Raw genomic sequence first — 57,671 nt, forward strand, 5'->3', positions numbered from 1 at the left:
TTTAGTAAATTTGGAATATTCTATTATACTGGAAAGTATTCTTGCCAATTATCAGCAAACCGGTGTACATTGGTAAATTTACGGCTTTTATCGTACAAGCGAAATAGAATCCATGATTGAAGTAACAAATCTAAAGGTATTGGATCGATGTGCAAAGGAAATAATAAATCATTTGAAGTAACATTGTTTTTGTTATTTGGCGCTTGTATCTCCATTCCTGAATCACCAAAAAATAATAAGGATGAATATGAGACAAGATATTGTAATATTTAGAAATAGTGTAAGGAGGATAAAATGAAAATCTTGAAACAAGTGATTGTATTAGGTATCGTGTTAGTTTCGTTCCAATGCGCCAACACATCTTATTATCAAACATGGGGCACACATAAAGTACGCCTCAATGGTTATTCTGCAAACGAAGGTTATGCTATCATTGATTCGTTTGAGATCACTTTTACAAGGGTGTATATGTTTTGGGGTCTTTCTAATATTCGGGATAAATCCTTGGATGAATTGTTGGCAGAAATTTATCTCAAACATCCGAACACAAGTATTGGGGATTTAAAAATTTCCGAAGAATATGAATTCTCTGACAGTATTTATGATTTAGTTACCTTTGGAATTTTACGTCCTTATACACTTCATTTAAAAGGAAATATATATTCCAAGAATACAGGGAGTGGTTCAAAATGAAAAAAATATATTGTAATGTTTTGTTAGTGTCTTTATTTTTTGGTGTTTCGTGTGCTTCTTATCAATATGAAATTGTAGATTCAAAAATACCAATTAGTTTTTCTGCTGAAATGGAAAAGGATGAAAAATACAGACATTTTTCCATTGAAACTAAACTTTCTTGGTATTTATTTGATACACAACCAATAGACAGTTTGAATTTAGATGAAGTTCTAAAACAAAATCTTCCTAATGCGAAGAAAATTTTTAATCTTCGAATCTACTCCAAAGAAAACGTAACGGATTCTTTGATTAGAACATTAACAACTGGTGCGCAAATACTTTTGGCCTCCAATCGTGCCTTATACTCGCAAAGGACGATCATTATTGAAGGATTGGTGGTAGAGTAAACGAAAATATTTTAGTAAGTTATGAAAACCATTACAACGTTGGTAATCACTTAAATTATGATTTTAACTAATCTTTCGCCCTTTGAGGGAGTTCATTGTGAAACAACAACTACCGGTACTCTTTTAAAACATATCGGAATTGATCTTTCTGAACCTATGTTATTTGGCATTGGAGAAGGGCTTAGTTTTATTTTTTGGAACATGAAGTCGATGGACTTCCCCTTTATTGGTGGGAGGACAAAACCAGACCAAATCACAACAAACATCACTAAAAATTTAAGTTTGAACCTTAACATACAAGAAACGGCATCGAAGTCAAAGGCATGGATGTCCGTTCGTGATTTAATTGATTCTGGAATACCAGTTGGCTTAAAATTGGATTGTTTTCATTTGGAATATTTTTCGAAACCGATTCATTTTGCAGGACATTATGCTGCTCTATATGGATATGATAAGACTAATGCTTATTTGGTGGATACCAAACAACAGGGAACTAAGGTAAAGACTTCCTTAAAGAGTTTAGAATTGGCAAGAAATGAAAAAGGACCAATGGCTTCCAAAAATCTTTTTTATACCATTGCGGCAGGGAAAAAACAGACAAACTTGGGGAAGGTGGTGGTTCTTGCGGCAAAAAATAACGCTCGTGAGTACCTCAATCCTCCCATTACTAATGTTTCTTATAAAGGAATTGGAAAACTGGCATCCCATTTGGAGAAGTGGTTTCATTCTTCAAAAGACATCCAAAGAGATTTTGGAACCACTGCTATGATGATGGAAAAAGCCGGGACGGGTGGTGCGATTTTTAGAAATTTATATAGGGATTTTTTGTTAGAATCTTATGAGCTAACCAATGATCCCATCTTTAAAAGAACCCATTTACAATTCCAAAAGATTGCCGCTCACTGGACAGAAATCGCAACTTTGTTTGATACCTTAGGCAAAAAAGGTGAAGTAAGATTGCTAGGGGAAATAAAAGACCTTCTCCATTTAGTTTCTGAATTAGAATTTAGTTCTATGAACGAATTATCGAAACTAAAAGGGAAATGATCTTTTCGTAATTGATTCCTTTTTTATCAATCATGACGATCTTCCAGAAATTTTAGGAAACCAGAATTCTGGAAGATACTCTTTTTACAAAGATCCCTGCGCTGAGTTCGAAACTTCCTCCCAAGTTTCCGCAGCCGCGAAAGTGCAAGCACCAACCCTTTATCGTTTGTTCGGTGACGCGTGGTCTTTTAGATGCTGTAGCTGAATATGGTTTTATTGCAGCTTTTAATAAAAAGAAGGAACAAAAGCCAAGTCCTGATCCTGTGGAAGATCTTCGAAAAGCCTGGGATTCTCATATTACTTTTGGACTTGAAAACCCAGTACTTTACATCTTGATGTTTGGTGAACCCCGACCGGAATTATCACTACCCATCATCGAAAATTCAAAACTACTTCTTAAAGAACTTATCCACCGCATAGCAGTCGCAGGACAACTGAAAGTAACTGAAACACGAGCTGCCGAGTTGATCTATTCATTTAGCTCTGGAATTGTACTAAGCTTACTTGCAATGCCAGAAGAAATACGCGATATCACTCTTTCTTTTGATGCGCGTGAGGTATTAGTGGCTGCCATCACAAATCATACGCCTCCCCAGAAAGGGGCCGACATTGGGTCGGTTGCAATTACTATGCAGGCATTACTTCCGAGTTTTCCATCACTTTCGGAGGGAGAACGTCATTTGTTGAAAGAGTAATTGGATAGAATTGCAATCCAAAAGTAAATTGATCTAAGGCTATTAAAAAACGGATTTCTGTATGATTCTCGTTATCTTAATTTTCTTCTTATCCCTTATTCCCAACTTACAACCACTTTTCCAAAATGTTTTCCTGTTTGTAAATACGCCAATGCTTCGGGGACTTCCTCCCAACCGAACACTTTGTCCACAACGGGTTTCATTTTATTTTTTTCGATGGCTCGGTTCATTTTTTCAAAATCAGCACGGCTACCCACAATCACACCTTGGACTTTGACACCTTGCATGAGGATTGGGTACAGAGAAAGACTCGATTCCCCACCAGCAAGAACACCAATTAGAGCAATGGTTCCATAAGGTTTGACACTCATCATGGATTTTTGCATGGTACCTGCACCTCCCACTTCGATGATGAGATCGGCTCCTGCCATTTTTGTATGTTTGCGAACATCTCTTTCCCAATTGGATTTGGTTGCATAGTTAATGGTTTCATCAGCACCGAGAGATTTGGCACGAGCAAGTTTTTCGTCACTTGAGGAAGTGATGATGACTCTTGCTCCCATCATTTTTGCAAATTGAAGAGAAAATAAAGAAACTCCACCTGTTCCCAGGCAAAGCACATCAGACCCTGGTTCAATCCCTCCAAAATTCACAACAGCATTGTATGCAGTGAGGCCAGCACATCCTAAGGTAGCAGCTTCTTTGTCTGTTAAGTGACTTGGAGTTGCAACAAGTCCTTCTTCTTGGAATTTCCCATAATTCGCTAAACAGCCGTCATGTGGTCCACCGAGAGTGGAGCGAAGGTTGTCCATATTGGGAGCTCCATCCATCCACCTCTGCGCAAAGATCGGTAGTACTCGGTCTCCTTTTTTCCAAAGACTGACCTCAGATCCTACAGCCTCCACAACACCTGCTCCATCCGAACAGGGAATGAGTGGGAGTTTTTGTCTTGGATTGTAAGTTCCAATGACCATTAAATAATCACGATAGTTGAGTGAAGTCGCTGTTAGGCGAACAAGAACTTCTTTGGGAGCAAGTGATTCTGAAAGATCTCTTGTGGATTTTTTTAGATTTTCTAACCCGAACGATCCTTGGATTTCCCAAACTTGATTTAACATATTCCCTCTTGCCATTTAGAATCAAAATTCACTCGTCAGATCCTCCTGTCTCCCGATCCTTTGTCGAGTGGGAATCAGAAGAAAGGGGCGTTATGAAAAAAGATTTTTGGAACGATAGGGTGGTAGTGATCACTGGGGCAACGAGTGGAATTGGGAAAGCATTGTATGAAGAATTGGCTAAATTCCCCTGTGAACTGGTTCTTGTGGCAAGACGTGCTGCAGAAATCGCCGAACCCAAAAACAAACACAAGGACGTTCTCATTCACCGAGTGGCCTGTGACCTCTCTGATCCCACTTCTGTGTTGGATGCAATTGAGTGGATCCAAAAAAAAGTTTCTAAAGTAGATGTATTATTCAATAATGCGGGGATTACGGCTCATGGTCGTTTTGATTCCCTTTCGATGGACGTGTATCGGAAAACCTTTGCCACCAATTTTTTTGGTCCCATCCAATTCATCCGTGGTCTCCTTTCCCTGCTTCTATCTGCCAAAGGTAATATTGTGACTACTTCCACAGTCTCCGCTCTTTATGGGGTACCGGGACGGGCTGCATATTCGGCATCCAAGTCTGCACTACATGCGGCGCTTGAATCCCTTCGTATTGAAAACCTAGAGTCGGGACTTGGTGTTTCTCTGGTCTGTGTTCCCTATACGGATACGGCCCTTCGTACGTCAGGTCTTGATGCAAGTGGAGGGGTTTTATCGGAAGCTCCTGCTAAAGGAAAAAGAAAGAGTGCAAAAGAAGTGGCTCATGTTCTTATGTCTGTGGCCAAAGACAAAGAAGCAAGGCTTGTCACATTCAATCTATCTGGAAAATTCTTAGAATGGATGCGTTTTTTCTCTCCCAAATTTTTAGAAAAAATTCTTTATAAAAAACTTTATGAGGACTTCAAACCACACTGAACTCTGTCTAAACCAAGGTTAGGGAGAGGATCTATCCTTTGGAAAATTTGTTGAACTCATATTTAGCGGCCGTTATATTCACTTTTTTCTTTATGAGTCTCATGTGGCTTTGGGGGAAGTCGAGAGACAACTATGCCGTGATTGATGTAGGTTGGGGACTTGTCATCGCAGGGATTGCCAGTGTAATCGGTTTTTTCGGATCTGGAAATTTATATGCAAAGTTTGCTGTGCTTGTCCCCGTTTGGATTTGGGCTCTTAGGTTATCTGGTTTTCTTTACTGGACTCGTATTCGCACAAACCATCCAGAAGACAAAAGGTACGCTGGATTTCGAAAAGATTATGCTAACAAAGTGCACCAGAAAATGTTCACCAACGTTTTTATGTTACAAGGATTTCTTGCACTTCTTCTTTCGTTCCCTTTTTACTTTGCCGCACAGTGGAACTTATTCCCCAATTCTGGAATTATGGGACCTAACGGATATATAATGGTAATTCTTGGTTGGATTTTCTTTGTGATCGGAGTGATTGGGGAAGGAATTGCCGATAGAGATCTCCACGAGTTTGTAGCCGATCCAAAAAATAAGGGCAAAGTTTGTAATCTTGGTCTTTGGAAGTATACAAGACATCCCAATTATTTTTTTGAATGGGTGATTTGGGTGGGGATTGGGATCATTCCCATTTTTTCTGCTCCTTGGGCGCTACTTTCCCTCCTAACGCCAGTATTTATGTTTATATTGTTACGATTTGTATCCGGCGTCCCTTTTGCAGAAAAATATTCTCTTCTTTCCAAAGGTGAAGTTTTTCGCGAATACATGAGCACCACAAACGCATTTTTCCCTTGGTTTCCAAAACAAAAATAAAAAAGGATAAAACATGAATTTTACGGATTCTAGAGAGAAAGAAGAGGATGCTTCTTTCAGTATCAACTCACTGTTGGAAAAGGATATTTTTCCTGATTGGCTCATAAGGTTTCGCATCCGACAACTTTTGGCTTTGCGAATCAAACAAGAGAGAAAAGAAAATGTTACAGCACAGCTCCAACATAAAATAAATTATGTAAACGAGTTAAAAAAATCTCCTATTGCTGTACATACAGACGCAGCTAACGAACAACACTATGAAGTTCCTAGTGATTTTTTTACCTATGTGATGGGTCCAAGGATGAAGTACTCTTCCGGGTATTGGCCGACACTGGATACAAGTTTTGCAGAATCAGAAGAAGAAATGTTGCGAATCACTGTGGAGAGGGCCGAGATTAAAAACGGAATGCGTGTTCTCGATTTAGGTTGTGGTTGGGGGAGTATCTCTCTCTACATAGCTGAGAAATTTCCAAAATGTAAAGTTACTGGTGTTTCCAATTCAAGAACCCAAAAGGAATTTATCGACAAACGTGCTAAAGAGCGTGGATTAAAAAACCTAACCATCATCACAAAAGATATGAACGATTTTACGACCAAAGACAAGTTTGATCGAATTGTTTCTGTTGAGATGCTAGAACACATGAAAAACTACGAAAAACTTTTTGAGAAGTTATCTAAGTTTCTTGTGGCCGATGGAAAGTTTTTTGTCCATATTTTCACCCATAAAGAATTTGCTTATCCTTTTGAAGTCATAGATGAAACCGATTGGATGGCGAAATACTTTTTTACGGGTGGGCAGATGCCTTCGGATGATTTGTTTTTATACTTCCAAAAAGATTTTCTCATCGAAAATCATTGGGTAGTCAATGGAACTCATTATGCGCGAACGAGTGAAGCTTGGTATGATAATATGATCCAAAACAAGGATAAACTTTTGCCTATCCTTGCCAGTACTTACGGCGAAAAAGAAAAAACCAAATGGTTTGTATATTGGAAAGTTTTCTTTCTCGCCTGTGCTGAGTTATGGGGTTACCGAAACGGTGAAGAGTGGTTTGTGAGCCACTACTTGTTTCGAAAACGCTGAGTTTTTTTTCCAGCCGCTTTCACATACACTCCACCTTCTTTTTTAGAAGAGGGTGTGCTAACACGGCGGCTACTTTCTCCACTACGCTCTTTTCTTTCTCCGCGGTCACTGCGTTCGCCTCTTTCGCTGCGTTCACTATTCGACCTGCCACCACGGTATCCACCGCGCCCGCCTGAACCACCACCGTCATCGCGACGTCGTCTTCCACCAGATCCACCACCAGGAGGGGTTTCATTCCATTCTCCAGGTGTTTTTCCGATTTTTTCAGGGCCACTGATTTTGGTTTTATCAAGCATAGTCGAAAGTAGTTTCAATGAAAGTGATCTTTTATCGTCTAACTTCAAAAGTTTTTCTAATACTTCTTCTGCATCCGCATGAATTTCTGTTTCTACTACTTTGTTTAAAAAGTCTTCTTCTCTACGTGCCAGAACTTCCTTTTTAGTGGGAAGGGCAGCTATTGTAAGATTCATTCCAGAAGTTCCTTTCAAGCGGAGTAGAGCACGAGATTCCCTTGTGGTTACAAGAGTCACTGCCTTTCCCGATTTACCAGCGCGGCCAGTACGACCAATTCTATGCGTATAACTTTCGCTATCAAAAGGAAGGTGGTAGTTGATCACAAGAGATAAGTCTTTTACATCAAGACCACGTGCCGCAACGTCTGTTGCCACAAGAATTTTAACTCGGCCATCATGTAGGCTTTTTAGTACTTGTTCTCTTTGTTTTTGGTTTAAGTCTCCGTGGAGGGCTTCTACCGGATATCCTTTAAATCCAAGGGTTGCTTTTAAATCATCTGCTTCTTTTTTAGTTTTGGTGAAGATGATTGCCTTATATGGATTTTCATAATCCAAAATTCGGACAACAGCAATTTCACGTTCAGCTTCATCGATCACATAATACACTTGTTCGATGTTCTTGGAAGATTTTTCAGTAGGTGCAATCTTCACATGAGCTGGGTGTGTTTGGTATTTACTCGCCAATTTTTTAATTGGTTCGGGCATTGTCGCAGAAAATAATAATGTTTGGCGTTTGGTGGGAAGTAAGTTAAAGATGGATTCAATATCATCCATAAATCCCATATCAAGCATTTCATCTGCTTCGTCTAAAATCACCATTGATGGTTTGAAATTTTTAAGTTCCTTACCTTTTAATAGGTCAAGGAGTCTGCCAGGAGTTGCAACAGCAACTTGGGCACCTTTTGCCACTTGAGTGATTTGTTTAGAATAGGAACTTCCACCGTAAATTGTGGTGGTTTTAATTCCTAAATGTTTTCCCAGTTTGTACAATTCATCTGATACTTGCAAAGCAAGTTCCCGAGTGGGTGTGAGGACAAGCACTTGCATGCCTTCTTCCACATTGATTCGGTTCAAACAGGGGAGTCCGTAAGCTGCAGTTTTTCCGGTACCGGTCTGCGCTTGTGCGATTAAATCTTTTCCTTCCAATACGAGCGGAATCGCTTGTTTTTGGATAGGGCTTGGTGATTCGAAGCCTGCTTCAGTGATTCCTTGTAGTATTTCAGGACGTAATCCGAAGGATTGGAAGTCATTTCCAACTTCGGTGTCATTCTTAGTCATGGAAATAGGATACAATAAAAAAACGGCCTAAAAAAGAAAGGGAAAAATACTAGAATGTCCTAGGTTCTTTTTTCGGCAATTTCTCTGAGATGTTCGTAGAGTTCCTCTTTGAGATAGGGTTTGGGCATAAAATACTCAAATCCTGAGTTTAGGATTTGTTCTTTTTCCTCTGGCATACAGAGTCCAGTGCAAGCAAAAAGAATGGGACGATCCGGTTTTCCCGTAAAAAGCTTCGCAATTTCAGTACCGTGTTTTCCAGGCATTTCTATATCCAAAAAAGCAATGTCGTAAGCAGTATCGAGTAGTTCTCTCTCCGCCTCGATTCCATTACTTGTTTCTTTGATTTCAAAACCAAACGGCTTTAAATAACTTTTTAGTACTTTTCTGTTAAGATCGTTATCATCTGCAATGAGAACTTTTTGTTGTTTAGAAAAACTAGGCAGTTGGTTGGAATTGGAAATAATCTCTGGCATTAAGGATGGTGGCTTTTCTTCGAATTTCCAAAGAATAGGAATGCTCACTCTGAAAGTTGATCCTTCACCTAACTTGGATTCTACTTCCACACTTCCTTTCAACTCTTCCAGCGAAAGTTTGACAATGGAAAGTCCAAGACCAGAACCTGAAATTCCACAACCTTCAGGAACAAATTGATTGTATTTTTGAAACAGTTTGTCCTTTACCTCAGGAGAAATGCCCGGTCCTGTGTCTTTCACTTCAATCAACAAAATTCCCTGTTCCTTCGTTTTTGTTTCCAGAGATACGAAAAAAGAGATTTCTCCTTCGTTCGTAAATTTAACTGCGTTGGCAGTTAAGTTCCATAAGATCTTTTCTATCTTTCTTTTGTCTGAGTGAATATATACATTTTTATTCACTGAACTATGAAGTTTAAATTCCAAGTGTTTTCGTTTGGTTTCTGCTTTGAAAAAAGAATCTAAAATATGTAAACATTGATAGAGCTCAAACCATTCATGATTTGAGACACTTGCGTTCTCTTCTAATCGTGAGATTTCGATTGTGTCATTGACTAAATGTAAAATCACTTCGCCTGCATTTTTGATATGATCTACATATCCTAGAATTGTTGGATTCTATTCAGTTTCGCGGATCATTTCTGACATACCTAGGAGAGAGTTTAATGGATTCCGAATGTCGTGGCTAATGGCGGCTATAAAATCTCGTTTTGCAGCAGTGGCTCTTTCGGCAGTGATTTTTTCTATTTCTAAGCGTTCTGTGGCTTTTCGCATTTGTAATAAACGAATGGTTTGTTTTCCAAGAAGGCGAAGCATCTGAATTTGGTCTTCATTCAGTTCTCTTGGTTTGTTATCAATGACACATAATGTTCCCAAGTTAATTTGGTCACCTAAAGCCAAGGGAATCCCTGCATAAAATATTACATTGGGAGCTTCATTCACTAAGGGGTTATTTTTAAACCGAGGATCTACTTTTGCATTTGGCACTACAAAAAGTTCATCTCCCAAAATCGCATGGGAACAAAAGGCAAGAGATCTAGGTGTTTCTCGAGTATGCAAACCATGATGCGATTTGAACCATTGTCTTGTTTCATCGATTAGACTCACAAGCGAGATTGGAACATTACAAATCAGGGAAGCAAGTTTTGTGATTTCGTCAAACATCTCCTCTTCGGGACTGTCGAGAATTTCGAGCCCTTTTAAAGCCGAAAGTCGTGCTGTCTCATTTTCCGGTAAAGGGGCGATCATCATACTTAATTTAGACGAAATCATATTCGTATAAAGAAAAGCAAAAATTTTGAAATCCAACCGGTCTAAGTACCATGAAGCGAATTTTCCCTTTCACTTTGTTTTGTTTCTTTGTTCTACTCGGATTGATAGGAACCAACTTTTGTTCTGAATCCTCCTCCCATTCACCGAAAAAAATAGACAACCCTGAACTTCGAAAAAAACTCACTGATCTTCAATACCGTGTCACACAAGAAGGGGAGACAGAACCTGCTTTTCACAATGAATATTGGGACAATCATGAAGAAGGGATCTATGTTGATATTGTATCCAAAGAACCCCTCTTTAGTTCTAAAGATAAATTTGAGTCAGGTACGGGGTGGCCTAGTTTTACAAAACCACTTGTGAATGGCAATGTTCTTGAAGTAGATGATCATTCTTATGGGATGACAAGAACTGAAGTCCGATCCAAAAAAGCGAATTCTCACTTAGGTCATGTGTTTAATGATGGACCTGCACCAACAAACAAACGCTATTGTATGAATTCGGCAGCAATGGAATTTATCCCAAAATCCGAATTAAAAAAAAGAGGTTTTGAGTCATATCTTTCTCTGTTTGCAGAATCGGAAAAAAGAAAATAATCTGCTAACCTGAACAGTTAATGGTTCCGTTTGAAAAAATGAGATCTATTGTTATTTGCAACCTTTGAGAAAAATTTAAGCCCAAAGGTTCATCATAAACTCTTCATCGTTACGTAACGATATGAGTTTATATTTTGTTTCATGAATATCTTCTCGAGAAACTTCTCGTTTCCAACGAATATCTACCTTTAGTTTACGAACTCTAGTTTGTAATTCTAAAAGTTCCCAAACGGAGTCCTCCATTTCCTTTCGATAAAGATTGCTAAAAAGAGGTGCTACTTGGTCGGGAGTATCCATTTTCAAAAGTTCAATATGAGTTAGGTCATGGATATTTTGTAAGGCCCAAATATGAAGTGTGAGGGTCGTGATCCTTTCGAGTTGGGAAATTTCGTCTTTAGTATTTCTTGTGACTTGTTGTTTAAAAAAACGAATTCTTTTTTCCAAATAGGCAATGAGATCAGATTTAGGAATTTCTCTGCCTTTCCATTTTTCCCACTCGGCTTTTAGATCTTCATAAAGGCCTTCGCCGTAGAACACGGATGAGGCTTCCATCAGTTGTAAGCTCCCTGGTTCCGAAATTTTGATTCGATGACGAAGAGAATCAGCATCTCCTGCAATCATATTCACTGGAGCCACATCTTCTAATTTCTGTAAGGCGCGGGAGATGGAATCAATGAATTGAGATTTCATCTGGTCTGTCGAATGAGCCACCAAATAAAAATTGAGATCAGATTCTGGGTGAAAATCCCCACGTTCGCGGGAACCATAAAAAAGGATTTGGTAAGGTTTGGTCGAAGGGATGAGTTCTAATTCATCCAAAACTTGTGCATAGAGGTTAGGGTTTAGTGCTTCAAATTCCATTGTTCATTCAAAGTATAATTTCATTCGAGAAAGATTCTCTAAAATGGCTTTGAAGGCGCGGTCGCGTTCTTCTTTGCCGGGAAAAGGAAGGGATTTTACATTATTGAGATCTTGGTAAATGATTTCAATCGAAGGTTGGTTCGGATTTTTTTTGATAGAGGCAACGTAATCCAAATTAATAACTTCCGATTCACCGAGTTTTAGCCACATAGAAATTCTCCTCAAAGCCTAAGGGTTCCATTCTATTTGCCTAATCTTTTTTTCTAAAAAATGAGGCTTTGTTGGGATTCTCGTGCCTAGTACAATTCCAGAGATTGGAGGACCATTTGGTGGAGGTCCTTGGCCAGTTCTTTGGGATCTGTGGTTTGGGAAGTAATGGTCTCAAAAACGAGTAAAAATCCGTTATGGATTCCTTCCCAACGAGCATAAAGTTGCGAGTCCCTGTAGGGAAAAACAAGGACACTGCATTTTTTGGATCCCCAAACAAAATAGGATACGTCTGGGTTTTTGTTTTCCTCTTTATAAAAATAAGGGAATTGGGACTGGTTTTCGCGGTCCGTGGAAGATAAACGTAACCAAAGGATGTTTTGTCCTTCCCCCAAACGAATTTCATAACTATTCCCTGTCCCAAAAATGGATCCAGATTTTAGGAGTTCAAAATTTTCTTTTGCCACCCAGACTGCGTGGTAGGTTAGGCGTAGCTCTTTGGTTAGGTGAGAATTTTTTGTTTCTACCTTGTGACTAGGAAGGGTAGTATCTTTGTTTTTTTCTTTCGGTGGTTCCTGTAGAGTTTGGCAGGCGTTGCTTATAATGAAAGAAAGTATAAAAATGATTTTAATGTCCCACTTCATATTCATCTCCTAAATAGTTTTGAAACAGATATCCACTTGGTGTTTTCTTTTGTAAATAGTTAGGAGAGAGAAGCACTTTTCCCCCACCACCAGTAAGATCTTTTACATAATTGGGAATTGTGATTCCAGAATGATAACCACGAAGTTTTCGATAGATTTCAATTCCTCTTTCAATAGGTACCACAAAGTCTGAACTTCCAAATACTTCATCACATTGGTGGAGGTAATAAGGTTTAATTCCTATACTGATTAGTTTGTAGTTGAGTTCTGACAAAATTTTTTCATCGTCATTGATTCCTGATAATAAAACAGATTGGTTAAAAATAGATACAAAACCTGTTTTTATCATTCGCATAACATACATTTTAGTTTCTTCCGAAATTTCATTCGGATGGTTAAAATGAGTGACCATATACAAAGGAAAATGTTTGGCAAAAACTTCGTTTAAAGATTCTGTCAGTCGCATGGGCATAGTGACTGGGTGGCGGGTGTGAATCCTTACTTGGTTGATATGAGGGATGGACTTTAATTCCCCCAAAAGATAATCAAGGGAAGAATCGGATAAAGTAAGTGGATCTCCACCGGACAGGATGACCTCTCTTACTTCCGTATGAGTTTTAAAGTAGGAAAGGGCTTTCTCCCATTCGCCTCGATTGGGAGTTTCTTCCGGATCTGAGACCTTTCGTTTCCGGGTGCAAAATCGGCAATACACAGCACAGACATGAGAAATGTACCAAATCGCACGGTCTGGGTAACGATGGGTCACTCCTTTCACCGGCATATAACGTTCTTCTGCTAGGGGATCTTCTACTTCGTTTGGTTTTTTTCTAAGCTCTCCCGCTCGGGGGATGATTTGTTTTCGAATGGGACAGTTGGGATTTTTTTTGTCGATTCGTTCCAAATAATAGGGAGTGACTGCAAAACTAAATTCCGAAAGTGCGGGGGCAAAACTTTCCCTCTCTTCTTCTGTTAGAGTCAGTTTTTCTTCCAAATCGCCAAGGGTAGTGATTCGGTTTTGTAATTGCCATTTCCAATCCGACCAGGTCATCGCTTATGACCATACTTCGGTTGACACAGGGCCAAGTCCCTCGGATTTTGTTTACGAGTAACGAAATTATGAACTTAGGCATTACAGAAGTAAAAAAAGGAATGATCCTCAAGATCGAGAATGAGCTTTATTCCGTCGTCAAAACCGAGTTTGTGAATCCTGGAAAGGGTTCTGCATTCATCCGTACCAAACTAAAAAATATTGTCCGTGATTCTTCAATTGAAAGAACTTTCAAAGCAGCAGAAAAATTGGAAAGTGTGGATTTAGAGCGCCGTAAAATGCAGTACTGTTATGCAGACGGTGACCAAATCATTTTTATGGATGTCAACGATTACGAACAAATCCCGGTTTCCAAAGATTATGTGGAAGACATCCTTCCTTTTATGAAAGAAGAAACTCCGGTAGAAGTATCATTTTATAATGACAAACCAATCGGTGTAACACCACCTAACTTTGCAATCTTAGAAGTGACTTATGCAGAAGACGGCCTCAAAGGGGATACTACTGGTCTTGCACTCAAACGAGTGACTGTAGAAACTGGTGGAGAAGTACAAGTTCCTATCTTTATCAAACAAGGGGACACAGTCAAAATTGACCTCCGAGATTTGAGCTACGTGGAGCGCGTGAACAAATAGATTTGGATCCTCACCCTTCTTTAAAGGAACTGACCAAACTTTCCCATACCTATTATGAAAGGCAGTGGATGTATGCCACTGCTGGAAATCTCTCCGCTCGCGACGGAGATACGTTTTGGATCACAGCTTCCGGAAAACATAAGGGAGAACTTACAGATAAAGACTTTGTTTGTGTTTCGGTAAACGATGGTTCTTTGGTTTCTGCAGGTGAGGGATTGAAACCCTCAGCGGAAACTAGCATCCATCAGGTGGTATACTCAAAAAATCCTGACGCAGGTTCTGCTTTGCATGTTCATACTTTAGATTCCAACCTTTTAGAATTTGGAATTGGCAAAGAGGAGGGATTCCGAGACATATCTCTCCCTCCAATCGAAATCATCAAAGCCTTTGGGATTTGGGATGAAAAACCAAACTTAAAATTCCCCGTTTTTTATAACCACACTCATGTTCCAACCATTGCTTCAGAAATCAAACGTTACATGGAAACTATTGGTAAACCGCAAGTTCCTTTTCTTCTCATTGAAGGTCACGGTCCCACGGTATGGGGAAAAACTGTGGCCGAAGCAAATAAACATTTAGAAGCAGTGCATTTCTTATTACAAGTGATGGCTAGACGGATATGAAAGAGGGAGCCCATGTATATATTTTTGGAATTGGTTCCGGAATTGGACAAGGGCTCTACCAACGTTTTTTAGAAGACAAATCTGTATCTCTCTTCGGATTTTCTAGAAGTGGTTCCCAAACACTGGGGTCCTTCCCAAAAGAAGAAAAGGGATCCTTTGTTTTCGATGCCAAAAACCCAAACGATTTGGAAACATTTCGAAAATCACTTCCTTCTAAATATGGGTCCCTTTCAGATCCGAGTGTTTCCACTCCATCTGTGAATCCTGTGGACTTACTCGTTTACTATGCTTTGGGTGATGGCGTTTTTGGGCCGATCTCTGGTTTAGAGGAATCCGATTTAAAATCTCATTTTGATCTGAATGTCCATGCTCTCATTTTGATTGCGAAAGCATTTGGACCATATTTACCCTTTTTTCGTAGTTCAACTTTTGTTTTTTTAGGATCCACTGCTGGAAAACAAGGATTTCCAGAATCTGTGGCATATTGTGCCTCAAAACATGCTGTTTTGGGTGTGGCTCGGGCCCTTCGTGAGGAGTGGAAACCAATCGGAACCAAGGTAATTCATGTAAGTCTCGGTGCGGTGGCCACGGAAATCTGGGACACAAGACCCCAGTTTGACAAGAATGATATGGTTTCTATTTCGGACATTTCCGAGTATTTGTGGAGTATTTCCCACTTGCCTAAATCTATCTTTGTAGATGACTTATCCATTACCCCAAGAAAAGGAATTTTGTAGGTCCGATGGAAATCAAGGAATCGATTGTTCTCGTGACAGGCGGCAGTGGCGGGATTGGCAGGGAAATTGTCAGAACACTCGTCCTTGCGGGTTTTTCTGTTTGGAATCTAGACAAAGTACGGCCCAGTTCTCCTATCCTCCAAGAGACCTATAGAGAGCTGGATCTATCGGAAACACCATTCGTTGTAGAAAGAGGTATTTCCAAAATCATCCAGGAAAGTTCAGAAGTTGGCGATCTTTATGGATTGGTTCATAATGCAGGATTTGGTGGCCCCTATCATCCCATTACTGAGGTTTCTATCGAAGAATGGGAATCTATTTTCAGAATTAACTTAAACAGTTTGTTCCTACTTTCTAAGTTGTTACTTCCTATTTTCAAAAGTCAAAGTTTTGGACGGATCGTGGCAATTGCATCCTCTTTGTCTATTGTAGGTTCAGCCAATTCTGTAGCTTATTCCGCTTCCAAACATGGGTTAGTTGGTTTTATTCGTTCGATCGCCGATGAATGGGGAAAGTTTGGTATCACCGCCAATGCAGTGAGTCCAGGATTCGTAGATACCAGCATGGGAATCCAAGAAGACCAGATTACCGATCATAAGTCTAAAATTATTGAAAAGACACCGGTGAGGAGAATTGCGGAACCTTCCGAAATAGCACGTGTGGTTAATTTCCTACTTCAAAAAGAATCTGGGTATATTTCTGGATCGAATTGGACAGTCGATGGTGGACTTACAGCCATTTAATCTATGAGAATATCCGTTCCGCACGATCATTTTTTGCAATTAACAACAAAAGAAACCTTAGGAAGGTCTTCAGGGATTATCTTACAAAAAGAAGCCTTGTCTATCATGAAGACAGTGGAAGTGCAAAGTTCTCGTGAAAACATTGAAGCAGGTCATTTGTTTCGCCCAACTGATCCCAATTTTGAAAAACTGAAAATGGATCGTGAAACAGCATTGGATGCTATGTGGCAACTTATTGACTATGGTTTAACCACACAACTCTTTGAAATTAAGTTTGATGCAGATCTTGGTGAATTGCGATTAGTGACTTTTCTCGTAGGGCTTCCTGGTGGAATGCCTCTAGAGGAGCCATATAAATTACTGATAGCAAGATCGACAGATCACCTATTTCAATATATTCAAGCTAAAAGAATTTTAACAGAGGATACTTGGCGTATTGTTCTGAACAAATTAGCAGATATTGATTATAAAGAGGAAAGTGGTTCTGGTGATGAATTAGATCGTTTATTAGACCCGAAGCAATTCCCCTTACAACCGTCAGCTGAGATGTTGAAACGTTCGAGAGGACTCATTGTTGATGAATTTGATGCCGATCCTCGAACCATTGTTTTGCCTCATGTTGGATTTTACTTTGTGCCGGAAATAGAAGCAGCAAATTTTTTACAAATTGCCAATGAGTATTTGGTGACCAAAGTAGAGCCCTTGGCGAAGGCTTTTGATACAGAAATTCGATTGGCTTTCGATAGAATTCATTCAACTACTCCAGTAGCCAGTATAAACTCCGAACCGAATGAAATAGATCTGATCCGTTCAAAAATTGATACATTGTATGAATTTAAGGAGATACTCAAAGAAAATGGATTTTATCCTTTAGTCCATAATCTACGAAAGGTGGCTGAATTGGCTGCCAAGTATGCAGAAGTAGAAAAAAAACGAGAAGTAGATAGGCTTTTAAAAGTTTATATGAAGATGTTGGATAGCCAATTTGATTTCGATTCCAGGTTACTTCGCATTAACTTGGAAAAGGATAACGAACATGATACAATCATTGTAGATCTACTCCGAAAAAATCCAAAAGTCCTTTCTGCCGAATGGTTTGATCAGGATGCAAAAATTGCAGTCTTTGTAAATAATAATCAGAATAACATCAAAGACATTAATCAACTTATCTTTCAAAATTATAGGTTTACTACAGAACACATTTTATATCTGAAAGCAATCATCGAATTAAACGAAAAGGAATTAAAACCTTTATTTAAGGATGATGAGTTTGTTAAGACCTATGGTAAAAATTTACAATCAGTATATTTTAAATATATTCCTTGGTTTTACAAACTCTTCTATTTTTTGGGTGTGACACCAATTGTGAATTCTGGTTATGCAAAAGCAAAATCAATTCTAACTTATGCACAAATGGATCGCCAATTCTTGTATCAAAAACGACGCGAGAATTATTATAAGAAGAAACTAAGGGAAAGGGAAGATCGTTTAGAAAAAGAGAAAAAACAACAGCTAAAACGGGCTTTGGTTTCTGCTCTGAGTGATGCCTATTTTCAGAAGAATTGTTTGCCTTCCGTGGATTGGCTCGGTTCTAACTATCCTGCTTTTTCTGCTGAGACCTTAGAGAAAATGATTCCTGATTTCGCTTTTGTTTCCACAACAGGAAAAACAGTAAAACCAAATTCCATTATTTTGTTTCCGAATTCTCCCGAATTCGATTCGCTTAACAAACGTTTGAAGGAGTTGTTTAATCAGTGGACGAGAGGAGAAATTGATCCTCCAGTAGAAGATCCTGAATTATTAGTTCAAATTCGTGGGTTGATATAAAATCAATACCAACGTTTGATCCTAAAATAGATTAACATTAGGATCCCTAAAAACCCCATAGCACCAAGTGCAGTAATAAAACCATACTCCCACTCGAGAGTGGGGATATGGCGAAAGTTCATTCCGTAAATTCCTGCTACTAGTGACATGGGTAACATGATGGCAGTCATAATCGTGAGAATTTTCATGATCTCGTTAGTTTTACGAGTGGAAATGGCAATGTGAGCTTCTAGAGCTGAGGATATAGATTCTATATTGCTATCCACTAGTTCCAAAATGCGTAGGGAATGGTCACGTACGTCTCGAAAGAATGCATCGGCCTCATCGCTAAAAAAACTGTTTTTGATTTTTTCTAAGTCTTCTAATACTTCTTTATTTTGTAACATTCCTTTTTTGATAGAAAGAAGACTGGCTCTCAAACTATAAACGTTACTGATGTCTAAAGATTTTGCATTTCCAAAAATTTGTTCTTCAAAATGTTCAATTCTTTCTTCAATTTTTTGAGTGATTGCCAATGTATGATCTGTTTCAATATCCAAAATTTTATGGACTATAAATTCATAACCGCGTGCAAGAATTTTATTATTAACCTTCCACTGGTCTATGATATCGCCTATGCTATCTCGATAATCGAGTGTCAAAGAAATGATTTGGTTTGGTGTTAATATAAAGTTAAAGTTTTTTTGAGTGAGTTGGTTTCTTTCAAAATGAAAACCACGGAATACAAAAAAAATATAATTGGGAAAAATTTCTAATTTGATTCGACTATTGGGATTTAGAATGTCTTCAATTGTTAATTGGTGGATATCATGTTTTTGGAAAAGAAACATGAGTTTTTCTTCATTCTCTGCTGTGATATGAATCCAATGTTTCGGGTGTCTATGGGAAACGGGGAGCGGCCTATCGAGGAGGACCTCGTCTTTACTTGAGGGAGTTAAAATATAATTAAATAAACCTGGCATTTACACTACATTCCTTAAAAAAAATTCTCTGAGCTCTTTTTTGTCTTCTGTACAGTCTTCTGCGATGACAAACTTTTTTGTTTTGTAATACTCTGACGCAGTAATCATTGTTTCTTTGATTTTCCCTGACCTTGAAAGGATAAGATGAAACTTCTCACCGGGGCCTAGGTTTTTTTCCAGTTTTTGTAAGGTGTTCGGAGTAGCTCTTTTTCCATTGATGGCGAGGATTTCGTCATCTAACATCAAATCGAATGATTCTAAATTTGATTTGTGAAGTAGTTTTTGAATATAGAGGTTTCCATTTTTTTCTTTTGTTTTGAAACCAGTCTCTCCCACCATATCTGTTTGGATTCTTTGAATTCCAATGATATCTAAATAATGGTCCACAGGAATTGGTTTTGGGGACTCTAAATATTCATTAAATTCTGTTTTGAGATCCACTCCAGTGACATCTCTGACAGTATCAAAAAATTCCTGTTTGGTGAATCCTCTTTTCTTTGTTTTAACAAAAACTTCGTTTAGTTTATGGAAGACGTGGCGAATGGTTTTCCTTTCTTTGGACTCTTTTAACAAAAACAAATTCATACATAATGCAATAACACCACCTTTTGTATAATAAGAAACGGTTATGTTATGGCTATTCCCATTTCGCTTATAATACTTTGTCCAAGCTGTAAAAGAGGATTCTTCTAAACTCATCCAAAAGTCTGCGTCATTGTCTTCCAGTGCGAATATATCGGATTGGAGTTTGGATAGGTATTCTTCTTTTGATAAAAAACCGGAATGATACAGAAAATAGGCATCGTAAAAACTAGTAAATCCTTCCGCTATCCATAACTCTCTTGTTAGGTTGGGTTTTTGATAATCAAAGGGACCTAGTGCTATCGGACGGATTCGTTTAATATTCCAAAGGTGAAAATATTCGTGAGATAAAAGTTCGAGTAACTTTTTATACTCCTCTTCATCGGAAATGAGTTCTGGGTTAAAATAATTAATGCTTGATGCTCTATGTTCTAAACCACCATAAGCCGGTAAACTTAAGTTAAGAACAAATAAATAGTATGGATTTGGGCTTTCCATCATCCATTCAATTTGTGTTTCGGTAATTATTTTTAAGTCATGGGCTAACTTCGTTTTAAAATCGAAGTTTATCTCACCTTCGATGAGTAATTCATGTTTGGTGGTTCCTGCGGTAAAAAATAAAGAATTTTGTTTGCTTAAGTGAAAAGGGGAATCGAATAATTCGTCAAAATTCTCTGCATAGAAGAGATGAGAATCGTTTTGGCTGCGAGTTAAGCTGGAATAAACATAAGGGAAATGGTTAGAAACATGAAATTGAACACTAGAGGGTTGCTCCAGTTTCCCTTCGGGATACAAAAAAAGTGCAGGTGGGTTAATAAATCCAAAATCAGTTTCGAGGTAATTTGTCCTGACGGTAAAGTCTTCAAATGCATAGATAATGTAAGAAATTTCAATTTCACCTGGTAGGTTTTTGAGTTTCCAACGGTGTAAATCTACCATTTCCCAAGAAACGGGTTCGTTTGTTTTAGAGTTTTTGACTTCGAATTTATGTAAGTGGGTGCCGTAGTCTCGGATCATATAAGATCCAGGAGTCCAACAAGGCAAACAGAAGGTCATTTCCGATTCTACTGTTTTTACGTGGAGCTTTACTTGGAAGTAGTGTTTGAAGAGATCAAAAATGGAAACTTCAAAATCCAGTTGGAGCGGGTTAGACTGGTTCAGGTTCTCTAAGGTTTTTTCCTCTTGTTCTTTTGCCATACTTACACTATCTTCTTTTATTTTTAGTTTTGATCAAATGTTTTCTTGACGTTATTTCTCGATAGTACTAGAAAAGGCATAGCTAAGGTATAAGCAAAGGAGGTGGTCTATTTGGATAGTAGTTGTTACAACAAAAGATTTTTGACTCGCGAGGTGGCTGGGCAATAACGCCTCTAGCTTTGTTGCAAAACCGACCAGACACAGTCTTTCCAAGTTCCAGATGGGTGGTCTCCTTTGGGCTTATGCAGTCGCTTGGAAAGATTCCTCTTATTCTTTTTTTATCCTAAAAACTCTTTAGGAATTCACCTTGAGTGTATTTATCACTGAAACACCTATAAATTAAATTTTAGTAAAACTTCAGAAAGTTTTGAACTAATTCCTGTCATACGAACCGAATTGGCAGACATAGTTTCCGATTGTTCAGATAACACTTGCGACCCATTGGAAATATTTATGGTCATATTTGATAATTCATAAGTGGCTCTTTTTTGTTCTTCTGTTGATTGTTGGATGGACTCAACAAGGGAAGTGATTTCTTCGATTTCAGTGTAAATTTGATCCGTTTTTGTTTTCTGATCCTGGATGAGGGGAACGATATCTTTTGCCTTATCAAAAATTATAGATACTTCTCGTATGATCTCACGAAGTAAATCGATGAGTTTTGTGACTTGGTTCCCGCCATTTTGGATCGATTCTAAGGCTTCTACGGATAAAGTGTTAATTTGCGAAACAGATTCTGCTGCCTGTGAAGCTAATTTAGAAATTTCTTCTGCTACGACGGCAAACCCACGGCCGGATTCACCAGCTCTAGCTGCTTCAATAGCAGCATTTAACGCAAGTAAACTTGTCTTTTCGGAAATATTTGAAATAACGTCAGAAAATTCAGTAATGGCTAACGACTTTTCTTGGATTTCTTCGATGGCCTTAGAAGTAAGACCCGCCATATTTCGTCCTTCTTCTGCTTTTTGATTGGCCCCAACGGCAATTTCTCCAAAGGACTCTACTTCGGAGGTAATTTTTTGCACCAAAGTTTGGATGGCATGGAGCGAATTGTTAATAGACTTGGAATTGTTAACCGCTTGTTGTACATTGGAATTGATTGTTTCGGAAGAAGCATTGAGTTCTTCCACTGTGGCGCTCGCTTCTTCTGATGAGGCAGCTTGGCTTTGGGCCAAATCAGAAAGTTCAATGATTGTATTTTCCATAAATTTGGAGGTCTCGGTGAGATCTGATCCAGATGTTTGCGCCACACTTAATATATGCCTAATGTTAGTCACCATCCCCACTACAGCTTCTACCAAGTGACCAATTTCATCTTTTTTCTCATCAACGATTTCTTTCGATAAATTCCCGTTAGCTGCATCTTTAGTAAATCCAATCAACGATTGTAACCTTTTATCTACTAAATTGCGAAAGATGATCATATTTGCTAGAGTGGAAAAAAGAATTCCGATGGCACCGAGAATTAGAGCGATCCAGAAAATGAATTGGATTTCGTTTGTGATTCGTGTTTGTGGGTAAGAAACGCGAAGTGTCCAGGGTGCGGTATTTTCGATTAGTTGTATAGGCAAACTCACATGAAAATATCCCGAATCGGAGTAAGTTTGTTTTTCTTTAGAAGACATTGCTAAATTAATATATTTGTCTTCTTCATCCTTCCATTGTACATCCTTCTCATCTGGATGGAGTCCATTAAATAATACGTAACCATTGCTAGCAACGAGAGTGATCTTTACTGTTCCATCTAGGATTTTTAAATTTTTGAGATAAGTCCGAATGGTTGCTAAAGAAAGGTCTGCTCCTGCTATTCCTATAAAATTTTGATTTCTTAGGATGGGATATACAAGAGAAATCATAGTTATATCTTTTCCATCCACTTTATAATCAAATGGAGGAATGAGTTCAGGTTTTTTGTTTTTTTTTGGTAGTTGGTAAAAATCGGACTCAGGAAGGTCAAATCCAACTACAGGTTCAATAATAATTGTGTTATTTGCTTTTACTGCATAAGGTATAAATCTACCGGAATTGTCATGAAATTTCGCATTACGATAGTTAGAGTCCCTGCCATCAAAAGCATTCGGTTCAAAAACTACATAGGTGCCAAGGATGGATTCATTGGATGCAGTCATTACATTTAAAACTTTGAAAACACGTTCCCGGTCTAAAATATTTGGTTCTTCAAGGATTTGTTTTAACAAATAGGCTTCGCCCAGTGGGGCCGATAAATAATCTCCTACATCGAGTGAAATTTTGTCGGCGAGGATGGAGATATTTTCCAACGCACCTTCTTTTGCATTTTTGTAAATGACATAAGAGATAAGTGTGAGGATAATTCCTAACGAAAAAAAGGTGATGATGGAAGAACCTAGTGCTAACTTTTGTTTGATGCTCATTCTCTTGGATTTCTGTTCCTAAGTGAATGTTACCATATATAGAATTAGTTGTTTTCTCAACTCATTTCTAAAAGAGACTCTAGTTTTTCTGGATAGCTGCTTGCTCCTAAGAGATTGCCGTCAGGATCTAAAAAATAAACAGTATATTCTGTTCGGCTTTGGACTTTGGTTTGTTTTAAAAACTGAGTCCACTTGGATTTTTCGAATTCTTGATAGGAAAAAACAAGGGCACGGGGGGACTTATTTTCCCCTTCTTCTAACATAACGAGGATAGAGCCGAACTCGATCCAAACGGAACGTAAAATCCCTGATTCATAATGGAATTCTTTAATTTTTTTGGAACCTGGAATTTTTAGGTAAAATTCGGCTAATCGGGATGGGTTTGCTGTACCTATGGCAATATGGTGGATCATTTTTTTGTTTTCAAATCTCTTTCTAAAAAAGAAGCTATCATGAAATCTAAGTATCGGAGTTTTTCATGAAAAAATCCCTCATTTTGGCGCTCGCTCTCGGGCTTTTCTTGGCTAATTGTAAATCCAAAGTGTATACCCAAGAAGAGTGTGAGTCTGCTCTCGCTAGCACTTTTGTTCAAATTGAAGAAGAAGCTAAAAAGAATCCAGCGGCGGCACCAGTTCTCGCAGGATTACAACAAGGTAAACAAAAAATGATCGATCAGTGTATGGAAGGAAAATTTGATCCTAACTGTTTGAAAAATGCTCCAGGCTTTGCTGGCATTATGGGTTGTGTAAAAAAATAATTCTACAGATCCTACCGGGGATTCGCATTCCCGGTTTTTGTTTCCTCTTCTAAACTCTCAAACCCACCTGGTTCTTTGTAACAACCGTGAGTTCTATAAGGACCATCTTCAAAAAATCGAATCAATTGTGCATACCGTTTTCCTTCCCTTAAACATTGTTTGCAAATAAAGGGACGAATGGCCCAGTCTTCACATTCTTCTGGTCGAAAACTAGGGAAGACTCGTAAAAGCGGTTTGGATAATTCCTCCGAAGGATTGGCCCAAATGACAAAACCAAACAACATAAAGGTTCCCCAAGTCAAATTAAGTTTCATTCAATAAAACTATCGGGATTTACTGCATTTTTCAAGATGGACTTGTGAGAGAAAATACGAGTCCAGAGTGGAAAGGGATAGCGCTTGTGCTTATGGGAGCACTTTTATTTAGCGCAAAGGCTGTGATTGTTAAGCTGACTTACCGATATGAAATTTCTGCCATCGGATCACTTTTCTTTCGGATGTTGTTTGCGTTTCCCTTTTTAGTTTGGATTGCTTGGAAGGCAGAGAGAGAAGAAGGTAAAACCATACTTACCAAAAAGGACGTGATCCATGTTATCTTTATGGGAGTTGTAGGATATTACTTAGCTAGTCTTTTTGATTTTTTAGGACTGAAATACATCAGTGCAGGTCTTGAAAGGATCATCCTTTTTGTTTATCCTACTTTAGTAGTCCTTTTATCGTTTTTATTTTTGAAAAAGAAAATCCATCTTAGGGAAGTTTTTTCTCTGATTCTAACCTATACTGGAGTTTTTTTGGCCTACGGACAGGATGTTCAACTTGGCTCTGCGAAAGAAGTAAGTTTGGGGGCGTTCTTTATTTTACTTTCGGCTCTTACTTATGCCATTTATCTGATGGGGAGTGGTTCCATCATTCCAAAGTTAGGTGCCAAAAAATACACTGCATGGGCATTGATTATTTCTTCTTTTGCAGTTTTTATTCATTATGCAATCTTTGGAACCTATAAGGAACTTTTGCAACCATTCTCTTTCTACACACTTGCCTTTGTAATGGGAACTGTAAATACTGTGATCCCAGCCATTTTTGTTTCTGAAGGAATCAAACGAGTTGGCAGCAAAACAGCCGCTATAGTTGGGTCTGTCGGACCGATGTCGACTCTTTTTTTGGCATATTGGCTATTAGATGAGCCGATAACTATACTACATAGTATTGGTACTTTATTCGTACTGACTGGAGTTTTTTGGATCAGTACGGCAAAAAAAGCGAAAGAAGTGTCTGTTTAAGAGAGAAATTTCCTTTCCAATTGTTGAGAATTGATAGAGAATTAAGGATCTATATGAAATTACGTAACCTCCTGCTCATATTCGTATTTGTCACAACAGTATCACAATCAGAGCTGTATGCACAATTTACTTGTGAAGGGTCTGCTTGTAGTTTTTTACCAAAACCACTTACAGAAGCAGGGAATGGTTCCCTTAGAAAATTTGAAACAGAATACTTAAACGAAGTACTCAAAACAAACTTAGAAGCCGGATTTTTAGCCAATGTTGGAGCCAGTAATATTGGAACTGGTATGGTTCGTCGAGTTCAGTTTGGAGTTAGTACTTCTGCTGCTGGCTACAAAAAAGATGACATCCAAATCCAAGACAATTACATTAAATTTCCTAAACTTCCTAACGTGGGTGGTGCTGTGATTCCTTCATTCCATTTGGATTTTAATCCAGGTTGGCTTTTGGGAACTACCGAAGGTGGATACATCCGTAGGATCGGAATTTTCCTTCATGGTATGAACGTAGCTGTTTCAGAAGATCAAATCCAATCAGCTTCCAATAATAAAAATTACGAAGGCCGTATCGCCGTACGGTCGTATGGTGGTATGATCCGTTACCAGTTGCTTGAAAAAGAAGGTTTTTTAATGAACCTGATCACTTGGAATGGAATCAATGTGGGTGTAGGACATCATGTTATGGAACAGAATATGAGTCTTAGTTATTTGGAAGGTAAGGCAGCTCAAATCGAATTCCAAGGTGTCAAAGGGAAATGGGGAGGAGATACGAACTTCCAATTTAATACGAAAGTTCAAACCACGAATGTAGACCTTCGAACAGGGCTTGGTCTTTTTTGGATCGCCAATGTCATTGTGGGCGGGGGATATAGTTGGAATTCTGGAAGTAATTCAGCGATCTTAAGTCGAAGAGGACCTTTTTTAATCAATACGAATGAATCCCAACCTTTGGAACTGCCTAGGGAATACCAATCAGTTGTGGACAAGGAACTTCTTGCTCAAAATCCCAATGCCACACTTGGGTTTAGAGCTAGTAGCGAATCTAACTCCAAACGCGGAATTGGATACGGGATTGTCGGATTAGAATTTGATTTGTATCTTCTAAAGGTGATTGCGGAAGGATTGTATGGAGGAAAGGATCTGTACTCCGCCAATTTGGGTATCAAACTCTCCTTTTAGGAAAACTTCGGGGAAATCCATAAAGCCTTGCCTTAATGATCGTAGAATTTAACCTGCGATTTAGGTCTAAGTTTCAATGAAGTTATACAAACGCTACGCAAGGGCATTTACTCTTGCATCTCAAGTTTTCTCTTTAGGAATTGTGGTTCCCATTGGAATTGCTCTCATCCTTTTCTATGTTGATTTAAGCCCAACGCAAATCAAAACTTTCATTGGAGCAACGCTTGCTGCTGCCCTTGTGAGTTTGCTTCTTCCTGCACTCATCTTTCCTAAAAAACTAAAGGCCATTAGGAAGGGACTTGTCGAACTTGAGTCTCAAACGGAGAAAGATCCCAAAACCTATGTGGCAGTTTGGGATCTAATTGCAAAAATGCCGGTGGTGGGGGCTTTGGTCGGGAGTGCCCAGTGGACTCTAGCCCTTCCAATAGTCATTGGCCCACTTCTTTTATTGGAAGAAACCAGTAAGTCAGATTCATTTTATATTGTGAGTATTCTGATTCTAACGGCAATCCTCAATGTCATTTCTTCATTTATTTTACTTGAAAAATCATCTCACATCGTTTTGGAAGATGATATCTTTCAGGCAGAATTAAAAGAAAGTATTAGCCCTTATTACAGAAATTTAAGAAATACCGTTCCTATTATCTTTTCCCTTATGGTTATGGTACTTTCTATTTTTCTATTGATTTACGCATTTAACGTCAATGCCAAGTCTTTAGAAAAAGCATTTTCCAACCAGTTGTATAACTTCAATCAAAGTAATGAAGCGGGGATCAATGTCTATTTTGAATCAGTAGAAGCCAATTTAAAAGAAGTAGCTTCTTCACCCACCATCAAAACAGCTCTAGAAACTAAAAATTATAAGTTAGCAGAACCGATTCTTTCGAAAGTAATGAGTGATTCGAAACTGCTTTTGGAAAATGCATTTATCGCATCTTTTGCGGAAGGGGTTCCCATTGTCGCCTCAGGACTTCCTAACGGAGCTAGTGTGGGTTATTCCTTAGCTTCCAACCCCGATGTTCTTGAGAATATCCAGGCAGCAAAAGAGGGAAAAAACCATGTTGGTGTCGCTGTAAAATCACCGTTTAACGGAAATATTGTGATTATGGTCACAACACCTGTTAAAAACGTAAGTGGAACTGTGATAGGAATGGTAGGGATGCCGTTTCTTGTGGGGAAGGCGATGGAATCTTTCCTAAAAAACGTAAAAATTGGAACAACAGGTTATTCCTTCCTTTTAGATAAACAATCTACAATGGTATATCATCCTAACCCAAAATACTTAATGCATAGTTTTAAAAATACTGAATTTGAGGAACTAGCAAAAAATGCCGGAGAGACAGATTCTTTTCGTAATCCTTGGGAAGGATCCACTTTTTTACTCAGAAGAAAGGTGAGTGAAAAATATGGGCTTCAATTTTTCTCGACTATTGATTTAAAAGAAATTGAGGTAGAAAGCCTTTCTTCCCTTCGTGGACTAACGGTCATTAGTATCGTTGGGGCAGTGTTTATTGCTATTGCCATCTATTTATTGTTTACTGCTCGGTTTAAGCCTATGAAAACTGTGGGTAAGATCTTGCACGACATTGAAGTAGGGGATTTACGTCACAATGCAAAAATGGAATCCTCTGACGAGTTTGCAAGACTTGCTCGTGGACTGAATGCCACTTTAAAACAAATTTCAGAAGTAGTTGGATCCAATCAGGTTTTTTCTGAAGATCTGGCCTCTTCTGCTGAACAAATGTCAGCTTCACTCAATATGTTATCTTCTAATGCTCAAACGCAGGCTGCCTCTGCAGAAGAAATTTCTGCTTCTATCGAGGAGATTTCTGCTGCCGTTCAAAACGTGGATGCACAGGCGGAAGATCAATTTCGCAAAGTCGATTTTTTGAAAATAAAAATGGCAGAACTTTCCAGTTTAATTGAAGCAACAGGTAGACAGGTAGGGAAGGCCTCAAAAGACGTAACTCTTATTTCAGAAGAAGCAAAGTCTGGGCAAACTTCTTTGGATTCGATGCGAAATTCCATCACCAAAATCAGTAACAGTTCTGAAGAAATTGGAAGTGTGATTGAAATTATCAATAATATTTCCGAACAAATCAACTTACTTGCGTTAAATGCTGCAATTGAAGCAGCAAGAGCTGGAGTATATGGAAGAGGATTTGCTGTGGTCGCCGATGAAATTGGGAAATTGGCAGAAAAAACAGCAATGTCCATCGGGGATATTGGGGAACTCATCCAAGCCAATGAGAAGGAAATTGAAAACGGCCGAGAAAATATTGAAACCACGATTTCTCTCATCCAAAGAATCATCCAAGGGGTTAACTCCTTTAACGAGATGACGGATTCCATTGAGGCGAGTACAAAAGAACAGCTCATCATCAACCAAAAGGTCGGGGAGGAAGTGGATAAGGTGAACCAAATCAGCCAGGCCATTCGACTTTCGATGGAAGAACAAAAGAATGCGATTGGGGAGGTGGCTCAGGCCATTTTCAGCATCAACGACCTGACCCAAGGTACGGCAGCAGGGCTCGAAGAAATGACTGCCACTTCCAATGGGATTGCCAATTTGGCAGAAACTTTGAAAAAGAAGATCAATTTCTTCAAAATCTCCTAACCTTCGCCTTTTTTAGCCTTTCTTGGGAAAGATGGGCTAAAAAATTGCTTGCGGAATCTACATATCAAGATTTCTTGATATGTAGATATCTTGGTTATGGCAACTGAAACTCTCTCCCAATCCAGAACCTCCGGTCATTTACTTTCTGCCACCAAGGCCATTTCTGACGAAACTCGGATTCGGATCCTCCATATCCTTAGTTTTGGGGCGTTTTCTGTAAACGAAGTGGTGGAAATTCTTGGGATGGGCCAATCTCGAATCTCTCGTCATTTAAAGATTTTGATGGAAGCAGGTCTCATCGGATCTCGTCGAGAAGGAAGCCTTGTTTATAGTTTCCTTCTTGGTGAGGAAGAGTCTGGCATAAAATTCCCTGTTGAGCTCACCAAACTATTGTTATCATATAAAGAAGACCTTCCTTCTAGAGAAAGAGACCAAAAAATGGTTCATCAGATTTTAGAAGCTAGAGAAAGGAAATCCAAATCTTTCTTTGATGGAGTGGCAGAGAGTTGGGAAAAATTACAAGAAGAGACACTCCATCCCAAACTCTATCGGTCTTGGATTTTACAAGAACTTCCTCTTTGCGAAAATATTTTGGATTTGGGATGTGGTCCAGGGGGACTCATCCCATTTCTTTTAAACAAAGCAAAACATGTGATTGGAGTCGATAACTCCTCTAAAATGGTGGAAAGTGCTTCTTCCCACTATGGAAAAAATCCTAGTGTGAGCCTCATCCAAACTCCTATGGAACATTTACCTCTGGCAGCTAATTCCTGTGATGCGGTGGTTGCTTCAATGGTCATGCACCATATCTCACATCCACCGACAGTTTTGGAAGAGGTGGCAAGGGTACTAAAACCAGGAGGGGTTTTGTGTATAGTGGATTTGGGAAAACATAATGCGGAGTTTATGCGCGATAATTTTGCAGACCTATGGCTTGGATTTGAACCAGAACTTTTTGAATCCTGGCTTTCCAATGCAGGTTTTAGAGTCGGGTCTATGAACGAGATCCAAACAGAATCAAGTTTTAAAATTTTAACAATCAAAGCAACAAAGGAATAAGGAGGACAACATGTCCACAGCAACTGAAACAAAATCGGAAAGATTGCCATATAAAGTGAAGGATATCTCTCTTGCAGAATGGGGAAGAGAAGAGATCATTTTGGCAGAAAAAGAGATGCCGGGTCTTATGGCTCTTCGCAAAGAATTCGGAAATTCTAAGCCATTGAAAGGTGCTAGAATTTGCGGTTCTCTTCACATGACAATCCAAACAGCGGTTCTTATTGAAACCTTGGCTGCATTAGGTGCTGACATTCGTTGGTCCTCTTGTAACATTTTTTCAACTCAAGATCATGCAGCAGCAGCGATTGCAAAAGCGGGAATCCCTGTATTTGCATGGAAAGGTGAAACAGAAGAAGAATACTGGTGGTGTATTGAACAAACACTATTTTTTGAAGGTGGAAAAGGACCAAACATGATCCTAGATGATGGTCATGACCTTACTCATTACATCCATGAAAAATACCCACAACTTCTTACTGAAATCAAAGGTGTTTCGGAAGAAACAACTACAGGTGTAATTGCACTTCATAAAAAATTGAAAGCCGGAACTTTGAAAATTCCTGCAATCAACGTAAATGATTCTGTTACAAAATCTAAGTTTGACAACTTGTATGGTTGCCGTGAATCACTTGCTGACGGAATCAAACGTGCAACAGACGTAATGCTTGCTGGTAAAGTGGCTCTAGTTTGTGGTTACGGTGATGTAGGAAAAGGTTCTGCAGCTTCTCTTCGTAACTTTGGTGCACGAGTGATTGTAACTGAAATCGATCCAATTTGTGCTCTTCAAGCAGTGATGGAAGGATACCAAGTTCTTCGTGTAGAAGATGTGATTGAAAATGCAGACATCATTGTAACGGCAACTGGAAATGATGATATCATCACTCTAGAACACATGAAGGCAATGAAAGACGGTGCGATCCTTTGTAACATTGGTCACTTTGATACAGAAATCCAAATGTCTCGTTTGAACTCAGAGAAAGGTGTTACTAAAAAAGAAATCAAACCACAAGTTGATAAATACACTTTCCCTAACGGAAGATCGATTATCGTTCTTGCAGAAGGTCGTTTGGTTAACCTTGGTTGTGCAACGGGTCACCCATCTTTTGTTATGTCTAGTTCTTTCACAAACCAAGTTTTGGCTCAAATCGAACTTTATACAACAAAATACGAGTTAGGTGTTTACCGCCTCCCAAAACATTTAGATGAAAAAGTGGCAGCACTTCATTTGGAGCAGTTGGGTGTTCGTTTGACAAAACTCACTCAAAAACAAGCTGATTATATCAGTGTTCCACTCGAAGGTCCGTACAAACCAGACCACTACCGATACTAAAAAATACGCTCTTTTTGGTTAAGGCCAGAAAGAGCAATGGAGTTTCTCATGGCTTACGTTGTAACTGAAATTTGCGTTGATTGTAAATATACGAGTTGTGCCGCAGTTTGTCCGGTTGAAGCTTTTCATGAAGCTCCGGACACTTTGTACATTGATCCGGACACTTGTATTGATTGTAATGCTTGTCAATATGAATGTCCGATTGATGCGATTTTCCCCGACTATGATGTCCCGGAAAAACACAAACCGTCTATTGAAGTTAATGCAAAAGAAGCAAATAAATACCCGGTAATTGTAACTACTAAACCACCTCTTAAGGGTGCAAAGTGTTCTGATTCGAGTAAATAAAAGATCTAAAGGTGTATGGTTTGTCCATACACCTTTTTTACTGTAATAATAAAATAATATGAAATTTGAATATACTAATCCTTCTTCCAAAACCCTTTTAAAATTGATTAATGAGAGAATTCTCGTTTTGGATGGTGCTATGGGTACCATGATCCAAAGACATTCCTTGGAAGAGGACGATTTCCGTGGAGATCGCTTTAAGGATTGGCCGGTTTCCATAAAAGGAAACAACGATGTATTAGCGATCACACGTCCCGATATTATCGAGTCTGTCCACTTGGAATATTTGGAGGCTGGAGCAGATATTATTGAAACCAATACATTTAGCTCAAACATTGTGTCCCAAGCGGATTACCAAATGGAATCAGCAGTAAGGGATTTAAATCTTGCTGCTGTACAATGTGCGAAAAATGCCGTGACCAAATTCAAAGCCAAAACCGGCAAAGCGGATATATTCATTGCAGGTTCGATTGGGCCAACGGTGAAAACCGCATCTCTTTCTCCAGATGTAAACAATCCAGCATTTCGAGCAGTCACCTTTGATGAGTTAGTGGATTGTTTTTATGAGCAAGTATCAGCGCTCTTAGATGGTGGTGTAGATTTATTATTACCAGAAACCAATATAGATACGTTAAATTTAAAAGCATGTATTTACGCGATCGAGAAGGTGTTTGAAGAACGTAAAATTCGAATTCCTGTTGTACTTTCTGTAACGATTACCGATGCCTCCGGACGAACTCTTTCTGGCCAAACGGGAGAGGCGTTTTATATTTCTATCAAACATGCGAAAGCTTTTGCTGTGGGCATTAACTGTGCGCTTGGAGCCGGAGAGATGCGACCTTATATCGAGGAACTTTCTCGAGTGGCCGATTGTTATGTTTCTTGTTATCCGAATGCTGGTTTACCCAACGCCTTTGGTGGCTATGACCAAACCCCAGAAGAATTTGGTAGTTGGATGAAAAATTTTGCGGAAGCAGGTTTTCTCAATATTGTGGGTGGGTGTTGTGGTACGACACCAGATCATATTCGAGCAGCAAAAGTTGCTGTTTCTGGCATTACCCCTCGGCCACTAAAAGAACAACCAAAACTAAGTGCCTTTGCTGGTCTTGAACCTTTGAAACTCACCAAAGACCAAGGGTTCATCAATGTGGGAGAAAGAAACAACGTCACTGGATCTCCAAAATTCAAAAAACTAATTTTAGATGGGAATTTCGAAGAAGCAGTACAAGTAGCTCTCCAACAAGTCCAAGCTGGTGCCAATATCATAGATATCAACTTTGATGAAGCGCTTTTGGATGGAGAGGCTTCTATGACTAAGTTTTTAAACTTAATCGCAGGAGAACCTGATATTGCCCGGGTTCCGTTTATGGTGGATTCTTCCAAATGGTCTGTATTACTTGCAGGTCTCAAATGCATCCAAGGAAAACCAATTGTAAACTCTATTTCTCTTAAAGAAGGAGAAGAGGTTTTTTTAAGTCATGCCCGTACCATCCAGAGGTTCGGAGCTGCAGCAATCGTGATGGCTTTCGACGAACAAGGGCAGGCGGCAACCAAGGATGATAAAGTCCGTATTTGTAAAAGGGCTTACGACTTACTTGTTGAAAAATTAGATTTTGATCCTACGGATATCATTTTTGATCCAAATATCCTGACAGTAGCAACGGGAATTGAAGAACATAACAACTACGCTGTTGATTTTATTGAAGCTACTCGTGAAATTAAAAGAATCTGTCCTGGTGCCAAAGTTTCTGGGGGTCTTAGTAATATTTCCTTTTCTTTCCGTGGAAATAACCCGGTGAGAGAGGCAATGCACTCCGCATTTTTATACCATGCTATCCAAGCAGGAATGGATATGGCCATTGTCAATGCAGGTATGCTTGAAGTTTACGAAGAGATTCCGAAAGATCTTTTGGAACTTGTAGAAGATGTACTTCTTAACCGTCGCCCAGATGCAACCGAACGATTGATTGATGCAGCCGCTAGTTTTCACGGTGAAGCAAAGGTTCAAAAGAAAGATGATGTTTGGAGGACTGGGTCAGTCGAAGAGCGACTAACGCATGCTCTTGTAAAAGGCATCGATGAATTTGTCACTTTAGATACGGAAGAAGCCCGCCTTAGTTTTGCAAAACCTCTCGAAGTAATCGAGGGTCCCCTAATGAACGGAATGAAAGTGGTAGGGGAACTTTTTGGAGCAGGGAAAATGTTTCTCCCACAAGTGGTAAAAAGTGCAAGGGTTATGAAAAAGGCGGTCGCTTACTTACTTCCATTTATGGAAGAGGAAAAACGAAACCAAAAGGATGAGAGTAAACAAGCAAAATTTCTCATTGCAACGGTGAAGGGAGACGTCCATGATATTGGGAAAAATATTGTGGGTGTGGTACTTGCATGTAACAACTACGAGGTGATCGACCTCGGTGTTATGGTTCCTTGTGAAAAGATATTGGAAACAGCTAAAAAAGAAAATGTTGCAGCCATTGGCTTGTCGGGCCTTATCACACCTTCATTAGATGAAATGGTCTATGTTGCCAAAGAAATGGAACGCCAAGGATTTAAAGTCCCACTTCTCATTGGAGGGGCAACCACTTCACCTGCCCATACGGCAGTGAAAATTGCAGAGCAATATTCAAAACCTGTTCTTCATGTGATGGATGCTTCTCGTGTTGTGAATGTGATGAACAGTGCACTTAATCCTCAAACAGCTGTTGATTATGCAAGACAGGTAGTGGAAGAACAAACTAAGATTCGTGAAGAGTTTTATTCGAGAGAAAACGAAAGAAATATTTTACCTATTGCGGATGCGATACAAAACAAATTCAAAGCGGACTGGGATTCTTATGTTCCGCCAAAGCCAAGTTTTACTGGTGTTAAAAAAATTGAAGACGTAACTTTACATGACTTACTTCCTTTTATTGATTGGTCACCATTCTTTTTAGCTTGGGAGTTAAAAGGTCGTTACCCGCAGATTTTGAAAGATCCAATCATAGGAAAGGAAGCCACATCACTATACAATGATGCCCAAATCATTCTAAAGGAAATGTTGGAAAATCCAAATCTTAAACCTAGGGCAGTTGTAGGAATGTTCCCTGCTGTTTCGCATGGAGAAGTGGTGGAAATTTTCGAAGATGATGCCAAAACAAAATCTTTGGGAAAATACCCGATGTTACGCCAACAAACGGTTAAAATGACAAATCAACCAAACTATAGTTTGGCGGATTTTATAACACCGAAAGACAAAAAGAAAAATGATTATATTGGCTATTTTGCAGTAACTGCAGGTCATGGAATCGAAGAATTGGCAAGAACCTATGAAGCTAAACAAGATGATTACAATGCCATTTTGGTGAAAGCTCTGGCAGATCGATTTGCAGAAGCATTTGCGGAATACATGCACCATCGCATGCGTGAGGAATGGGGCTTTGGAAAGGATGAAAATCTTACTAAAGAAGATCTGATTCGCGAAAAGTACCGTGGCATTCGTCCGGCTCCTGGATATCCTGCTTGTCCTGACCATACGGAAAAAAAGAAAATTTGGAAACTCCTGGATGTAGAAAAAAATACAGGAATCCAACTGACGGAATCTTGTGCTATGTGGCCTGCGAGTAGCGTGAGTGGTTATTATTTCTCACATCCAGATGCAAAATACTTTGCCATCGGAAAAATCAATGAAGACCAAGTGATAAACTACGCCAAAGATAAAGAAATGGAAATTTCGGAAGTGGAACGTTGGTTGTCGCCAATTCTCAATTATGATCCTTCACGTAAGTCTAAGTCTTAAAAGAATTTCGAAAATCTTTTAGGGGGATCAAGTGAGTTTGACAGGGAACAATCACAATCACAATCACGGATGGAAATCTGTCGCCAAAGGAACGCTTGGTGGCGGGTTTTCCTTCCATCCCAAACTGGCTATTTGGTTAGAAGAATATACAAATATACCAAAAGAAACCGAGTTAGAAATTTTAGAAGTAAGTTGTGGGGAAGCCAGTTGTCCGACAGAGGAAACAATGATTGTTTGGAAAGAACATGAATTTCGTATCTCTAGGAAAAAAGAAAAAATTTCTAAGATGGATGTGGATTTGTCTTGGAAACGATTTGTCACTAAAGGTTAAAACAAAGCTAATCTAATTTCTATCGTTTGGTTTTAGCTGTGGCAATTAAACTTTTCTTATTTAATCAACTCTTTTTATTCCTTATGCAAATCTACGAAATTCGCATAAACCCCAAAACTGTTGTGATTGTTGCAGATCGTATATTTGTGTATCTGGCTTTTGTCTTGGGTCCAAAATTCTTACGGTAGAAGGACTAATTTTGAACCAAATATGATTAGAAGTTGTTCCTCGAGATATTAAGACATTATTATCCGAAGTAAATTATGTTAAAAATAATTTTAGTCAAATTTATATCGAAATGAAAATAGATGCCGGTGCGGATGGATTTTTAATACAACCATTTTTTGATTTACGGCTGATTGATATTTTTACTGAAAAACTACGTGGGAAAAATGTTTATATTGGAATGCTTAAGGAAAGATTGTAGCGGAGAGCCCGGTCGGTGAGAAGTATCAAATTTTGTTACTGAAAAGAATTCGATGTGCCATAAAGAAAATGGGAAAATAGACCTATGAAAAACCAAATTCAGTTTTTACGAAAGAATTCGAAATACATTTTTTTAATCGATGGTCTCGGTGCCATTTTTTCTGAAGTTTTACTTTCTCTCGTTCTTCCATTGTTTGTCGAATTATTAGGAATGCCAATACGCACTCTTTATATCTTAGCATTGGTTCCTCTTGTTTTTGCCGTTTATTCCTTGTTATGTTATTTTTTGAATCCTAGTCAATGGAAACTATTTTTACGTGTGATCGCGGTTGCGAACTTTTTATATTGTGTGCTTACAATGGTTTACTTGGTGATCAATTTGGAACAAACCACGTTCATTTGCGAGGTCTATTTTGTTTTAGAAATGATTGTAGTGGTAAGTTTGGCTAGTTGGGAGTGGAAGTTAACAAAGAAATAACTAATTCGAATGAGAGGGAGCCACAGGCATATAGTATTTGAGTCCTAAGTTACCTTGGATTTCAGGCGCCCAAAGGTCATCTAAAGTGCGACCTGCTTCCCTTGCATTGAGTGGAACTCTTACCATTCCCTCTAAGGTAAGGTTACTATTGGAAATGCTGATTCCCGGAGTAACGTAAACTTGTCTTCCTACAAAGTTTGTCCTAGAAGGTTCTTGTGCGCGAATCGAAGAGTTGAATCTGTTAGCGTATTCAGAAGAATCAAACCTATGTAGTTCCGAAAGTTGTAAAAAAAGTTCCCAACGCGAGTTTTTAATAAAAGAGAATAGGTTTCGATTGAGCCTGTATTTGATCCTTACTTTAGATTCTGCCACGTCTACATAACCTGAACCACCTTGGTTCAAAGACATTCCCATACTGAGGCCCAAATCAAAGGTAAACCCATTTCTATAATACACATAAGTGACATTCGGTTGGTAGGAAAGTAGGGCAGAGTTCATCCGTTCCGGTCGGACATCAAAATTTCCTTCTGGATTTCGGTAAGGATTCGTCGTGGTGAAGGGAATGACTGGAGAAAAAATTTGAATCCCTGCCATTGGGTCATTAGATTTGGGAAGATTGCCATCAAAACCGAGTTCCAATTCCTTTGGAAAACGAAAAGGGATAAGGATCGCCAAATTTCCGTTATGTGACCCTCCCACTTGAAATAGAGAGGCTCTAGGATCGGTGAAAGAATAACTGGAAAAGAATGGTAATCCTTGCGCAAAAATAGTAAAGCTCGTCAATGTGGCGAGAATGGTTGTTAGTACTATCTTTTTAAGCATCTAAAAGCATTTCTGCCTGCTTTTCCTTCCTTTGGCAATGAAATTTGCTTTCTTCTCGCTCTTTTTTTGTTATAAGTGAAACCGATGAATGAAAACGATACAAAGGTCGAACAATTTGGACCCTGCACGATTCCAAACCCAGCAGGGTATGACTACTGGACAGAGGATAACTCTGTTGTACTTTTCCAAACCATATTTTCAGGTCCCGAAGACGCTAGAAAAACAGTAGAAACAAGTCCCGTATTCTTTGAACAAGCCGGTCCAAAAGAAAAGATCTACTTTCGCCCAGAAGAAGTCACTGCGGGGATTGTAACCTGTGGGGGACTTTGCCCAGGAATCAACGATGTGATCCGTGCCCTTGTGATGGAATTACATTACCGTTACAAAGTGCCTCGCATTTTGGGATTTCCTTTTGGATATGAAGGCCTAGTAAAAAAATTTGGACATAGACCGGTGGAACTGACACCCGACAAGGTAGCTCATATTATGAACTTCGGTGGTTCCATTCTCGGATCCTCTCGTGGGAACCAAAATATTGGAGATATGGTCGATACATTGTTCCTCTATGGTGTGAAGATGTTATTTTGTATTGGTGGGGACGGGACACTGCGCGGGGCACAAGCCATCCAAGAAGAAGTGCGGAAACGCAAAGAAGACATCGCCATTGTGGGAATACCCAAAACGATTGATAACGATATCAACTATGTACAAAAAACTTTTGGTTTTTCGACTGCTTTTAGTAAGGCGGTAGAGGCTGTGAATTGTGCTCATGAAGAAGCCAAAGGTGCACCGAATGGAATTGGCCTTGTGAAACTAATGGGTCGCCACTCTGGATTCATTGCTGTAAATGCAGCCCTTGCTTCAAAAAATGTGAATTTTGTCCTCATTCCTGAACTTGATTTTGATTTGGAAGGAGAAGGTGCTTTTTTGACCGTTTTAAAAGAACGGATCCAAAGAAGAGGTCATGCGGTTGTGATTTTAGCTGAAGGTGCTGGTCAAAAGTTTTTTGAAGATAAAGGCGAAAAGGATTTATCAGGTAACAAGAAGTTGGCGGATATTGGAATTTTTATTAAAGATAAAATTACCGAGTATTTTAAAAAGGAAGGAGTAAATCTCAATTTAAAGTATATTGATCCGAGTTATATCATTCGCTCCGTACCTGCCAATGCCGAAGACTCTGTGTTTTGCGGGTTTCTTGCTCAAAATGCGGTCCATGCGGCTTTTGCTGGTCGGACCGGTTGCGTAGTGGGCATTTGGAACAATGTGTTTACAGTAATGCCCATTTCCCTTGCTATTGCAGAGAGAAAAGTATTACGTCCGGAAAGGAGTACTTTGTGGCGAGCACTGCTTGCTTCGACGGGACAACCCAATGTGATGAAGGCGAAAGGATTGGAATAATTATGATTTTTCTCTTTCATCACAAGAAAGATTTCGTCTAACTGGAAGAGAGTTCGTATGAATCCTATCCAAAACAAGCAAAAGAAAATTGTCAGTGCCAGCGTATTGACTTCATTTGCTTTCGTTTTGGTTTGTACGGCGGGATTTTTCCAGTGTCCAAAGTTAGGCATATTACCTGGAAACAGCGAATCCACAGCTTCTCAAGATTTTGCGATGCCTTGCCATGCGGAATCGAAGGGAGCTGAGGATCCTGAAAATTCCACAAATGGAAATTCATGCCAGTGTAACGAAGTTTCCAAATCGGAAGATTCTAGCTTTCAAATAGAGTTTTCCAAATTAGTCCGAATCTCAATTCAGAAACTATATTTGCCATTGCATTTGGAATTACCAATTGCCAAGTTACTATTTGAAACGAATCGTAATAACAACGATATTTCTCAATCAAATTCCCAAGTTCTACAAAAAACCGTAAAACTTCTCATTTAAATCGATCCGTTTTTTTTAATAAAAAGCGGAGTGATTATATGAGAAGATATTATATATATAAATTAAAATATACTACATTACTTGTATTATGTATATTTATTACTGACTTGTTTGCAGGCAGTTCTAGCGATATTAATAGAAAAATAAACGAATTATTAAAAAAACATCCAGAAGTATCTTTGAAGTTTTTGGAAGCGAAGGAAAAGGGATTTCGATCCAAACATGCTGATGTTTATCCTGATCCCAAAATTGGCTTTGCATTTCGATCCTATCCTTATCGCTCTGGATTTGATACCGATCGAGCGAGACCAGATACACCCAGTATGACGGGAAAAGAATATTCAATCTCACAAGAAATTCCTTTCCCAGGTAGATTGAATTTAGAAAAACAAATTTTGAAATCAGATTCGGAGTTGGATTATTGGAGCGGAGTTTGGGTCCAAAATGAATTTATGCGATCTTATTTTGAATTGGTGTTATCCATTGCGGCAATTGAAAGGGAATTAAACGACCTACTTAGCATTGAAAAACAGCTGAATACAAAAGTCAAATTAGAGTCGTCCCAATATATTTCAGAACAATTTAAGTTATCAAACTTAATCAAAACAAAAAATCAGATTGAAAGAATTAAAGACCGAGTCATTGAGAAAACGATAACATTAAAAGAATTAAAACAATCCGTTGAGTTTTATTCGAATCATATTGGTGCCAATTCCATTACAGAAGAAGAGATTATTGGATATTTGGCAAATAAAGAAAGTAATATTGAGCAGGAATTGTCTGGGGATTCGCTATCAAAGTTCCCTCTGATTCAATTTGCTGAAGTAAACCAATCAAAGGCGATCGTTGAATCCAAAAAGGATGAGATTTTGCATTTGCCAGATTTTGAAATATTCCTGAGTTATATGCAAAGAAAACGTAAACCCTTTTTACTTGATAGTGGTCCTTTAAACTTAAGCATCATGGATAATCCTGAATTTGCTGGTGATCTTTGGAGTGCTGGTGTAACCATTCGTGTCCCTGTTTGGTCTTTATCGAAGATCGATGAATTAAACCAATCAAATGCGATCAGAATCACAAGGTTACAAAAGGAAAAAGAAAAGGAACAAATTCGACTTAAGTCAGAATACCAAGCAACGATCGAAGCATGGTTAGGGAATAAACAAAGATTCGAGCATTTTAAAAACAATCTTTTGCCATCCTTCCAAAAGAATATAAAATCATCACTTTCATCATATGCTAAGGGAGAAAGTGTATTAGGTGAGAGTTACGATTTAATTGTCGAATCATTAGAAATGCAATCTCAATTACACCAAATCCAATTCAAACGATGGTCAACAGTATTGAAATTACTGCAACTAACAAATCACTTGTTGCCAGAAGGAGAAATTCATGAAGATTAAAAAAATACTTTTTCCCATTGTGTTGTTATTCTTAGTTTCATGCGATGAAACCGTACACAATCATAAGGATATTTATACTTGTCCGATGCATCCCCAGATTGAAATGGATCATCCTGGAGAATGCCCGATATGTGGAATGCAACTCGTGAAAAAGGAAGATCCACTGCTCGAGCCTGAACGTGAAAATCATTCCCAACAAAAAGAACCTGATCTTAAGTTATCAGAGAATAAACAATCAATTCTTAACTTAGATACAATTCTTGTTTCGAAGGGGAAAATCATTAAGACAATTAATCTCAGTGGACAAGTTGCGTATGATCCTGAGATTTTTTCGACAGCTAATGAATATAAATCCATTGGTGCTGAGAATGAATGGGGAAAAGAAATTCGTGCCGGCATTCGTTTGAGGTTCACTAAGTTGGGGCTAAGTGAGAAACAGATCCAATACATTTTTTCGAAAAGCTCAAACCTTTTTCTGACAGGGAGATCCCATCAAACGGCACTTCTAGTGTTCCAAGTGTATGAGAATGATCTTTCATACTTAAAAGTAGGGAAGTTCATTGATTTAGTGAACCCAGTAGAAACGAATGCTCTCCCCAAGGCTAAAATTGTAGCGATAGGAAATTTGGTTAACCAAGATACAAGAACTTTGTCTGTTTGGTGTGAGGTGAAAGACTTAAAGGAATTCTTTAAACCTCAAATGTATGTGCAAGGCACCTATGAAATTGAAAAAACCAATGTGTTGAGAATTCCAAGAGAATCCATTCTCCCCACGGGAAAATCCGATTTAGTGTATAAAAAAACCGATACAAATCATTATACTCCAAAGAAAATAAAACTTGGGTTTTCCTCCACGGAATGGGTCGAGGTAACAGAAGGTCTAGAAGAGAATGATGAGATTGTATCCAAAGCAAATTTTCTATTAGATTCTGAATCAAAGTTAAAGTTAGGTGGAGATAAAAATGATCAGCACAATCATTAAATTTTCCGCTAACAATCGGTATCTTGTCATTTTTGCTACTTTATTTTTTGTATTAATGTCAATGTTTGCCATGAAAAATATTCCATTGGATGCTTTGCCTGATATGTCTGATACTCAGGTCATTATTTATTCCAAATGGGATCGGAGTCCAGATATCATTGAAGACCAAGTTACGTATCCAATCGTCAGATCGTTATTAGGTGCACCAAAGGTAAAAGCGATTCGGGGGTTTTCTGACTTTGGATATTCATTTGTGTACGTGATATTCGAAGATGGAACAGATTTGTATTGGGCACGTTCCCGAGTGAATGAATACATTTCCCAATTACAAAATAATCTGCCTGCAGGTGTAAACTTAAGTCTGGGGCCAGATGCCACAGGTGTTGGTTGGATCTATCAATATGTATTAGTAGATGAAACAAACCAGATGAATTTGGCTGAAATTCGCTCGTTTCAAGATTTTAAATTAAAGTATTTGCTGAATTCGATTCCAGGTGTGGCGGAAGTTGCCACTGTGGGTGGATTTAAGAAACAATACCAAATCCAAATTGACCCATTAAAATTACAAATTTTTGGAATCGATATGGATCGAGTCATAGATACGGTTCGTAAATCAAACGATGACATTGGAGCAAGGTTACTCGAAATTGGCGGGGCTGAATATATGATTCGTGTTAGAGGGTACGTTCAATCCAAAGAAGACATCGAACAGATATCGTTAGGTGCAAATTCAATTGGGACTCCCATTTATTTATCTCAAGTAGCCAAAATAGTAGATGGCCCTGACTTAAGGAGAGGAGTTGGTGATTGGAATGGAGAAGGTGATCAAGTATCTGGTATCATCATCATGAGGCATGGGGAAAATGCATTACGAGTCATTGAATCTGTACAAGATAAAATAAAATCAATAGAAGCATCTTTACCAAAAGGTTTAAAAATAAAACCAGTCTATGATCGTTCCATCCTCATTAACGAAACCATTCGTGTTCTAAAAGCAAAGTTAGCTGAGGAAATCATTGTTGTATCCCTTATCATTTTAATTTTTTTGTGGCATATCCCTTCTGCGATTGTTCCGATCCTCACGATCCCAATTGCGGTGGTCCTTTCTTTTTTACCAATGTATTTGGCTGACATCGGTTCCAATTTAATGTCCCTTGCTGGGATTGCTTTATCGATCGGTGTCCTTGTTGATGGAGCCATTGTAGAGGTTGAAAATGCTTATAAAAAATTGGAAGAGTGGGAAACATCTGGTCGGGTAGGAGACTTCCATGCGATTCGACTCGAAGCACTCCTAGAAGTGGGACCTTCTGTTTTCTTTTCTTTACTCATCATCGCAGTTGCCTTTTTCCCAATTTTTACATTGGTTGACCAAGAAGGAAAATTATTTAGACCACTGGCAATCTCAAAAAACCTTACAATGGCCATTGCTGCAATCCTTGCCATTACTGTTGATCCTGCATTTCGTATGTTATTCACGCGTATGGATCCCTTTACAAAGTTTACGCCAGTGGTAAATTCTCTTCTCACTAGTATCTTTGTAGGTAAATATTATTCAGAGAAAAACCATCCGATTAGCAAACGTTTGTACGCAATTTACGAGCCTATCGTGAAAACAATTTTGATCCATCCCCAAAAAACGATCTTCAGTGCGGTAATGTTATTTCTCCTTACTGTTCCGATTTATTTTAAGTTAGGGACGGAGTTTTTACCACCTTTGAATGAAGGTACTATTTTATATATGCCAACAACTCTTCCTGGGATTAGCATTGGGGAAGCAGAACGAGTATTAAAAATTATGGATCAAAAATTAGCGAGTTTCCCTGAAGTGGAATCGGTATATGGAAAAGCTGGAAGAGCAGATACTTCTACAGATCCTTCTCCCATCTCGATGTTTGAGGTCGTTATCACACTAAAACCAGAAAAAGATTGGCGGTATGGGCTCACCAAAGATGACCTAGTGAAACAAATGAATGAACAAATGGAGATTCCTGGATTTTCAAATGCATGGACTCAGCCAATCCGCGCTCGGATCGATATGTTATCTACAGGGATTCGGACACCGATCGGTATAAAAGTGTTAGGTGAAAATCTTGAAAAAATCCAAGAAGTTGGGATCAATATAGAAACTGTTCTAAAAAAAGAAAAAAATGTTCGCTCCGTTTTTGCAGAGAGAACATCAGGTGGGTATTATATTGATATTAAAATAAAAAGAGAGCTTGCTGCAAAGTATGGATTAACCATTGAGGACATCCAAAAAACAATCCTTTCTGCTTTGGGTGGAGAAACTATCTCTACAACCATTGAAAAAAGGGAAAGGTATTCCATTCAAATCCGTTATCCTAGGGAATATCGTGATAGTATGGAAATGATTTCAAAAGTACTGATCCCAATTGCAAATCGAGGCCATATTCCTTTGAGTTATTTAGCAACTCTTGAATACAACATTGGACCTACTATGATCCGAGATGAGAATGGGTTTTTAACTGGGTACGTTTATGTAGATACTACGGACATGGATTTGCTTGGATTTGTAGATCGGTTGAAATACATCGTAGAATCTGAAGTAAATCTTCCCAATGGTGTTTTTTTAGAGTGGAGCGGACAGTATGAAAATATTGTCCGTGTAAGAAACAGGATGATGATTGTAGTTCCTATTACACTGGTCTTGATTTTCTTTCTATTATACATCAATACCAAATCTATGATGAAAACAGCCATTGTTTTAACAGCAGTCCCTTTTTCCATGATCGGAGCCTTTTGGTTGTTATTTGTCTTGGACTATCAAATTTCAATTGCCGTTTGGGTGGGAATAATCGCACTACTTGGGTTAGATGCAGAGACAGGTGTTTTTATGCTGATGTATTTAGATCTTTCCTTTGAGAAACATAAAATTCAAAATCCGAATATGAATATACCTGAATTAAAACTTGCGATCATTGAAGGGGCAGTGCACAGAATTCGTCCCAAGATGATGACAGTTCTTTCCGGATTTATTGGGTTATTGCCAATTATGTGGGCAACGGGATCTGGCTCTGATCTAATGAAACGAATTGCTGCTCCGATGGTTGGAGGGCTTGTCACAAGTTTTGCACTTGAGCTTGTGGTTTACCCAGCCATATATTTTCTTTGGAAACAAAAAGAGATGGGGCTAAAGAATCGTAACTTGGCTTGAGTATGTATAATGGAAAAATAGCTGAAGATTCCTCTTCAGCTATTCTCTACTTTTTTCTGAAATTTAAGAATATTGTCCCGGATCTCTTCTTCTTTTTTATGGAGTTCTTGTAGGAATTCCGTATCGAGGATCATTTCGGGTTTTTTGATAAACTTACTTTCATCATAATTGTCAATTTCGTATAACAGATCTTCGATGTTGGATTCTACTTTGACCAAACTTTGGATGGATTCCACTACCTTTTTGTTTACAAAGAGTATTTCTTTAAATCGAAGAATGTAATGTTGGAACCTATTTTCGCGAATCATGGCTTGGCGTTGCATTTCCTTAACCACTTCGCGTTCTTTGAGAACCTCTTTTTTCTCAACTAGAATTTGATTTTTGAAGATTCGAATCAGATTTTCTGTTTCAAGTTTATAATTTTCAAAACTGCTATTGTGATTGTTTTGTAAGTCTTCTAGTTGTTTGCGGAAATCTTTTTCACGCAAACGATCTTGTTCTTTGCGTAATTTGTCAGATGTTAGTAACGCGTTTTTGACACGTGTTTCGATGACAGCATCTAACATGGCTTTGTGCAGTTTATCCAATCGTAAGGTCACTGCCATTGCATATAGAATGCGTTTCATAAAAACTCCTTTATTACTAGTTTAGACGAATAATAAAGAGAGAAAGGTCATCATGTGGCTCTGCTTCTCCTACAAATTCACTTACTTTTTGTAAAATAGCTTGTCTGATGACTTCAGGAGGATCATTGATATGTGATAAAATTACAGATTCCAGTCTTTCTTCTGAAAAGAGTTCTTCTTTCACATTCATAGCTTCAGTGACACCATCAGTGTAGAGCACAAGTAAATCACCTGGTAAATAACTGACAGTATGTTCAGAGAACTCACATTTCCCAATGCCCATTGGTTGGCCTTTGCCGGAAAGGTGTTGGATTTTATGGTGTTTTTTGCGATAGATGATTTGTAAGTTATGGCCTGCAGACGAATAAGTTAATTCTTTTTTTGTCATATTGATTCGCACAAGCATTGCAGTGACAAACATAAGGAATCCTGATTTGTCTTGTAAGATTTGATTTGCATTGAATAGCGCTTCGCTTGTGGAAGTTGTCTTTGCAACCTCTTGTTGTAAAACAGTTTTTGAAAACTCCATAAATAGGGCCGCAGGAGTTCCTTTCCCGGAAACATCGGCAATGATGACAGACACTTCGTCTTTTCCATGCACTACCATATCATAAAAGTCTCCTCCAATTTCACGTGAGGCCTGGTAGTATGTATCAAACTCTAAGAGTGAATACTGTTTTGGAATGATAGGGAGTGAATGTTTTTGAATCATCGCTGCCACTTGCATGTCGCGGTCTATATTTTTCAAACGTTCACTTTGTATCTTAACTTGTAATGCTGTATATGCTTCCCCAACTTGGTTCGTGAGGGTTCGTAGTATACGAATGTCCATTTCATCAAAACGTGTGCGTGATGTTTTATCGGATACTAACAGGGAACCAAGCCATTCTTTGTTTTTTAGGATTGGGAAAAGGATCATACTATGTTGAAACAATCCTTTGTGTGTGAGTTGGATCCCTTGCGGTGAGTTTGCAGTAATGATTTTAAAACCTTTGAACATCCAATCGGCTTTATCTGCGAAAAGCAAAGTTTCTACATCTTCATCATGGATTTGATCGGAAAAACCTTTGGATTTTGTCCGAGGCAGACCTTTTTTTTCGATCTTTTCAAAGTTGAGACAAACTCTATCCACCTGCAGTACTTCGGAAATAGTTTTTACAGCAAGATCCATAAATTCATCAGAGCTTTGGATATTGGCAAGTGCTTGGGAGATTTGAAACAAACCATTGAGTTCGTTTGCACGTAGATTGAGGCTATCAATCAGAAGGCGGTTTTTAACAGCAATTGCCGCTAGGTTAGAAAGATATTTTAAAATTTTAATATCGGTATGATTAAAATCTCGATTGTCAAGGGAGTTTACCGCTTCCAGTACACCTTGTACTTCCCCCTGTGCGACCATAGGTACACAAAGAAGATTTCTTGTGACATAGCCCACTTTTTGATCAATAGCTTTAAAAATTCTTGGATCGTTCGCTGCATCGTTAACTATTTCTGGTTGGAGAGTTTCCAATACCATTCCTGCAATCCCTTTTCCCCTAGGTACTGTTAGGTGAGCAAGAGATTCTTCTTTTAAACCACTGGTTGTATTAAAAACTAACTGATCATTTTCTTTATCATAAAGAAGTAGGGAAGAACCTTCCGTTTGGAGAACATCACGAGTAATTCCCATGATTTCGCTGAGTAGTGTGTCCAAATCTTCATGAGAGTTGATACGGCTTGTAATGTCTGAAATCAGACTTAATGTCAGTAGTTTTGTAGGCATCCGAATCTATCCTTGTTCGATCAAACTTCCAATCCCTTGGTTGGTCAAAATTTCAATTAATACGGAATGGGCAACTCTCCCGTCGATGATGTGGGCTCTTTTGACTCCAGAGTCAATCGCTCGCAAACAGCATTCTACTTTTGGTATCATGCCGCCAGAGATCTGTCCACTTTTTATATAACCATGAATATCACCCTTTTTGAGACCCGTTACCAATTGGCCGTCAATAAGGATACCGGGAGTGTCTGTGAGTAGAATGAGTTTGTCAGCATGGAGTGCTTCTGCAATGGCACCAGCCATTGTATCTGCATTGATATTTAATGTTTGTCCCTCTTTTGACATGGCAACCGGAGATATAATGGGTATAAAACCTTCACGTTGTAAGGTGAATAAAATATTGGGATCGACTGCCGTCACTTCTCCTACAAGACCTAAATCTACGTTTTGTTTTTTGCCATCTTCAGTTTCTACTTCCATTAAATATTTTTCAGCAATGGCAAGCCCACCATCTTTTCCAGAGAGGCCAACGGGTTTTCCACCTTTTTCTTGGATGAGAGAGACAATTTGTTTGTTTACTTTTCCAGTAAGAACCATTTCCACCACTTCCATTGTGGCTTCATCCGTCACTCGGTGTCCACGAATGAACTGCGTGTTGAGATTTAGAGATTTGATCAGAGCATTGATTTCAGGTCCACCACCGTGGACCACAACAGGATTGATCCCCAAATATTTGAGCAGTACAATATCTTCGGCAAAAGATGCTTTTAATTCTTCTTCCACCATCGCTGCCCCGCCATATTTGATAACAATGGTTTTTCCAGAATATTTGATCAAATAGGGCAGTGCTTCCAAGATATGATTGATTTTTTCAGAATGGTGGTTCATAAAAGTCCTCATTTATGATAATGAAATTTAAAGCCGCAGCAGTGCAAGTCACAAGTACAGCAAGAGTCTCAAATAACCTAACTAAGTGTAGGCAACTAGTGGAAGAGGCTGCGTCTGCCGGTGCCAAAGTCATTGGTCTTCCTGAAAATTTTTCCTTTATGGGAAGTGAAGCCGAGAAAAAAAATCTTCTCGGGCAAATTGAAGAAGAAACAAATGCTTTTTTACAAGAAACAGCAAAAGACCTTGGGATCTATTTACTAGGAGGAGGATTTCCTACCAAGGCACCTACAGGAAAGGTTTATAACACTGCTGTCATTAGGGATCCAGAGGGAAAGGAAGTCTTTCGGTATCATAAGGCGCATTTATTCAACGCAGTTGTAGGAGATGGGTTTAATTATAGCGAGTCCAATTCTACAGAAAGTGGGGGAAAAGTTCCCGATGTCATCCAAACCGAATACGGAAAAATTTCTTCTGCTATCTGTTATGATCTTCGTTTTCCTGAGCTTTTTCGAGCACTTTCAGAAAAAGGAGTAGAACTTTGTTTTTTGCCCGCAGCCTTTACTGTCCCTACGGGTGAAGCTCATTGGCATGTATTACTGCGTGCTCGTGCGATAGAAAATTTTATGTATGTACTGGCACCGGGCCAGACAGGAGTCCATGATCCGCATGGGAACCGTAAAACCTTCGGTCATTCTCTCATCATTTCTCCTTGGGGTGAAATTTTAGATGAGATCAATGCAGAGGAAGGTTTTGTTATAGCAGAAATAGACTTACAGAAGTTAAGCGAAATACGAAACCAATTACCAAGCCTAAACCATCGTTTGTTTTAAATTCCGAGTTCTTTTTTTTCTGATTCACATTCCTTTCCTCTTTAGATTTTGGAATGATTAAAAAAAAGATCGTTTGTTTGTGGAAGTTTTTTTCATCAAAAGGAAATCTTTCATCACTTTTTCAGCAGCCTTTTGTTTTTCCATGTGTACGAAATGTCCGCATTCGGAAAATAAAACGGCTTTGACATGAGGAGTGGTCCTTTCGAGTTCCATTACATCTTTTCCTGGGATGATAGGATCTTCTTCTCCTCGCATAATGAGAGTAGGAACTTGATTTCCAAATACTAAAGGACGAATATCAGTCCTATCTAACATTTCCAAAATCATTAGGATTTGTCTTGGGTTCAAACATTCAAATTGTGGATTATAGTCTTTGAGGAATTGTTTAATGTCTTCTCTGGCATGGAACGCTGACGAATCATACACACCATAGGAAAATCCAACTTGTAGTGCCTTGGGAAGGGACTTACCCAACTTAAAGCCAAGGTCAAAAAATGATCCCAAATTTGCACGAAGTCCCAAAACACCGATTTTTAAAATTCCTGGAACCGGTCCGTGGACATAGGGTGCAATCGAAATGACTTGTTTGATTCTTTGTGGGAAAAGAGAAGCAATAGCAAGCACAGCCATTCCTCCTGTGGAATGACCAACTAAGGTGATGTCTTTTTCGCCGGCAGAGGCCCAAATTCCTTGCGCTTGTGTTTCCAAAAAGTCTTGGAGAGTGAGTCCCTTTTTTTGGTCAAAAATTTCTGCGGGATAATGACCAACTAAGTCTAGTTCGATGACATCTCCCAACTGACGAAAAAAAGGAATATTAAGCCCCCAATACCCAGCCGCCGAACACCAACCACCAATGAGGACAATTGTTTCCTTGGCTTTGGGATTGAGTGATTTATGTTTAACGTAAGTTAATCTATGATTTTTCCAGTTATAAGTTTGTCTCTCTGACATAAGGTCCTCTAGTCTTCAATGATACGCGGGAAAGATCCCAAAATTCTTGTGACCACTTCATAATTAATGGTTCCGGTCCATGCCGCATGGTCGTCAGCAGTAATGATTTCATTCCCCGATTGGCCCAAAATGACAACATCATCACCGAGTTTTGCGTCGGGAATATGTGTAATATCAAGCATAGTCATATTCATACAAATCCTTCCCAAAATTTTAGCGCGTTCTCCGTGGATGAGCATGTATCCATTGTTGGACAGTTTCCTGTCTAGTCCCTCATAGTATCCGACGGGTACAACTGCCAATTTTGTATCGTGTGTGGTTTTATATGTGGATCCGTATCCAATCATTGTACCTTGGCTTAGATTTTGGATGTGTTGGATTTGTGTTTTCCAACTGAGTGCAGGTTTTAACATCCCTACATCTTTTTTCATAAGAGAGAGAGAGAGTTTTGTTTCCAGACTTGGCCAAAGTCCATAAAGAGAAATTCCTACGCGAACCAAATCCATCCTTGCTTCAGAAAATAACATGGCAGACGCAGAAGAAGCACAGTGGCATACAAGATCGATAAACCCGTGTTTAGCGAATGTGTCGATGGTATCCTGGAACCTTCCCAACTGTAACATCGAATAACTATGTTCTGTAAAATCTTCCGTACTTGCAAAGTGGGTGGCGATTCCAGAAAGCGGAAGTTTTTTCTCTAAAATTTCTTTTGCGAGAGCCTCGGCGTCTCTAATAGGAATTCCGAGCCTAGACATTCCGGTATCTACTTTCAAATGGATTTTTGGTGTTGGTGAAAGTTTGCTTAAGATTTCCATTTCTTCCACCCGAGAGACCATGACCCAAAAATTTTCATCTGCTAGTGATTCTTTTCTTTCTTTTAGATCGGGAATGCTTCCCATGATAAGGACTGTGGCTTTCGCAAAAACTCGACGAATGGAAAGGGCTTCTTCTAAAGAGTTCACTCCCAAGTAGTCGGCACCGGCATCAAGTGCGATGGAGGCAGTGGCGAGAAGGCCGTGCCCATAGGCATTGGATTTGATGACGGCGGTGAACTTGGTTTTGGGCCCAATCAGCTTGCGAAAAAGGGCAATATTATGGCTAAATGCCGACCTTGAGAGGTAAATTTTAGAAGAGAGCACGGTCCCATTTTTTTTTACTTTTCTCTTCTGTCGCTTCAGATATTTCTATTTTTGCATGTCTCTTAATCACTCTGAACTTCCTTCGTTTCCCACTTTTGAAAATTGGAAAGGGATCTCTCAGTATTTCCCCGTACAGAATGATTCCGTTTGGTTGAATTATTGTGGAACTACACCTGTTTCTACCTATGCCATCCAGATGATGAATCTCTACTTCCAAGAATATGCTAGGTTTGGGATTTTTGCACCCAGTTTTGCGGAACCAGTCATTAAGTCTGCCATCCGTGGATATCTCGCGGAGATTTTAAATTGTGATCCATCTGAAATTGGGATTGTACATAACACGAGTGAGGGGATGAACCTTTATTCGCACAGCATACAAATTCCGAAAGGAAAACGAATCCTCGTTTTGGAAAACGAATATCCAAGTAATGTGTATCCTTGGGAACATTGGAAAGAAAAGGGAGTGGGTTTAGAATTTATCCCTTTGGGAAAAACACCCGACGAATTTCTTCTCAACCTTAGAACTGAATTAGAAAAAGGAGATGTCTATATACTTAGCCTATCACCTGTTCATTGGTGTACGGGAATCGCCTTTGATATGGATGCTGTTTCTAAACTTTGTGAAACCAATCACACGAAACTTGTGATTGATGGTAGCCAAGCTGTGGGTCATATCCCCCTTGATTTTGGGGAAATAAAAGTGGCTTTTTGTGCCTTTGCCGCCTGGAAGTGGTTACTTGGACCACTCGGGCTTGGAGTGGTGTATTTATCCAAAGAAGAATCCAAAGGTTTCCAACTAATCTTCAAAGGCCAAGCCAGTGTCGTCAACGATTCCAATTATTTTCCTTATCGAGATGAATGGAAACCAGCTGCCGACCAATTTGAACAAAGTACCATCAACTTCAATGATTGGATTTATTTTTATGCATCCCTAAAGATGTTGTCGACTCTTGGTTTTTCTCGGGTGAGGGAGCGAATTTATGATGTGGCAGGAATGTTTAAAGTGGCTCTTCATGATTTAGGTTTTACTTTAGAATCCGATGCATTCCCCAATGTTAAAACAGGTATCCTTGCCATCACTGGTCATAAAGATCCTTCCAAGTTCCAACCCGAAGCCATCCAAGCTTTTCTAAAACAAAGGAAAATCACAACAGCAATGCGACTAGGACGACTCCGAATGGCCCCTCATATTGCCATTGAAGAAGAACATGTAGCCATAGTAAAAAAGGCCTTAAAAGAATATTTAAGCCAAAGTTAGGCGATACATTTTTTAAGGTAAACTATGGTCACTCAAATTTCGAAACTGATTGTTACTGCATTTCCAATAGTTCTTCTTTTCGTTTCAGGGATTGGATTTCTATTCCCGGAAAAGATCATTTGGTTCAAAGGCCCTTGGATCACTTATAGCCTTGGTGCCATCATGCTTGGGATGGGACTCACTTTGGAGGCTGCAGATTTTATTCGAATCTTAAAACAGCCAAAATCAATTCTCATTGGAACTATCTTGCAATATACGATCATGCCAACACTTGGGTATTTTCTTGGACATTTATTCCAATTACCGGAGGCATTTGCTGTAGGACTCATCCTTGTTTCCTGTTGTCCTGGTGGCACCGCATCTAATGTAATTGCGTTTTTATCCAAAGCGGATGTACCACTCAGTGTTACCCTAACTTCTGTTTCCACGATCCTTGGAATTTTAATGACTCCTTTACTTGTGGCCTTTCTGATCGGTAGTCGTTTGGAGATCGACCGCTTAGGTCTTATTTTCACTACCTTTCAAGTGATTTTAGTCCCTGTTGGTTTGGGATTATTTTTAAAAACTAATTTCCCAAAACTCACAAAGGAAATCCAAGAAGTCTTTCCCGTACTCTCTGTACTTTTGATTGCCATGATCGTTGCTTCCATCATTGCCAGTGGGAAAGAGACCATCCTTCAATCAGACTTCCGTATTTTCTTTGCAGTTATCCTTTTGCATTTGGGTGGGTTTGGGTTCGGTGGGATTTTTAGTTGGTATTTGACAAAGAATGCAAAAACAGCAAAAACCATTTCCATCGAAGTTGGGATGCAGAATTCGGGCCTTGGGGCAGTGCTTGCGAGAACCCATTTTTTGGATCCAAATACCGCAATCCCTAGTGCTTTATCGAGTCTGACCCATTCACTCCTCGGGAGTTTATTTGCGACCTATTTCCGAAAGGAATCGAAAAAACCCACTATTGTCGATTGACTATATATGGGGTCGGTACGTCATGGCATAAATTATGAGAGAAATCATAAAACTAACCTGTGTCCCATGTGCGATACCTGGGCGGTCAAATTACTTCCAGACTAAAAACAAGAAGACTAAGTCGGAAAAACTTGTGACTAAAAAATATTGCAAATTTTGCAAATCACATACGGATCACAAGGAAACTAAAGTCTAAGGGATAAGATGCCTAAACCAGCTGCAAAATCTTCATCAGAGAAGGGAGTGGACAAAAAGTTCATTGAAGAGGTGCGAGAGCTCCTCCAAGAGAAAAAAGAGTCCCTCTTAATCAAACTCAACCAGTGGGAAGACACGAGTTCTCCTTCTGGATTGAAAGAGATGGGTGATATTGCTGATATCGCATCCGAACTCAATTCAGAAGCTTTAACTTCTGTTTTGACCGAAAACGAAATTGAAACTTTGCGCGAGATTGAACTTGCGTTAGAAAAGATTGAAAACGGAACCTATGGGATCTGCGAAGGAACAAAGAAAAAAATCCCTCTCGCAAGGCTCAAGGCCATCCCGTGGACAAGATTTACTGTGGAGTTTGCAGAACAAATGGCGAAAAGCCGTAACCGTGCCGGTGGATACCGCATGGATTCTCTTTCTGCTTATCCCGTAACCGGAATGGATGTGGATTCTCTGGACTAAGAGAATCCTTACTTCTTCTTTTATCTTCTAGAATTCTCTCTCTATCTTTAATTTTACAATTGATTCCACGCGCCCATCACTAAACTCTTTCTATCGTGAGTTTTCTAGGCCGCCTTCGCTCCTTACCGTTCTTTGATCTCCTTTTCTTTTTTTCTTGTATTTTTTTAGTTTGGAACCTCCACCGGTATGTGGAACCAGTTCCCGTTTCCTCTTTTTATCCTTCCTTCCTTTTGCAATTTTCTTTTGGTTTTTTTCCGCAAATGTACCAGAGAAAATGGGGAAGGATTTTTACAGCTTTCGGAGTCTTTACTTTCTTACGACTGCCATATCTATCGGGTTTACCCATGTTGGGTTCTTATCAGTTGGTAGGATTGTTTCTTGGTGCGATCCTTGGCATCTGGACTAGAGAAATCATCCTTGTACTACTGGGTAGAAATGAAATCGCACTTCCCAAACAGTCGGAACAAATTTTGACAGACTGGATGATTCGTAATCCCACAGGCAAATCCAACCTTCCTCTTTGGTATTCCACCTACTTTGGGTTTGTATTGTTTTTTTTGATTCTCACTGTGCTTTGTTTTTTCCAATACCAGGGTCTGGGTTTGGTGTCAGGTCTTGGAATCCAAGAATATTTATACTTTCCCTCACTTTCTTCTCGGGAAGCGATGGGCCTTTCTTGTAAAATTTTAGTTCCAGTTTCTCTTGTAGTTGTGTATCTTTTTTCGGAAGAAAGATCCATGCCTACACCATCTAAGGATAGTTTGTCGGAACAACTTAGATTTGGGATTTTTCTGGGTTTTGGTATCAATATACTTGTTATGTGCATCCAATCTGTATGGAGTTTGAAGTTTTTTTCTGAAGGAACTTTAGAAAGTGTGAGTGCGGGTCGTAGTACAGGTCTTTTACAAGATTCAGGTTCTGCTTCATGGATTTTGCCGGTTCTATCATTATTATGGATTTCGAAACTTGTAAATAATTGGCGTAAATCCAAAGAGAGATTCAGTTTGGTTTTTGCTATTTTAACTTTCTTTTTGGTAACTTGGCTCGGATTAAAACAAGGGAAAGCATTTTGGGTGATTTGGTCTATTTCTATTGCCATTGGCATAATACACCTAACGACAGATATATGGATTGTATCCATTACTAAAAAAAGAATCATGCGGGTTGGAATGTATTTATTAATTCCCATTCTTGGTTTTTTTGCTTTATATGGGCTCAGTTTTTTACAAAAAGATTGGGATCTAGTTGAGTTATCCAAAAGAACCATGACAACCATACCTGTTTGGAAGTCGGATCCATATTTAGCTTTAAAAAGAATGGATGTTGTCAGAGCGGAACTTCTGACCATTTGTATGGAAGGTATCAAAAACAATCCTTGGCTCGGAAATGGAATTGGATCTTTCCCACTTGCGATGTTAGATCCTTTCCGCATAGGTACAAAAACATCGAGCCCATTAATCGACTTTCCCCCCAATTTTTATCTTTGGTTGTTGCATGATTTGGGAATTCTCGGGGCCGCAGTATTTTTATTTTATATTGGATTGTTCCTATGGGAGAGAGGGCTTTGGAAACAAACCTTACTTCTGGTTTTACCGCTTTTTTTTGGAGTTCAATTCCAAAATTCTGATGGGGCCTTCCTATGTTTTTATTTGGTTCTTTTTGGAGAAAAAGGATCGGGGTATTCGCCTTCATTTGAAAAGTTTAGAAAAACCATTTGGTTTTCCCCTTTGCTCCTGATCCTTTCTATAGGTTTACCGGTAAACTATGCATTATTTTATTCGCAAAGGTATTGGGATTTTGGGATTGGTTCTGAGTTTCGAAAAACACAGCTAAAAGAATTCCAAACTGCTGCTACATTACCTCCAAGAGCACCTAACTTTAAATATGAGTTTCACGGGAAGGTTTGGGAATGGAAACTTTCTGAATTTGGTCAATCAAGGTCAGGAAGAATTTTTTTAGAAACAAACGACAAAAGCCCTGTTGTGGAAATTTTGTTTTTAAATTCAGATCGAAACATCATAAAACAAGAGTTATTCACCGAATCTAAGCAAGGATATGGATGGACTGGAGAATGCCCTAAAGGAGCATCCTTTGTCAGATTAAAATCTAGATCTAAATTAGAATTCCGGTTGCCCAGGTCTCAGTTTGATGGGAACAACCGAATCCAGTTTTAAAACTTAAACCAATCTTCGAATGTATAAATCCTTGGTGATTTTGGAGACGGTTTTCCCATCTTCACCAACAACTTCTGTTTCATAGGTTCGAATGGTTTTTTTCTCTTTTTTTAAAAGCTCTTTTAGATCTTCAAACTCACTGTTGGGGATATGGAAGGTGGCGGTAACTGTTCCTTCTCCGGGTTTGACAAAATCAATTTTTGCACCTTTGTCCCAAACCATATAATCTTTTCCAAGATTCATCATCAGTAAAAACATAAAGAAGGGATCGCACATGGAGTAAAGAGATCCTCCGAAATGGGTGCCCACATAATTCGTGTTTGATAATATAAGAGGCATTGTAACTACCATAGTATTTTTGTCTACGAGCTTTGGCAGTATATTTGCACCTTCATAGGGTTTGAACATGCGAAATGCTTGTTCGAACCCGTAGGTTTGTTCTAAAAAATGCCACAAGGGATGGACTTTGTATTCCAAGAGAATTTCTCTGTGTCTCATAAACACAAGGTTCAAAAATATAGAACGACTGGTCTACTATTTCTTCTTGCTATTAACAATGAAATTGAAAAAAATTACGACCTCTGTAAACCTAAAAGTTCGTCTGTGTCGTTCGAAATTTCACCTAATTTACTTTTCATACTAAAACTAAGTTGTAGGATTTCTTGTTGGGCATCTAGAATTTCCTCAGATTCTCTTTGGATCGTATCAGAAAGTGTTTGGATATCTTCTAAATTCGTATGTATCGTGATGATTTCGCCATAAACTTCACCTGAGGTATCTCTTACTCTTTCCGCTACATCATCCAGTGTTTTTGCCTTGGAAAGGATCGCACCCCCTCTTGATTTTAATTCTTGAATGGATTGAATGACCTCGGCAATGGTTCCGTGAACAATATGAATTTCATTTGCGATGAACTGAAAAGCATTACTAGATTCTGAACCTAATTTTTCTGCTTTTCCATAATCACTTACGTTCTCTTTGAGGATCTTTGTGATTTGTTTTGCATTGTTGGCAGTCATTGTTGATAGTTTTCCAATTTCATCAGCAATCACAGTAAATCCTTTCCCGTCGGTACCTGAATGCGTTGCTTCGATAGCAGCATTAATCGCAAGTAAGTTCGTTTCTTTGGAAACTCCATTGATAAGGTCAATGAGTTTTAAAATACTACCAGAGGATTCACTAAACTTTTTAATCGTTTTATTTGTATCTTCTACTTTCAATCGACCATCTTTACTTAAAAATACTAAATTCTCCATCGTTTCATTTCTACTTTGGATTTCTGCAATGACGATGTTTACAATATCAAACATGATATTGATTTCTTCAGATGTTTTCCCAACGGCATCCATTAGTTTCACTTCTTCTAATGCTAGTTGTGAAACAATCTTATATACATTATTGATATCTT

Annotated in this window: 55 protein-coding genes and 1 pseudogene (1 of these 56 only partly in view); 35 read left to right on the forward strand and 21 right to left on the reverse strand. The window is 38.9% G+C overall.

Going from position 1 to position 57,671, the window contains the following annotated elements:
* Positions 1–23 precede the first annotated feature (23 nt).
* Entirely contained in the window at positions 24–215 is a 192-nt protein-coding gene (locus ND811_RS09015) for a hypothetical protein (RefSeq protein WP_265351695.1), read from the reverse strand.
* A gap of 79 nt (positions 216–294) precedes the next feature.
* Here ND811_RS09015 and ND811_RS09020 point away from each other — a divergent pair, with 79 nt between their 5' ends.
* From ND811_RS09020 to ND811_RS09035, 4 genes are all read left to right on the forward strand, one after another.
* Positions 295–693, forward strand: a complete 399-nt coding sequence (locus ND811_RS09020) for a hypothetical protein (RefSeq protein ID WP_265351694.1) — start codon at positions 295–297, stop codon at positions 691–693.
* Positions 690–1,082 carry a hypothetical protein gene (locus ND811_RS09025; RefSeq protein ID WP_265351693.1) on the forward strand — a complete coding sequence of 131 codons (393 nt, stop codon included), beginning with the start codon at positions 690–692 and terminating at the stop codon, positions 1,080–1,082. The genes ND811_RS09020 and ND811_RS09025 overlap by 4 nt, the downstream gene beginning before the upstream one ends.
* Positions 1,083–1,139: 57 nt before the next feature.
* Complete coding sequence (locus ND811_RS09030; protein ID WP_265351692.1) at positions 1,140–2,129, forward strand: BtrH N-terminal domain-containing protein; 990 nt, start codon at positions 1,140–1,142, stop codon at positions 2,127–2,129.
* Positions 2,130–2,302: 173 nt separating this feature from the next.
* Positions 2,303–2,824, forward strand: a complete 522-nt coding sequence (locus ND811_RS09035) for a TetR/AcrR family transcriptional regulator (RefSeq protein ID WP_265351691.1) — start codon at positions 2,303–2,305, stop codon at positions 2,822–2,824.
* A gap of 95 nt (positions 2,825–2,919) precedes the next feature.
* Here the strand turns inward: ND811_RS09035 and ND811_RS09040 are convergent, their stop codons facing one another.
* Positions 2,920–3,942 (reverse strand): zinc-dependent alcohol dehydrogenase family protein, encoded by a 1,023-nt coding sequence (locus tag ND811_RS09040; RefSeq protein WP_265351690.1) that lies wholly within the window; start codon positions 3,940–3,942, stop codon positions 2,920–2,922.
* 92 nt (positions 3,943–4,034) lie between these two features.
* Between ND811_RS09040 and ND811_RS09045 the strand changes: the two genes are divergently transcribed.
* Genes ND811_RS09045 through ND811_RS09055 form a run of 3 tightly spaced genes read left to right on the forward strand, consistent with a single transcriptional unit; the run spans position 4,035 to position 6,788 of the window.
* Positions 4,035–4,844 (forward strand): SDR family NAD(P)-dependent oxidoreductase, encoded by an 810-nt coding sequence (locus ND811_RS09045; RefSeq protein ID WP_265351689.1) that lies wholly within the window; start codon positions 4,035–4,037, stop codon positions 4,842–4,844.
* A gap of 38 nt (positions 4,845–4,882) precedes the next feature.
* Positions 4,883–5,704: a DUF1295 domain-containing protein gene (locus tag ND811_RS09050; protein ID WP_265351688.1), complete on the forward strand. Its 822-nt coding sequence runs from the start codon at positions 4,883–4,885 to the stop codon at positions 5,702–5,704.
* 13 nt (positions 5,705–5,717) lie between these two features.
* Entirely contained in the window at positions 5,718–6,788 is a 1,071-nt protein-coding gene (locus ND811_RS09055; protein ID WP_265351687.1) for an SAM-dependent methyltransferase, read from the forward strand.
* Here ND811_RS09055 and ND811_RS09060 read toward each other — a convergent pair.
* Both ND811_RS09060 and ND811_RS19615 read right to left on the reverse strand, forming a co-directional pair.
* The gene (locus ND811_RS09060) at positions 6,767–8,359 is read right to left on the reverse strand and encodes a DEAD/DEAH box helicase (RefSeq protein ID WP_265351686.1); all 1,593 of its coding nucleotides are present in this window, start codon (positions 8,357–8,359) and stop codon (positions 6,767–6,769) included. The genes ND811_RS09055 and ND811_RS09060 overlap by 22 nt on opposite strands.
* A 59-nt stretch (positions 8,360–8,418) precedes the next feature.
* Positions 8,419–10,080: pseudogene (locus ND811_RS19615) on the reverse strand (hybrid sensor histidine kinase/response regulator).
* Positions 10,081–10,151: 71 nt separating this feature from the next.
* Between ND811_RS19615 and msrB the strand changes: the two are divergent.
* Complete coding sequence (gene msrB / locus ND811_RS09075; protein ID WP_265351683.1) at positions 10,152–10,697, forward strand: peptide-methionine (R)-S-oxide reductase MsrB; 546 nt, start codon at positions 10,152–10,154, stop codon at positions 10,695–10,697.
* 75 nt (positions 10,698–10,772) lie between these two features.
* Here the strand turns inward: msrB and ND811_RS09080 are convergent, their stop codons facing one another.
* The 4 genes from ND811_RS09080 to ND811_RS09095 all read right to left on the reverse strand — a co-directional run bounded on the left by ND811_RS09080 (position 10,773) and on the right by ND811_RS09095 (position 13,457).
* Positions 10,773–11,558, reverse strand: coding sequence for a hypothetical protein (locus ND811_RS09080; protein WP_265351682.1), 786 nt, complete (start codon positions 11,556–11,558; stop codon positions 10,773–10,775).
* A gap of 3 nt (positions 11,559–11,561) precedes the next feature.
* Positions 11,562–11,768, reverse strand: a complete 207-nt coding sequence (locus tag ND811_RS09085; protein ID WP_004787999.1) for a hypothetical protein — start codon at positions 11,766–11,768, stop codon at positions 11,562–11,564.
* 86 nt (positions 11,769–11,854) lie between these two features.
* Positions 11,855–12,409: a hypothetical protein gene (locus tag ND811_RS09090; RefSeq protein WP_135743578.1), complete on the reverse strand. Its 555-nt coding sequence runs from the start codon at positions 12,407–12,409 to the stop codon at positions 11,855–11,857.
* Positions 12,393–13,457 carry a KamA family radical SAM protein gene (locus ND811_RS09095; RefSeq protein WP_265351681.1) on the reverse strand — a complete coding sequence of 355 codons (1,065 nt, stop codon included), beginning with the start codon at positions 13,455–13,457 and terminating at the stop codon, positions 12,393–12,395. The genes ND811_RS09090 and ND811_RS09095 overlap by 17 nt, the downstream gene beginning before the upstream one ends.
* Positions 13,458–13,525: 68 nt before the next feature.
* Here ND811_RS09095 and efp point away from each other — a divergent pair, with 68 nt between their 5' ends.
* Genes efp through ND811_RS09120 form a run of 5 tightly spaced genes read left to right on the forward strand, consistent with a single transcriptional unit; the run spans position 13,526 to position 18,022 of the window.
* Complete coding sequence (gene efp / locus ND811_RS09100) at positions 13,526–14,092, forward strand: elongation factor P (RefSeq protein ID WP_100715848.1); 567 nt, start codon at positions 13,526–13,528, stop codon at positions 14,090–14,092.
* 2 nt (positions 14,093–14,094) lie between these two features.
* Positions 14,095–14,715 carry a methylthioribulose 1-phosphate dehydratase gene (gene mtnB, locus ND811_RS09105; protein ID WP_265351680.1) on the forward strand — a complete coding sequence of 207 codons (621 nt, stop codon included), beginning with the start codon at positions 14,095–14,097 and terminating at the stop codon, positions 14,713–14,715.
* Positions 14,712–15,452 (forward strand): SDR family oxidoreductase, encoded by a 741-nt coding sequence (locus ND811_RS09110; protein ID WP_265351679.1) that lies wholly within the window; start codon positions 14,712–14,714, stop codon positions 15,450–15,452. Before mtnB ends, ND811_RS09110 begins: the two co-directional genes overlap by 4 nt.
* A gap of 5 nt (positions 15,453–15,457) precedes the next feature.
* Positions 15,458–16,195, forward strand: a complete 738-nt coding sequence (locus tag ND811_RS09115) for an SDR family NAD(P)-dependent oxidoreductase (protein WP_265351678.1) — start codon at positions 15,458–15,460, stop codon at positions 16,193–16,195.
* A gap of 3 nt (positions 16,196–16,198) precedes the next feature.
* Positions 16,199–18,022, forward strand: a complete 1,824-nt coding sequence (locus tag ND811_RS09120; RefSeq protein WP_265368910.1) for a hypothetical protein — start codon at positions 16,199–16,201, stop codon at positions 18,020–18,022.
* A gap of 2 nt (positions 18,023–18,024) precedes the next feature.
* Here the strand turns inward: ND811_RS09120 and ND811_RS09125 are convergent, their stop codons facing one another.
* The 4 genes from ND811_RS09125 to ND811_RS09140 all read right to left on the reverse strand — a co-directional run bounded on the left by ND811_RS09125 (position 18,025) and on the right by ND811_RS09140 (position 23,569).
* Positions 18,025–18,984, reverse strand: coding sequence for a magnesium transporter CorA family protein (locus ND811_RS09125; RefSeq protein WP_265351676.1), 960 nt, complete (start codon positions 18,982–18,984; stop codon positions 18,025–18,027).
* Entirely contained in the window at positions 18,985–20,763 is a 1,779-nt protein-coding gene (locus ND811_RS09130; protein WP_265351675.1) for a M61 family metallopeptidase, read from the reverse strand.
* A 332-nt stretch (positions 20,764–21,095) separates the two neighbouring features.
* A complete protein-coding gene (locus ND811_RS09135; protein ID WP_265351674.1) occupies positions 21,096–23,156 on the reverse strand; it encodes a methyl-accepting chemotaxis protein in 2,061 nt (686 codons plus the stop codon).
* Positions 23,157–23,212: 56 nt separating this feature from the next.
* Positions 23,213–23,569: a VOC family protein gene (locus ND811_RS09140; protein ID WP_265351673.1), complete on the reverse strand. Its 357-nt coding sequence runs from the start codon at positions 23,567–23,569 to the stop codon at positions 23,213–23,215.
* A gap of 65 nt (positions 23,570–23,634) precedes the next feature.
* Here ND811_RS09140 and ND811_RS09145 point away from each other — a divergent pair, with 65 nt between their 5' ends.
* Entirely contained in the window at positions 23,635–23,913 is a 279-nt protein-coding gene (locus tag ND811_RS09145) for a TIGR04454 family lipoprotein (RefSeq protein WP_135568438.1), read from the forward strand.
* Between the two features lie 11 nt (positions 23,914–23,924).
* Here ND811_RS09145 and ND811_RS09150 read toward each other — a convergent pair whose 3' ends face one another.
* The gene (locus ND811_RS09150) at positions 23,925–24,227 is read right to left on the reverse strand and encodes a hypothetical protein (RefSeq protein ID WP_265351672.1); all 303 of its coding nucleotides are present in this window, start codon (positions 24,225–24,227) and stop codon (positions 23,925–23,927) included.
* 44 nt (positions 24,228–24,271) lie between these two features.
* On the opposite strand from ND811_RS09150, the gene ND811_RS09155 reads away from it, so the two are divergent.
* The 10 genes from ND811_RS09155 (at position 24,272) to ND811_RS09200 (ending at position 36,737) form a co-directional block, all read left to right on the forward strand.
* Positions 24,272–25,192 (forward strand): DMT family transporter, encoded by a 921-nt coding sequence (locus tag ND811_RS09155; protein ID WP_265351671.1) that lies wholly within the window; start codon positions 24,272–24,274, stop codon positions 25,190–25,192.
* Positions 25,193–25,245: 53 nt separating this feature from the next.
* Positions 25,246–26,373, forward strand: coding sequence for an Lsa36 family surface (lipo)protein (locus ND811_RS09160; protein WP_265351670.1), 1,128 nt, complete (start codon positions 25,246–25,248; stop codon positions 26,371–26,373).
* A gap of 76 nt (positions 26,374–26,449) precedes the next feature.
* Entirely contained in the window at positions 26,450–28,990 is a 2,541-nt protein-coding gene (locus ND811_RS09165; protein WP_265351669.1) for a methyl-accepting chemotaxis protein, read from the forward strand.
* A gap of 96 nt (positions 28,991–29,086) precedes the next feature.
* Positions 29,087–30,049 (forward strand): ArsR/SmtB family transcription factor, encoded by a 963-nt coding sequence (locus tag ND811_RS09170; RefSeq protein WP_265351668.1) that lies wholly within the window; start codon positions 29,087–29,089, stop codon positions 30,047–30,049.
* 10 nt (positions 30,050–30,059) lie between these two features.
* Entirely contained in the window at positions 30,060–31,379 is a 1,320-nt protein-coding gene (gene ahcY / locus ND811_RS09175) for an adenosylhomocysteinase (protein WP_265351667.1), read from the forward strand.
* Between the two features lie 48 nt (positions 31,380–31,427).
* Positions 31,428–31,727, forward strand: coding sequence for a ferredoxin family protein (locus ND811_RS09180; protein ID WP_265351964.1), 300 nt, complete (start codon positions 31,428–31,430; stop codon positions 31,725–31,727).
* Between the two features lie 58 nt (positions 31,728–31,785).
* On the forward strand, positions 31,786–35,502 hold the full coding sequence (gene metH, locus ND811_RS09185) for a methionine synthase (RefSeq protein ID WP_265351666.1): 3,717 nt from the start codon (positions 31,786–31,788) through the stop codon (positions 35,500–35,502).
* 37 nt (positions 35,503–35,539) lie between these two features.
* The gene (locus tag ND811_RS09190; protein ID WP_265351963.1) at positions 35,540–35,833 is read left to right on the forward strand and encodes a hypothetical protein; all 294 of its coding nucleotides are present in this window, start codon (positions 35,540–35,542) and stop codon (positions 35,831–35,833) included.
* A 298-nt stretch (positions 35,834–36,131) separates the two neighbouring features.
* Entirely contained in the window at positions 36,132–36,260 is a 129-nt protein-coding gene (locus tag ND811_RS09195; protein WP_265351665.1) for a hypothetical protein, read from the forward strand.
* Between the two features lie 84 nt (positions 36,261–36,344).
* Complete coding sequence (locus ND811_RS09200; RefSeq protein WP_265351664.1) at positions 36,345–36,737, forward strand: hypothetical protein; 393 nt, start codon at positions 36,345–36,347, stop codon at positions 36,735–36,737.
* On the opposite strand, the gene ND811_RS09205 is transcribed toward ND811_RS09200, so the two are convergent.
* Positions 36,738–37,559 carry a hypothetical protein gene (locus ND811_RS09205; protein ID WP_265351663.1) on the reverse strand — a complete coding sequence of 274 codons (822 nt, stop codon included), beginning with the start codon at positions 37,557–37,559 and terminating at the stop codon, positions 36,738–36,740. It lies immediately after the preceding gene.
* Between the two features lie 84 nt (positions 37,560–37,643).
* Between ND811_RS09205 and ND811_RS09210 the strand changes: the two genes are divergently transcribed.
* Genes ND811_RS09210 through ND811_RS09230 form a run of 5 tightly spaced genes read left to right on the forward strand, consistent with a single transcriptional unit; the run spans position 37,644 to position 45,000 of the window.
* Positions 37,644–38,957, forward strand: a complete 1,314-nt coding sequence (locus ND811_RS09210; protein ID WP_265351662.1) for an ATP-dependent 6-phosphofructokinase — start codon at positions 37,644–37,646, stop codon at positions 38,955–38,957.
* A 57-nt stretch (positions 38,958–39,014) separates the two neighbouring features.
* Positions 39,015–39,443, forward strand: coding sequence for a hypothetical protein (locus ND811_RS09215; protein WP_265351661.1), 429 nt, complete (start codon positions 39,015–39,017; stop codon positions 39,441–39,443).
* Between the two features lie 38 nt (positions 39,444–39,481).
* Positions 39,482–40,846: a TolC family protein gene (locus ND811_RS09220; protein WP_265351660.1), complete on the forward strand. Its 1,365-nt coding sequence runs from the start codon at positions 39,482–39,484 to the stop codon at positions 40,844–40,846.
* Complete coding sequence (locus ND811_RS09225) at positions 40,836–41,828, forward strand: heavy metal-binding domain-containing protein (RefSeq protein ID WP_265351659.1); 993 nt, start codon at positions 40,836–40,838, stop codon at positions 41,826–41,828. Before ND811_RS09220 ends, ND811_RS09225 begins: the two co-directional genes overlap by 11 nt.
* Positions 41,809–45,000 carry an efflux RND transporter permease subunit gene (locus ND811_RS09230; RefSeq protein ID WP_265351658.1) on the forward strand — a complete coding sequence of 1,064 codons (3,192 nt, stop codon included), beginning with the start codon at positions 41,809–41,811 and terminating at the stop codon, positions 44,998–45,000. The genes ND811_RS09225 and ND811_RS09230 overlap by 20 nt, the downstream gene beginning before the upstream one ends.
* A gap of 35 nt (positions 45,001–45,035) precedes the next feature.
* On the opposite strand, the gene ND811_RS09235 is transcribed toward ND811_RS09230, so the two are convergent.
* From ND811_RS09235 to argB, 3 genes are read right to left on the reverse strand one after another with little or no spacing between them, the layout of a single operon-like run.
* Positions 45,036–45,626, reverse strand: a complete 591-nt coding sequence (locus ND811_RS09235; RefSeq protein ID WP_265351657.1) for a hypothetical protein — start codon at positions 45,624–45,626, stop codon at positions 45,036–45,038.
* Between the two features lie 16 nt (positions 45,627–45,642).
* Positions 45,643–47,388, reverse strand: a complete 1,746-nt coding sequence (locus ND811_RS09240) for a GAF domain-containing SpoIIE family protein phosphatase (protein ID WP_265351656.1) — start codon at positions 47,386–47,388, stop codon at positions 45,643–45,645.
* Positions 47,389–47,394: 6 nt separating this feature from the next.
* The gene (gene argB, locus ND811_RS09245) at positions 47,395–48,273 is read right to left on the reverse strand and encodes an acetylglutamate kinase (protein ID WP_265351655.1); all 879 of its coding nucleotides are present in this window, start codon (positions 48,271–48,273) and stop codon (positions 47,395–47,397) included.
* 20 nt (positions 48,274–48,293) lie between these two features.
* Between argB and ND811_RS09250 the strand changes: the two genes are divergently transcribed.
* Positions 48,294–49,103 carry a carbon-nitrogen hydrolase family protein gene (locus ND811_RS09250; protein WP_265351654.1) on the forward strand — a complete coding sequence of 270 codons (810 nt, stop codon included), beginning with the start codon at positions 48,294–48,296 and terminating at the stop codon, positions 49,101–49,103.
* A 57-nt stretch (positions 49,104–49,160) separates the two neighbouring features.
* Here the strand turns inward: ND811_RS09250 and ND811_RS09255 are convergent, their stop codons facing one another.
* Together ND811_RS09255 and alr are read right to left on the reverse strand one after the other, a co-directional pair.
* Positions 49,161–50,054 (reverse strand): alpha/beta fold hydrolase, encoded by an 894-nt coding sequence (locus tag ND811_RS09255; protein ID WP_265351653.1) that lies wholly within the window; start codon positions 50,052–50,054, stop codon positions 49,161–49,163.
* A gap of 8 nt (positions 50,055–50,062) precedes the next feature.
* Positions 50,063–51,193, reverse strand: coding sequence for an alanine racemase (alr, locus tag ND811_RS09260; RefSeq protein ID WP_265351652.1), 1,131 nt, complete (start codon positions 51,191–51,193; stop codon positions 50,063–50,065).
* Between the two features lie 55 nt (positions 51,194–51,248).
* Here alr and ND811_RS09265 point away from each other — a divergent pair, with 55 nt between their 5' ends.
* The 5 genes from ND811_RS09265 (at position 51,249) to ND811_RS09285 (ending at position 56,263) form a co-directional block, all read left to right on the forward strand.
* Positions 51,249–52,451, forward strand: a complete 1,203-nt coding sequence (locus ND811_RS09265; protein WP_265351651.1) for an aminotransferase class V-fold PLP-dependent enzyme — start codon at positions 51,249–51,251, stop codon at positions 52,449–52,451.
* Between the two features lie 24 nt (positions 52,452–52,475).
* Positions 52,476–53,420 carry a bile acid:sodium symporter family protein gene (locus tag ND811_RS09270; RefSeq protein WP_265351650.1) on the forward strand — a complete coding sequence of 315 codons (945 nt, stop codon included), beginning with the start codon at positions 52,476–52,478 and terminating at the stop codon, positions 53,418–53,420.
* Positions 53,421–53,454: 34 nt separating this feature from the next.
* Entirely contained in the window at positions 53,455–53,616 is a 162-nt protein-coding gene (gene rpmG / locus ND811_RS09275) for a 50S ribosomal protein L33 (protein ID WP_081581570.1), read from the forward strand.
* Between the two features lie 8 nt (positions 53,617–53,624).
* Positions 53,625–54,089 (forward strand): TraR/DksA family transcriptional regulator, encoded by a 465-nt coding sequence (locus tag ND811_RS09280; protein ID WP_265351649.1) that lies wholly within the window; start codon positions 53,625–53,627, stop codon positions 54,087–54,089.
* Positions 54,090–54,277: 188 nt separating this feature from the next.
* Positions 54,278–56,263 carry a hypothetical protein gene (locus ND811_RS09285; RefSeq protein ID WP_265351648.1) on the forward strand — a complete coding sequence of 662 codons (1,986 nt, stop codon included), beginning with the start codon at positions 54,278–54,280 and terminating at the stop codon, positions 56,261–56,263.
* Positions 56,264–56,266: 3 nt separating this feature from the next.
* Here the strand turns inward: ND811_RS09285 and ND811_RS09290 are convergent, their stop codons facing one another.
* Both ND811_RS09290 and ND811_RS09295 read right to left on the reverse strand, forming a co-directional pair.
* On the reverse strand, positions 56,267–56,761 hold the full coding sequence (locus ND811_RS09290; RefSeq protein ID WP_322113457.1) for a DUF4442 domain-containing protein: 495 nt from the start codon (positions 56,759–56,761) through the stop codon (positions 56,267–56,269).
* Between the two features lie 74 nt (positions 56,762–56,835).
* A protein-coding gene (locus ND811_RS09295) for a methyl-accepting chemotaxis protein (RefSeq protein WP_265351646.1) crosses the window boundary here: on the reverse strand, positions 56,836–57,671 show its 3' portion. It continues 415 nt past the right edge of the window; only the last 836 of its 1,251 coding nucleotides appear in the window; the start codon falls outside the window, past its right edge; its stop codon occupies positions 56,836–56,838.

This window comes from Leptospira soteropolitanensis (genome assembly GCF_026151655.1).
In the GTDB taxonomy this organism is placed as follows: Bacteria; Spirochaetota; Leptospiria; order Leptospirales; family Leptospiraceae; genus Leptospira_A; species Leptospira_A soteropolitanensis.

Coding starts and splice junctions, on each gene's coding strand:
- ND811_RS09140 (WP_265351673.1), bottom strand. CDS start 23,569: ATGATCCACCATATTGCCATAGGTACAGCAAACCCATCCCGATTAGCC.
- ND811_RS09085 (WP_004787999.1), bottom strand. CDS start 11,768: ATGTGGCTAAAACTCGGTGAATCGGAAGTTATTAATTTGGATTACGTT.
- rpmG (WP_081581570.1), top strand. CDS start 53,455: ATGAGAGAAATCATAAAACTAACCTGTGTCCCATGTGCGATACCTGGG.
- ND811_RS09060 (WP_265351686.1), bottom strand. CDS start 8,359: ATGACTAAGAATGACACCGAAGTTGGAAATGACTTCCAATCCTTCGGA.
- efp (WP_100715848.1), top strand. CDS start 13,526: ATGAACTTAGGCATTACAGAAGTAAAAAAAGGAATGATCCTCAAGATC.
- ND811_RS09020 (WP_265351694.1), top strand. CDS start 295: ATGAAAATCTTGAAACAAGTGATTGTATTAGGTATCGTGTTAGTTTCG.
- ND811_RS09180 (WP_265351964.1), top strand. CDS start 31,428: ATGGCTTACGTTGTAACTGAAATTTGCGTTGATTGTAAATATACGAGT.
- ND811_RS09195 (WP_265351665.1), top strand. CDS start 36,132: ATGAAAATAGATGCCGGTGCGGATGGATTTTTAATACAACCATTTTTT.
- ND811_RS09170 (WP_265351668.1), top strand. CDS start 29,087: ATGGCAACTGAAACTCTCTCCCAATCCAGAACCTCCGGTCATTTACTT.
- ND811_RS09040 (WP_265351690.1), bottom strand. CDS start 3,942: ATGTTAAATCAAGTTTGGGAAATCCAAGGATCGTTCGGGTTAGAAAAT.
- ND811_RS09210 (WP_265351662.1), top strand. CDS start 37,644: ATGAATGAAAACGATACAAAGGTCGAACAATTTGGACCCTGCACGATT.
- ND811_RS09115 (WP_265351678.1), top strand. CDS start 15,458: ATGGAAATCAAGGAATCGATTGTTCTCGTGACAGGCGGCAGTGGCGGG.
- ND811_RS09270 (WP_265351650.1), top strand. CDS start 52,476: ATGGTCACTCAAATTTCGAAACTGATTGTTACTGCATTTCCAATAGTT.
- ND811_RS09240 (WP_265351656.1), bottom strand. CDS start 47,388: ATGCCTACAAAACTACTGACATTAAGTCTGATTTCAGACATTACAAGC.
- metH (WP_265351666.1), top strand. CDS start 31,786: ATGAAATTTGAATATACTAATCCTTCTTCCAAAACCCTTTTAAAATTG.
- ND811_RS09120 (WP_265368910.1), top strand. CDS start 16,199: ATGAGAATATCCGTTCCGCACGATCATTTTTTGCAATTAACAACAAAA.
- ND811_RS09200 (WP_265351664.1), top strand. CDS start 36,345: ATGAAAAACCAAATTCAGTTTTTACGAAAGAATTCGAAATACATTTTT.
- ND811_RS09095 (WP_265351681.1), bottom strand. CDS start 13,457: ATGACCTGGTCGGATTGGAAATGGCAATTACAAAACCGAATCACTACC.
- msrB (WP_265351683.1), top strand. CDS start 10,152: ATGAAGCGAATTTTCCCTTTCACTTTGTTTTGTTTCTTTGTTCTACTC.
- ND811_RS09125 (WP_265351676.1), bottom strand. CDS start 18,984: ATGCCAGGTTTATTTAATTATATTTTAACTCCCTCAAGTAAAGACGAG.
- ND811_RS09225 (WP_265351659.1), top strand. CDS start 40,836: ATGAAGATTAAAAAAATACTTTTTCCCATTGTGTTGTTATTCTTAGTT.
- ND811_RS09145 (WP_135568438.1), top strand. CDS start 23,635: ATGAAAAAATCCCTCATTTTGGCGCTCGCTCTCGGGCTTTTCTTGGCT.
- ND811_RS09080 (WP_265351682.1), bottom strand. CDS start 11,558: ATGGAATTTGAAGCACTAAACCCTAACCTCTATGCACAAGTTTTGGAT.
- ND811_RS09265 (WP_265351651.1), top strand. CDS start 51,249: ATGTCTCTTAATCACTCTGAACTTCCTTCGTTTCCCACTTTTGAAAAT.
- ND811_RS09110 (WP_265351679.1), top strand. CDS start 14,712: ATGAAAGAGGGAGCCCATGTATATATTTTTGGAATTGGTTCCGGAATT.
- ND811_RS09015 (WP_265351695.1), bottom strand. CDS start 215: ATGGAGATACAAGCGCCAAATAACAAAAACAATGTTACTTCAAATGAT.
- ND811_RS09235 (WP_265351657.1), bottom strand. CDS start 45,626: ATGAAACGCATTCTATATGCAATGGCAGTGACCTTACGATTGGATAAA.
- ND811_RS09025 (WP_265351693.1), top strand. CDS start 690: ATGAAAAAAATATATTGTAATGTTTTGTTAGTGTCTTTATTTTTTGGT.
- ND811_RS09045 (WP_265351689.1), top strand. CDS start 4,035: ATGAAAAAAGATTTTTGGAACGATAGGGTGGTAGTGATCACTGGGGCA.
- ND811_RS09250 (WP_265351654.1), top strand. CDS start 48,294: ATGAAATTTAAAGCCGCAGCAGTGCAAGTCACAAGTACAGCAAGAGTC.
- ND811_RS09220 (WP_265351660.1), top strand. CDS start 39,482: ATGAGAAGATATTATATATATAAATTAAAATATACTACATTACTTGTA.
- ND811_RS09255 (WP_265351653.1), bottom strand. CDS start 50,054: ATGTCAGAGAGACAAACTTATAACTGGAAAAATCATAGATTAACTTAC.
- ND811_RS09160 (WP_265351670.1), top strand. CDS start 25,246: ATGAAATTACGTAACCTCCTGCTCATATTCGTATTTGTCACAACAGTA.
- ahcY (WP_265351667.1), top strand. CDS start 30,060: ATGTCCACAGCAACTGAAACAAAATCGGAAAGATTGCCATATAAAGTG.
- ND811_RS09205 (WP_265351663.1), bottom strand. CDS start 37,559: ATGCTTAAAAAGATAGTACTAACAACCATTCTCGCCACATTGACGAGC.
- ND811_RS09030 (WP_265351692.1), top strand. CDS start 1,140: ATGATTTTAACTAATCTTTCGCCCTTTGAGGGAGTTCATTGTGAAACA.
- ND811_RS09150 (WP_265351672.1), bottom strand. CDS start 24,227: ATGAAACTTAATTTGACTTGGGGAACCTTTATGTTGTTTGGTTTTGTC.
- argB (WP_265351655.1), bottom strand. CDS start 48,273: ATGAACCACCATTCTGAAAAAATCAATCATATCTTGGAAGCACTGCCC.
- ND811_RS09215 (WP_265351661.1), top strand. CDS start 39,015: ATGAATCCTATCCAAAACAAGCAAAAGAAAATTGTCAGTGCCAGCGTA.
- ND811_RS09090 (WP_135743578.1), bottom strand. CDS start 12,409: ATGAAGTGGGACATTAAAATCATTTTTATACTTTCTTTCATTATAAGC.
- ND811_RS09230 (WP_265351658.1), top strand. CDS start 41,809: ATGATCAGCACAATCATTAAATTTTCCGCTAACAATCGGTATCTTGTC.
- ND811_RS09135 (WP_265351674.1), bottom strand. CDS start 23,156: ATGAGCATCAAACAAAAGTTAGCACTAGGTTCTTCCATCATCACCTTT.
- ND811_RS09290 (WP_322113457.1), bottom strand. CDS start 56,761: ATGAGACACAGAGAAATTCTCTTGGAATACAAAGTCCATCCCTTGTGG.
- ND811_RS09280 (WP_265351649.1), top strand. CDS start 53,625: ATGCCTAAACCAGCTGCAAAATCTTCATCAGAGAAGGGAGTGGACAAA.
- ND811_RS09165 (WP_265351669.1), top strand. CDS start 26,450: ATGAAGTTATACAAACGCTACGCAAGGGCATTTACTCTTGCATCTCAA.
- ND811_RS09055 (WP_265351687.1), top strand. CDS start 5,718: ATGAATTTTACGGATTCTAGAGAGAAAGAAGAGGATGCTTCTTTCAGT.
- ND811_RS09130 (WP_265351675.1), bottom strand. CDS start 20,763: ATGGCAAAAGAACAAGAGGAAAAAACCTTAGAGAACCTGAACCAGTCT.